This window comes from Bradyrhizobium sp. Leo78 (assembly GCF_059512425.1).
The window spans coordinates 112,001-166,627 of the sequence record NZ_JCAMOT010000019.1 but is presented as its reverse complement, the minus strand read 5'-3'; the positions used below and the strand labels follow the sequence as shown (position 1 = coordinate 166,627).

The 54,627-nt window shown below is 63.8% G+C and carries 52 protein-coding genes (1 of these 52 running past the window's edge); 29 read left to right on the top strand and 23 right to left on the bottom strand.

From position 1 onward, the window contains the following. The first annotated feature begins 658 nt into the window (after positions 1-658). The gene (locus AC5ZG1_RS23750) at positions 659-2,374 is read left to right on the top strand and encodes an outer membrane beta-barrel protein (RefSeq protein ID WP_496134224.1); all 1,716 of its coding nucleotides are present in this window, start codon (positions 659-661) and stop codon (positions 2,372-2,374) included. A gap of 28 nt (positions 2,375-2,402) precedes the next feature. Here AC5ZG1_RS23750 and AC5ZG1_RS23745 read toward each other — a convergent pair whose 3' ends face one another. The 6 genes from AC5ZG1_RS23745 to AC5ZG1_RS23720 all read right to left on the bottom strand — a co-directional run bounded on the left by AC5ZG1_RS23745 (position 2,403) and on the right by AC5ZG1_RS23720 (position 9,008). Further along, positions 2,403-4,283: a TRAP transporter large permease gene (locus tag AC5ZG1_RS23745; RefSeq protein ID WP_496134221.1), complete on the bottom strand. Its 1,881-nt coding sequence runs from the start codon at positions 4,281-4,283 to the stop codon at positions 2,403-2,405. Then, positions 4,280-4,948 carry a TRAP transporter small permease subunit gene (locus AC5ZG1_RS23740; RefSeq protein ID WP_496134220.1) on the bottom strand — a complete coding sequence of 223 codons (669 nt, stop codon included), beginning with the start codon at positions 4,946-4,948 and terminating at the stop codon, positions 4,280-4,282. Before AC5ZG1_RS23740 ends, AC5ZG1_RS23745 begins: the two co-directional genes overlap by 4 nt. 110 nt (positions 4,949-5,058) lie before the next feature. Then, positions 5,059-6,195, bottom strand: a complete 1,137-nt coding sequence (locus AC5ZG1_RS23735; RefSeq protein ID WP_496134219.1) for a TRAP transporter substrate-binding protein — start codon at positions 6,193-6,195, stop codon at positions 5,059-5,061. A gap of 264 nt (positions 6,196-6,459) precedes the next feature. Further along, entirely contained in the window at positions 6,460-7,098 is a 639-nt protein-coding gene (locus tag AC5ZG1_RS23730) for a trimeric intracellular cation channel family protein (RefSeq protein WP_496134218.1), read from the bottom strand. A gap of 333 nt (positions 7,099-7,431) precedes the next feature. Further along, entirely contained in the window at positions 7,432-8,451 is a 1,020-nt protein-coding gene (locus AC5ZG1_RS23725; protein ID WP_496134217.1) for an aldo/keto reductase, read from the bottom strand. 134 nt (positions 8,452-8,585) lie between these two features. After that, entirely contained in the window at positions 8,586-9,008 is a 423-nt protein-coding gene (locus tag AC5ZG1_RS23720; protein ID WP_130229582.1) for a PaaI family thioesterase, read from the bottom strand. A gap of 73 nt (positions 9,009-9,081) precedes the next feature. Between AC5ZG1_RS23720 and AC5ZG1_RS23715 the strand changes: the two genes are divergently transcribed. From AC5ZG1_RS23715 to AC5ZG1_RS23705, 3 genes are all read left to right on the top strand, one after another. Further along, on the top strand, positions 9,082-9,705 hold the full coding sequence (locus tag AC5ZG1_RS23715) for an NUDIX hydrolase (RefSeq protein ID WP_496134216.1): 624 nt from the start codon (positions 9,082-9,084) through the stop codon (positions 9,703-9,705). A gap of 241 nt (positions 9,706-9,946) precedes the next feature. After that, positions 9,947-10,927 carry a Bug family tripartite tricarboxylate transporter substrate binding protein gene (locus tag AC5ZG1_RS23710; RefSeq protein WP_496134215.1) on the top strand — a complete coding sequence of 327 codons (981 nt, stop codon included), beginning with the start codon at positions 9,947-9,949 and terminating at the stop codon, positions 10,925-10,927. Between the two features lie 94 nt (positions 10,928-11,021). After that, positions 11,022-12,215 (top strand): hypothetical protein, encoded by a 1,194-nt coding sequence (locus AC5ZG1_RS23705; RefSeq protein ID WP_130229579.1) that lies wholly within the window; start codon positions 11,022-11,024, stop codon positions 12,213-12,215. Positions 12,216-12,330: 115 nt separating this feature from the next. On the opposite strand, the gene AC5ZG1_RS23700 is transcribed toward AC5ZG1_RS23705, so the two are convergent. Further along, on the bottom strand, positions 12,331-12,651 hold the full coding sequence (locus AC5ZG1_RS23700; RefSeq protein WP_165435540.1) for a hypothetical protein: 321 nt from the start codon (positions 12,649-12,651) through the stop codon (positions 12,331-12,333). Positions 12,652-12,853: 202 nt separating this feature from the next. Between AC5ZG1_RS23700 and AC5ZG1_RS23695 the strand changes: the two genes are divergently transcribed. Further along, the gene (locus AC5ZG1_RS23695) at positions 12,854-13,333 is read left to right on the top strand and encodes a hypothetical protein (RefSeq protein WP_496134214.1); all 480 of its coding nucleotides are present in this window, start codon (positions 12,854-12,856) and stop codon (positions 13,331-13,333) included. A gap of 3 nt (positions 13,334-13,336) precedes the next feature. Here the strand turns inward: AC5ZG1_RS23695 and AC5ZG1_RS23690 are convergent, their stop codons facing one another. From AC5ZG1_RS23690 to AC5ZG1_RS23670, 5 genes are all read right to left on the bottom strand, one after another. Beyond that, entirely contained in the window at positions 13,337-14,554 is a 1,218-nt protein-coding gene (locus tag AC5ZG1_RS23690) for an EAL domain-containing response regulator (protein ID WP_130229578.1), read from the bottom strand. A gap of 408 nt (positions 14,555-14,962) precedes the next feature. Continuing rightward, a complete protein-coding gene (locus tag AC5ZG1_RS23685; RefSeq protein WP_496134213.1) occupies positions 14,963-16,135 on the bottom strand; it encodes a beta-propeller fold lactonase family protein in 1,173 nt (390 codons plus the stop codon). A 195-nt stretch (positions 16,136-16,330) separates the two neighbouring features. Next, a complete protein-coding gene (locus tag AC5ZG1_RS23680; protein WP_456643616.1) occupies positions 16,331-17,338 on the bottom strand; it encodes a Bug family tripartite tricarboxylate transporter substrate binding protein in 1,008 nt (335 codons plus the stop codon). Between the two features lie 163 nt (positions 17,339-17,501). Further along, the gene (locus AC5ZG1_RS23675) at positions 17,502-18,476 is read right to left on the bottom strand and encodes a TAXI family TRAP transporter solute-binding subunit (protein WP_130229695.1); all 975 of its coding nucleotides are present in this window, start codon (positions 18,474-18,476) and stop codon (positions 17,502-17,504) included. Positions 18,477-18,491: 15 nt separating this feature from the next. Continuing rightward, positions 18,492-20,531, bottom strand: a complete 2,040-nt coding sequence (locus AC5ZG1_RS23670) for a TRAP transporter permease (protein ID WP_496134212.1) — start codon at positions 20,529-20,531, stop codon at positions 18,492-18,494. A 204-nt stretch (positions 20,532-20,735) separates the two neighbouring features. Between AC5ZG1_RS23670 and AC5ZG1_RS23665 the strand changes: the two genes are divergently transcribed. Further along, positions 20,736-21,539, top strand: a complete 804-nt coding sequence (locus tag AC5ZG1_RS23665) for an SDR family NAD(P)-dependent oxidoreductase (protein WP_455998189.1) — start codon at positions 20,736-20,738, stop codon at positions 21,537-21,539. Between the two features lie 35 nt (positions 21,540-21,574). Here the strand turns inward: AC5ZG1_RS23665 and AC5ZG1_RS23660 are convergent, their stop codons facing one another. Beyond that, positions 21,575-23,119: a cation:proton antiporter gene (locus AC5ZG1_RS23660; RefSeq protein WP_130229698.1), complete on the bottom strand. Its 1,545-nt coding sequence runs from the start codon at positions 23,117-23,119 to the stop codon at positions 21,575-21,577. 203 nt (positions 23,120-23,322) lie between these two features. Between AC5ZG1_RS23660 and AC5ZG1_RS23655 the strand changes: the two genes are divergently transcribed. From AC5ZG1_RS23655 to AC5ZG1_RS23630, 6 genes are all read left to right on the top strand, one after another. Then, positions 23,323-24,036 carry a tetratricopeptide repeat protein gene (locus AC5ZG1_RS23655; RefSeq protein ID WP_456643612.1) on the top strand — a complete coding sequence of 238 codons (714 nt, stop codon included), beginning with the start codon at positions 23,323-23,325 and terminating at the stop codon, positions 24,034-24,036. 201 nt (positions 24,037-24,237) lie between these two features. Next, the gene (locus AC5ZG1_RS23650; protein WP_496134211.1) at positions 24,238-26,145 is read left to right on the top strand and encodes a propionyl-CoA synthetase; all 1,908 of its coding nucleotides are present in this window, start codon (positions 24,238-24,240) and stop codon (positions 26,143-26,145) included. Between the two features lie 139 nt (positions 26,146-26,284). Next, positions 26,285-26,554, top strand: coding sequence for a hypothetical protein (locus AC5ZG1_RS23645; protein WP_496134210.1), 270 nt, complete (start codon positions 26,285-26,287; stop codon positions 26,552-26,554). A gap of 16 nt (positions 26,555-26,570) precedes the next feature. Beyond that, positions 26,571-26,777, top strand: a complete 207-nt coding sequence (locus tag AC5ZG1_RS23640; RefSeq protein WP_130229700.1) for a DUF6494 family protein — start codon at positions 26,571-26,573, stop codon at positions 26,775-26,777. 243 nt (positions 26,778-27,020) lie between these two features. Next, positions 27,021-27,755: an OmpW/AlkL family protein gene (locus tag AC5ZG1_RS23635; RefSeq protein ID WP_496134209.1), complete on the top strand. Its 735-nt coding sequence runs from the start codon at positions 27,021-27,023 to the stop codon at positions 27,753-27,755. Between the two features lie 145 nt (positions 27,756-27,900). Beyond that, positions 27,901-28,119, top strand: coding sequence for an alkylphosphonate utilization protein (locus AC5ZG1_RS23630; protein WP_028168250.1), 219 nt, complete (start codon positions 27,901-27,903; stop codon positions 28,117-28,119). Positions 28,120-28,326: 207 nt separating this feature from the next. Here AC5ZG1_RS23630 and AC5ZG1_RS23625 read toward each other — a convergent pair whose 3' ends face one another. Next, positions 28,327-29,022 carry a DUF1013 domain-containing protein gene (locus AC5ZG1_RS23625; RefSeq protein ID WP_130229704.1) on the bottom strand — a complete coding sequence of 232 codons (696 nt, stop codon included), beginning with the start codon at positions 29,020-29,022 and terminating at the stop codon, positions 28,327-28,329. A gap of 215 nt (positions 29,023-29,237) precedes the next feature. Between AC5ZG1_RS23625 and ispH the strand changes: the two genes are divergently transcribed. The 3 genes from ispH to rnhA are packed head-to-tail and all read left to right on the top strand — an operon-like array spanning position 29,238 to position 31,654. Next, the gene (gene ispH, locus AC5ZG1_RS23620; RefSeq protein WP_028168252.1) at positions 29,238-30,206 is read left to right on the top strand and encodes a 4-hydroxy-3-methylbut-2-enyl diphosphate reductase; all 969 of its coding nucleotides are present in this window, start codon (positions 29,238-29,240) and stop codon (positions 30,204-30,206) included. Positions 30,207-30,212: 6 nt separating this feature from the next. Continuing rightward, entirely contained in the window at positions 30,213-31,193 is a 981-nt protein-coding gene (locus AC5ZG1_RS23615) for a homoserine kinase (protein ID WP_496134208.1), read from the top strand. Further along, on the top strand, positions 31,190-31,654 hold the full coding sequence (gene rnhA / locus AC5ZG1_RS23610) for a ribonuclease HI (RefSeq protein WP_208828346.1): 465 nt from the start codon (positions 31,190-31,192) through the stop codon (positions 31,652-31,654). The genes AC5ZG1_RS23615 and rnhA overlap by 4 nt, the downstream gene beginning before the upstream one ends. Before the next feature lie 221 nt (positions 31,655-31,875). Here rnhA and AC5ZG1_RS23605 read toward each other — a convergent pair whose 3' ends face one another. From AC5ZG1_RS23605 to AC5ZG1_RS23580, 6 genes are all read right to left on the bottom strand, one after another. After that, the gene (locus AC5ZG1_RS23605) at positions 31,876-32,361 is read right to left on the bottom strand and encodes a peroxiredoxin (RefSeq protein ID WP_028168672.1); all 486 of its coding nucleotides are present in this window, start codon (positions 32,359-32,361) and stop codon (positions 31,876-31,878) included. Positions 32,362-32,469: 108 nt separating this feature from the next. After that, on the bottom strand, positions 32,470-33,024 hold the full coding sequence (locus AC5ZG1_RS23600; RefSeq protein WP_496134207.1) for a DUF924 family protein: 555 nt from the start codon (positions 33,022-33,024) through the stop codon (positions 32,470-32,472). Between the two features lie 27 nt (positions 33,025-33,051). Beyond that, complete coding sequence (locus AC5ZG1_RS23595) at positions 33,052-34,740, bottom strand: long-chain fatty acid--CoA ligase (protein ID WP_456643607.1); 1,689 nt, start codon at positions 34,738-34,740, stop codon at positions 33,052-33,054. Between the two features lie 138 nt (positions 34,741-34,878). Continuing rightward, entirely contained in the window at positions 34,879-36,339 is a 1,461-nt protein-coding gene (locus AC5ZG1_RS23590) for a D-alanyl-D-alanine carboxypeptidase family protein (protein ID WP_130229839.1), read from the bottom strand. A gap of 208 nt (positions 36,340-36,547) precedes the next feature. Continuing rightward, complete coding sequence (locus AC5ZG1_RS23585) at positions 36,548-38,326, bottom strand: glucan ABC transporter ATP-binding protein/ permease (protein ID WP_496134206.1); 1,779 nt, start codon at positions 38,324-38,326, stop codon at positions 36,548-36,550. Positions 38,327-38,488: 162 nt separating this feature from the next. Then, complete coding sequence (locus AC5ZG1_RS23580) at positions 38,489-39,547, bottom strand: ABC transporter substrate-binding protein (RefSeq protein WP_456643605.1); 1,059 nt, start codon at positions 39,545-39,547, stop codon at positions 38,489-38,491. Between the two features lie 239 nt (positions 39,548-39,786). On the opposite strand from AC5ZG1_RS23580, the gene AC5ZG1_RS23575 reads away from it, so the two are divergent. The 8 genes from AC5ZG1_RS23575 to AC5ZG1_RS23540 all read left to right on the top strand — a co-directional run bounded on the left by AC5ZG1_RS23575 (position 39,787) and on the right by AC5ZG1_RS23540 (position 47,161). Then, positions 39,787-40,212, top strand: a complete 426-nt coding sequence (locus tag AC5ZG1_RS23575; RefSeq protein ID WP_028168678.1) for a hypothetical protein — start codon at positions 39,787-39,789, stop codon at positions 40,210-40,212. Between the two features lie 114 nt (positions 40,213-40,326). After that, on the top strand, positions 40,327-40,725 hold the full coding sequence (gene hisE, locus AC5ZG1_RS23570) for a phosphoribosyl-ATP diphosphatase (protein WP_028168679.1): 399 nt from the start codon (positions 40,327-40,329) through the stop codon (positions 40,723-40,725). Between the two features lie 62 nt (positions 40,726-40,787). Further along, the gene (locus AC5ZG1_RS23565) at positions 40,788-41,369 is read left to right on the top strand and encodes a YqaA family protein (RefSeq protein ID WP_130229835.1); all 582 of its coding nucleotides are present in this window, start codon (positions 40,788-40,790) and stop codon (positions 41,367-41,369) included. Between the two features lie 214 nt (positions 41,370-41,583). After that, on the top strand, positions 41,584-42,138 hold the full coding sequence (locus AC5ZG1_RS23560; protein ID WP_456643604.1) for a hypothetical protein: 555 nt from the start codon (positions 41,584-41,586) through the stop codon (positions 42,136-42,138). A 218-nt stretch (positions 42,139-42,356) separates the two neighbouring features. Further along, entirely contained in the window at positions 42,357-43,325 is a 969-nt protein-coding gene (locus AC5ZG1_RS23555; protein ID WP_496134205.1) for an NAD(P)H-dependent flavin oxidoreductase, read from the top strand. Positions 43,326-43,497: 172 nt separating this feature from the next. Continuing rightward, entirely contained in the window at positions 43,498-44,133 is a 636-nt protein-coding gene (gene upp, locus AC5ZG1_RS23550; RefSeq protein WP_130229832.1) for a uracil phosphoribosyltransferase, read from the top strand. Positions 44,134-44,144: 11 nt separating this feature from the next. Then, positions 44,145-44,918 (top strand): thioesterase family protein, encoded by a 774-nt coding sequence (locus AC5ZG1_RS23545; protein WP_496134204.1) that lies wholly within the window; start codon positions 44,145-44,147, stop codon positions 44,916-44,918. A gap of 221 nt (positions 44,919-45,139) precedes the next feature. Next, positions 45,140-47,161 (top strand): ATP-binding protein, encoded by a 2,022-nt coding sequence (locus tag AC5ZG1_RS23540; protein WP_456643600.1) that lies wholly within the window; start codon positions 45,140-45,142, stop codon positions 47,159-47,161. Between the two features lie 129 nt (positions 47,162-47,290). On the opposite strand, the gene AC5ZG1_RS23535 is transcribed toward AC5ZG1_RS23540, so the two are convergent. Next, on the bottom strand, positions 47,291-48,853 hold the full coding sequence (locus AC5ZG1_RS23535; RefSeq protein WP_496134203.1) for an AMP-binding protein: 1,563 nt from the start codon (positions 48,851-48,853) through the stop codon (positions 47,291-47,293). A 111-nt stretch (positions 48,854-48,964) separates the two neighbouring features. On the opposite strand from AC5ZG1_RS23535, the gene AC5ZG1_RS23530 reads away from it, so the two are divergent. The 4 genes from AC5ZG1_RS23530 to AC5ZG1_RS23515 all read left to right on the top strand — a co-directional run bounded on the left by AC5ZG1_RS23530 (position 48,965) and on the right by AC5ZG1_RS23515 (position 51,979). Continuing rightward, entirely contained in the window at positions 48,965-49,945 is a 981-nt protein-coding gene (locus AC5ZG1_RS23530) for an NAD(P)H-dependent flavin oxidoreductase (protein ID WP_463327360.1), read from the top strand. Between the two features lie 139 nt (positions 49,946-50,084). Beyond that, complete coding sequence (locus AC5ZG1_RS23525) at positions 50,085-50,330, top strand: hypothetical protein (protein ID WP_028168688.1); 246 nt, start codon at positions 50,085-50,087, stop codon at positions 50,328-50,330. A 120-nt stretch (positions 50,331-50,450) separates the two neighbouring features. Further along, complete coding sequence (locus AC5ZG1_RS23520; protein ID WP_496134202.1) at positions 50,451-51,176, top strand: hypothetical protein; 726 nt, start codon at positions 50,451-50,453, stop codon at positions 51,174-51,176. A 143-nt stretch (positions 51,177-51,319) separates the two neighbouring features. Then, positions 51,320-51,979 (top strand): hypothetical protein, encoded by a 660-nt coding sequence (locus AC5ZG1_RS23515; protein WP_130230219.1) that lies wholly within the window; start codon positions 51,320-51,322, stop codon positions 51,977-51,979. Positions 51,980-52,104: 125 nt separating this feature from the next. On the opposite strand, the gene AC5ZG1_RS23510 is transcribed toward AC5ZG1_RS23515, so the two are convergent. Both AC5ZG1_RS23510 and AC5ZG1_RS23505 read right to left on the bottom strand, forming a co-directional pair. Further along, positions 52,105-52,407, bottom strand: a complete 303-nt coding sequence (locus AC5ZG1_RS23510; RefSeq protein WP_028168691.1) for a hypothetical protein — start codon at positions 52,405-52,407, stop codon at positions 52,105-52,107. Between the two features lie 112 nt (positions 52,408-52,519). Next, positions 52,520-52,696 (bottom strand): hypothetical protein, encoded by a 177-nt coding sequence (locus tag AC5ZG1_RS23505; protein WP_165435585.1) that lies wholly within the window; start codon positions 52,694-52,696, stop codon positions 52,520-52,522. Positions 52,697-53,029: 333 nt separating this feature from the next. Here AC5ZG1_RS23505 and AC5ZG1_RS23500 point away from each other — a divergent pair, with 333 nt between their 5' ends. Both AC5ZG1_RS23500 and AC5ZG1_RS23495 read left to right on the top strand, forming a co-directional pair. Next, positions 53,030-54,364, top strand: a complete 1,335-nt coding sequence (locus tag AC5ZG1_RS23500) for an ABC transporter substrate-binding protein (protein WP_456643595.1) — start codon at positions 53,030-53,032, stop codon at positions 54,362-54,364. A gap of 91 nt (positions 54,365-54,455) precedes the next feature. Then, positions 54,456-54,627, top strand: the 5' portion of a protein-coding gene (locus AC5ZG1_RS23495) for a carbohydrate ABC transporter permease (RefSeq protein ID WP_028168693.1). The gene runs 770 nt beyond the window's last position; 172 of the gene's 942 nt are visible here — the first part of the coding sequence; the start codon lies at positions 54,456-54,458; its stop codon lies beyond the right edge, outside the window.

Here is a 54,627-nt window from a genome sequence, read left to right as displayed (position 1 = left end):
TGTGGTCCTACCCCCGTGCTTTTTGTTGCACGGGACCCACGGGTGCAACCGGCACCCGGCTTTCCCTGCGCCCTCTGTTCGATGAGAGGGTGGAACGAGATGCAAACCTCGGGCGCAATGCGCCGCGAGAATGCAGAGTCACATCCTCACGCTGTTTGAAATTTGAATCAGAACCCATCCCCGTCATTGCGAGCGCAGCGAAGCAATCCATACCTCCGCGCGTGGAGAGGTGGATTGCTTCGCTGCGCTCGCAATGACGGCGTCGTCCTGGCGGTGCCGTAGGGTGGGCAAAGCGAAGCGTGCCCACCATCGCGAGCACAGCACTGGATGGTGGGCACGACGCAAGTGCGCCTTCGCCAACCCTACGGCTTTCGCGGGACGACAGCGAGAATCGTAGGACGGGTAGAGCGAAGCGAAAGCCATCATTCGGGCGGCTTGCTCCATCGCGATGGGTTTCGCTGCGCTCTACCCATTCTACGGACTGCTCCACCACAGCTTCGCGTGGTAACGCTTGGCTCCATTCCGCGCGGGTCGGTGTTGCCGGGCCCGGCTGATGTGCTATCTCCAGTGGTGTTCGAATCTTCGCCCCCTACCATAGTGCGGGCTCAGTAATGCGTAGTTGGTTTCCTCGAAGGCAAGGACTCGGCTCGTGTTACGGATGCGGTACGTGGTGGCGGTCGGCGTGCTCATGGCGCTGAACGGAACGGATGCTTTTTCTGCCGACATTGTGCGGCCGGTCGTGAAGGCGCCGCCACTGCCGTGGACCTGGAACGGCTTCTATATCGGCGGACATTTTGGCGGAGGCTCCGGCATCACCCATGTCGGTGATCCCTACGGTCCGTCGATCTATGGCGACGACATCCGTACGCCGAAGGCGCTCATCGGTGGCCAGCTTGGCTACAACTGGCAGCAGGCCGGATCACCATGGGTGTTCGGCCTCGAAGCCGATGTCTCCGCCGTCGATGTCGACGGCACCAACACCTGTCTCGCCTATTCCGGCCTGTTCGTCTCGGCGAACTGTCGTATCCGGCAGGATGTGATGGGAACGATCACCGGGCGGGTCGGCCAGGCCTTTGGGCCGGCCGGTCACTCGCTGGCCTATGTGAAAGGCGGTGCTGCGTTTCTGTCGAGCCGTTTCTCGATGACGACCAACGCTCTCGATTTCTTCGGGCGGCCGGAAGCTTCGGTGGACGCCAATGCCGTGCAGTGGGGATGGACAATCGGGCTCGGTGTCGAACACGCTCTGGCACCGGCTTGGTCGATGAAGCTGGAATACGACTATGCCAATTTCGGAAGCCGCGACATCGCGACGCCGCTCGGCGGTCTTCAGACGGCGCCGCTCGATCCAGCCAGCCTGGTCGAAACCGCTGGTCTGCCGACGGGAGTCCGGCAGGACAGCCATGTCGTCAAGCTGGGCGTGAACTATCGCCCTGGTGTTGACGCATCGCGCGGCTGGGACAATCGGCCCGCTGCTTTGCTGACGGCGACGCCGTCGGTCTCCGGGTGGTCGGCGGAAGTCGGCGCGCGTTATTGGTACAGCAGCGGTCGCTATCAGAACGATCTCGGTATGAGCACAGATCAGCCGCTGCAGAACGCGCTGATTTCACGGCTCACCTATGAGACCACAGGGCACTCCGGCGAGGTGTTCGGCCGGGTCGACAGTCCGGCCAGGGTGTTCCTGAAAGGCTTTGCCGGCGGCGGCGGGCTGACATCTGGCCACATGAACGATGAGGATTGGCTACCAACCTATCGCAACACGGCCATGGCCTACTCGAACACAGACCAGGGCAGGGTCGAGGGCACGATTGCCTATGCCACGCTGGACGTTGGATACACCCTGCTGGAAACGCCGGGCGCGAAATTCGGGGCGTTCGCAGGCTATAATTTCTATCGCGACCGCAAGGACTCCTATGGATGCGCCCAGATTGCGTATCCCGGCGGCGGCGTGATTTGCGCCGTTCCCTCGCCGACCACCGGGATCACCATCTCGCAGTCCGAAGACTGGCACTCTCTGCGCATCGGTGTGAACGGGATCGTCACGATTGCGCCCGGACTCAAGCTCACGGCCGACGCGGCCTATTTGCCCTACGTTTCCGTTTCTGGTCTCGATACGCATTACTTGCGTTCCGACGAGCCGTCGCCCTATTCCCCGGCCAACGGCACCGGGCGCGGCATGCAGCTCGAAGCCGTGCTGACCTATGACGTGACCGAGCGCTTCAGTGTCGGCGTCGGCGGCCGCTTCTGGTCGATGTGGGCGACCGATGTTTTCACGAGGGGATTCGGCAGTCCGTTTCCGACATCGACCCTCCCGATCCGCGCCGAACGCTTCGGCACGTTCCTGCAGACGTCCTACAAATTCGATGCAGTGAATTAGGAGTATCGAGAAGAACCGTGGCGCTCTCTCAATTCCCGTAAAGATAGTTCGGCAGCCACAAGGTCAGGCCAGGCCAGATATACATCAGCACCATGCAGATGATGACGATCAGCATGTAGGGCATCATGCCGGCGAAGATCTGGTTCAGCGTGACGTGCTTTGGCGCCACGCCCTTCAGATAGAAGGCCGACATCGCCACCGGCGGCGACAGGAACGCCGCCTGCAGGTTCACGAAGACCAGGACACCCCACAGGATCGGATCGATGTTGAAGTGCTTCAGCATCGGCAGGAAGATCGGCACGAAGATCACGATGATCTCGGTCCATTCCAGCGGCCAGCCCAGAATGAAGATGATCGCCTGCGACAGGATCATGAACTGGACCGGCGACATGTTGAGCGACAGCACCCAGCTCTCCAGCAGCGCCTGGCCGCCGAGGATCGCGAACACCGCCGAGAACAGCGCCGAGCCGACGAACAGCCAGCACACCATCGAGGTGGTCTTGGCGGTCAGGAACACCGCTTCCTTGGTGCGCTTCCAGTCCAGCGTCCGCGCCTGGAAGGCGAGCAGGAAGGCGCCGGCAGCGCCCACCGCTGCCGATTCGGTTGCGGTGGTGATGCCGAACAGGATCACCGCGAGCACCACGACGGTGAGGATGCCGAGCGGCATCACCGAGGAGATCAGGAGCCGCAGCACCTCGTATTGCTCGGCCTCCATGGTCCAGTAGTAGTACAACAGCAACAGGCCGCAGATGCCGGCGATGAAAGCGAAATAGGTGTAGAATTCGGGCGGCGGCCCGAGCTCCGCAGGCGCGGCCTTGGTCTGGTCCTGCAGCTCGGCGCTGCCCATCTGCTGCAGGACTTCTGGCTCGTTCTTGGTCGCAGCCCCCGATTGGCTGGCGCCGCCGCCGAGCTCTTCGAGTGTCTCTTCGGCAGGCTGTGCACCGGCGCCAAGCGGTTGCGGCGGATCCTGCAGTCGCTGCTGTATGGCAGCGGACGGCGGCGGGAGATCCGGTTGCTGGTGGATCACGACGTACCACCAGGTGGCCCACAGCATGGCCAGCGTCAGCGCCAGTGGCACCAGCGCGTAACCGAGATTGGCAAGCAGCCTCGGATAGGTGAGGCGGGCGCCGTCGGCCGTAATCTTCATCGCCCTTGCCGGTGCCAGCACGGCCGTGAGCAGCGCCGGCAGCATTTTTGGGCCGTAGGCCTGCTGCAGCTCGGCGATCCAGGTGCGGACCGGAACGCGCGTTTGGCTTTCGGGGAGCTTCGGCGCGATCTTGGGATTGAGCAGCGCCCAGCCGATGACGTAGACGAGATATAGCAGGGCAAGGAAGAAGCCCGGAAACATCGTCGCCGCGTAGAGCTTCACGACCGACTGCCCGGCGACCGCCGCATACACGATGATCATCACCGATGGCGGGATCAGGATGCCGAGCGTGCCGCCGGCGGTGATGACGCCGGACGCGAGCTTGACGTCGTAACCGGCCTTCAGCATCGGGTTGAAGGCGATGACGCCCATCAGCACGACGACCGCGCCGACCAGGCCCGAGGCGATGCCCCAAAATGTGCAGACGATCAGTGTCGCCACCGCGAGCGAAGCGGGCAGGCGGCGGAACGCGAGCTGGATCGAATAGAACATCTTGTCGACCAGCGCGCCGCGCTCCATCACATAGCCCATCAGCACGAACAGCGGGATGGAGATCAGGACGTCGTTGGTCATCGCGCCATAGGTGCGCTGGACCATCAGGTCGAAGATGTGATTGTCGCCCCAGGCCTCGCCGCCGCGGTGATAGGCGAAGAAGCCGAAGAACATGCCGAGGCCCATCAGCGTGAACGCCGTCGGGAAGCCCATCATGATGACGATCACGATGAGGACGAGCATCAACAGCCCGAGTGCCGGATCGCTCATCGTTGCAGGTCTCCGCCCATGCCGCGCTGCCGCGCGCTCTCCTCGATGTCCTGCGCATGCGCGATCGCGGCCTTGCGCGATTCCTCATCGACATATTCGCTGTGCGCGAGCTGCTCCTCGACGACGTCGATCTCGCTGACGTCACGGAGTCGGTCAGGCCAGGCGCCGGTCCTGAGGCACATGATGCAGCGCGCGATCTCAGCCGCGCCCTGCAGCAGCACCAAGGCTCCGGCGAGCGGGATCATGAACTTGAAGTGGTAGACCGGCGGGCCGTCGGCGGTCACGTTGGAATGCTCGTTGATGCGCCAGGAATCGACCGCATAATCCCAGCCGGCATAAACTAGCGCCGCGATGCCCGGCAGGAAGAACGCGAAATACAGCACGACGTCGAGCGAGGCCTGCAGGCGCGGCCGCATCGAGCTGTAGAGGAAATCGCCGCGGACATGGGCGTTCTGCGCCAGCGTGTAGGCGCCCGCGATCATGAACAGGGTGCCGTACAGCATATTGGAGGCGTCGAAAATCCACGCCGTCGGCATGTTGAGGATGTAGCGCTTGAAGACCTCGGCGCAGACAAGGCCCATCAGCCCGACAACCAGCCACGCCGCGGCCTTGCCGGTCCAGGTGCTGATGCCGTCGATCATGTACAGGAAACGCTGTGCGCTCATCTGCGTTCGCTACCGGCCGTCCGGAAGTATCGGGTTGGTGTAGAGACAGCGGAAGCGCCATCCGGGGTTCGCTGTCCCCGGATGACGCTTTCGGTCGTGCGCAGCGCCCGTCAGGTCTTTTTCTTGGCGTTCGGGCCAAAATAGTGGTTGTAGGCCATACGGCGGTTGACCACCGTGTCGTTCTCCCACTGCGTCGCGCGCTTGGCGAAGGCGAGCTGGGATTCGACGATCTCCTTGAACAGCGGGTTCTCGGCCGACTTCTTCTCGACCACCTGGTCGTAGATCTCGAGCTGCTTCTGCAGGATCGAATCCGGCGTCTTGTAGAACTTGACCTTGTCCTTGGTCTGCATCTCCTCGTAGTCCTTCGAGTAGCGATCGATCGCCTTCCAGCTCATGTCCTGGCTGGCCGCTTCGACGGCGTTGGAGATGATGGCCTTCATCTTGTCCGGCAGGGCATCGTACTTGGTCTTGTTGAACATGATCTCGAACTGCTCGGCATTCTGATGGTAGCTCTGCAGCATGCAGATCTTGGAGACGTCGGTGAAGCCGAGCACGCGGTCGGAAGTCGCGTTGTTGAACTCGGCAGCGTCGAGCAGGCCACGGTCCATCGCCGAGACGATTTCGCCGCCGGGCAGCGCGTTGACGGCGGCGCCGAGGCCGGTGAACACGTCGATGGAAATGCCGACGGTGCGGAATTTCAGGCCCTGGAAATCATCCACCTTGGACATCGGCTTCTTGAACCAGCCGAGCGGCTGGGTCGGCATCGGCCCATAGGGGAAGGAGACGACATTGGCACCGATCGAGGCGTAGAGCTTGGCGAGCAACTCCTTGCCGCCACCATATTTGTGCCAGGCCAGCAGCATGTTGGCGTCCATCGCGTAGCCCGGACCGGAGCCCCACAGTGCCAGCGCGGTCTGCTTGCCGTAGTGGTAGGCCAGCACGCCATGGCCGCCGTCGAGCGTGCCCTTCGAGACGGCGTCGAGCAGGCCGAAGGCGGGCACCACGGCGCCGGCGGGAAGCACCTCGATCTTGAGGTCGCCGCCGGTCATGTCGTTGACCTTCTTGGCGTAGTCGAGCGCGTATTCGTGGAAAATATCCTTGGCCGGCCAGGTGCTTTGCCAGCGCATGTTGATCGGGCCCTGCGCGCTGACGATGGTAGGCGCTGCAACGCTTGCTGCGGCGCCCGCGGCCGCAACCTTCAGGAAGCGGCGACGACTGGACGTACTGCCTCTATTGGATTTGGTCATGGTTTCCTCCCTGCCCTTATGATTGGCGGTCCCTTTAGGATCCGCTCTTTTTTAGGAAGGAAGACAAAGGCGTGCGCAGGAGTTTGGCAAGAACGTTCCCGATGATGCGACGCTAGGACGCGGGCCGCGAGCAACAAGCTCGCGACTGCGAGTTCGGATTTATTCCCGGCAGGAGAAGAAAAAGCTCTGGTAACGAGCCGCAGGGCTGGAGGCTCTATTAGACTTTCAGCGTAGTCGACTTCGCCCCAGCATCTCGCGATCGGGTTACCGGTCCGAGGCTTCGTCGTCGCGTCGGCGCGGCTGCGGCAGGCTGAACCCGTGATAGAGCGCCAAGACGCGAAGCAGCACACAGAGTGCCGTGCCGGGCAGCAGGGTGGCCGCGACCGGCATGCCTAGCGCGTGTCCGACCGTGACGACCGCGCTGCCCGCGAGGGCGGCCATGGCGTAGAACTCGGAATAGAGGACGATGGGCATCCGCACGGAGAGCAGGTCACGCACCATTCCGCCGCCGATCCCCGTCACCATGCCGAGGATCGTGGCCATGACAGGGGGAATGCCGTATTCGAGGGCTTTCTGTGTGCCGGTCGTTGCGAAGATGCCAAGGCCGGCCGCATCGAACAGTTCGACCGGAAAGCGCAGGCGATCGATCAGCGCCGAGAACCAGAATGCGAACAGGCCGCCGGCGGCGGAAATGGCGAGCGCATGCCAATTCGTCACGGAGGCAGGTGGAGTCGCGCCGATCAGGAGATCACGGAGAACGCCGCCGGCAACTGCGGTCACGAAGGCTAGCACGAGAACGCCGAAAATATCCATGCGTTGCCGGACGCCCGCGGCGGCGCCGCTGAGCGCGAACACCAGCGTTCCCAGGAGATTGAGGGCTTGGACCAGCGTCGCGCTTTCCATCGAGGCTCACGCTCTTACCTCGGCATCTCTGAGCCAAAGGCCGGCCGCCGTCAACATCGCCTCGATCCCCGCGCTCGCAGGGCCGGGTGAATCACTGGCGTCAAATTCGGCGCATGATTGCCATGCTCGCTGGCGGAGAAGCACAACGGCGTCTTGCAGCAGCGGAGCGCCTCGAAGAACCACGGCGCCGCGGCCGCAATCGGATCGCTCTCCGGCATCGTGAGCAGCGTCGGGCAGCGGATGAGGTCCGCGTGCCCGAGTCGGAAGCGGCCTCGGGTGTCGTCGGCGCCGCCCGTGAAGGCTGTCTGCGGCTTATTCCAATCTTCAGCGCGGCTAGGACCGCTCCGCCGTCCGCGCCCGCCGCCCCTCGATCGGATAGGCCGGATCGTTGTAGCCGGGCGTGGAAGCATGCCCGCTCACGACGAGCCGGTCGATCAGCGCCTCGTCTTCGACGGTGAAGCGATAGTCGAGCGCGCGGACGTAATCGTCCCATTGCGCTTCGGTGCGCGGACCGGCGATCACGGCGGAGACGAAGCATGAATTCAAGACCCAGGCGACCGCGAACTGCGCGGCGGTGATGCCGCGTGCTTCCGCATATTGCTTGATCTCCTGCGCAAGCTTGAGCGATTCCGGCCGCCACTCGGTCTGCATCATGCGCTTGTCGTTGCGGCCGGCGCGGGTGTCCTTGTCGGGGGTGGCATCAGCGCGATATTTGCCGGTCAGGACGCCGCGGGCGAGCGGGCTATAGGGTACCACCCCAAGGCCATAATAGCCGCAGGCCGGCAGGTGCTCGACCTCGGGCATGCGGTTCATCGCGTTGTAATAGGGCTGGCTCACGATCGGGCGGTCGAGGCCGAGCCCGTCGCAGATGTTACAGATCTCGGCAACGCGCCAGGCGCGATAGTTCGAGACGCCGAAGTAGCGCACCTTGCCCTGCCTGATCAGGTCGCCGATCGCGCGCACGGTCTCCTCCAGCGGCGTCGTGTGGTCTTCCTTGTGCAGGTAGTAGATGTCGATGTAGTCGGTGCCGAGCCGTTTCAGGCTCGCCTCCGCCGCCTGCAGCACCCAGCGTCGCGACAGCCCGCCGAAATTCGGATCGTCGCCGATCTGATTAGCGAGCTTGGTAGCGAGGACCCAGTTCTGCCTGTTGTTGGATATCGCGCGGCCCACCACCTGCTCGGAGTTTCCACCATTATAGGCATCCGCGGTGTCGATGAAGTTGACGCCGGCCTCGCGCGCCTTTGCGATGATCCGCGCCGACGTCGCCTCGTCGGTCGGGCCGCCGAACATCATGGTGCCCAGGCAGATCGGCGAAATCTTCAGGCCGCTGCGGCCGAGTTGACCGTACTGCATGTATCAAACCTCTGCGTTGTCGCGTCATTCCGGGGCGGTCCGCAGGACCGAACTCGGAATCTCGAGGTTCTCCGATGTGCAATTGCACATCGTAGTTCGATGCTTTCGCATTGCCCCGGAACGACGATCTCAGCCTACTCGCTCTTCAATATCTTGAACACGCCGTTCGCCATGGCGATGCAGCGTTTGTCGACGGTCACTTCGGTGGTGATAAAGATCAGGCTCCTGGTCGAGCGCACCACACGCGGCTTCGAGATCAAGGTTTCGCCGATCTTGCCGGCCTCCACAAAGTGCGTATCAAGCTGCACGGTCGCAAGCGCCGGCTTGCCCGAGACATAGCGGGCGGTCATGCCGCAGGTGCGGTCCGCGAAGGTCATGATCACGCCGCCTTGCACCAGGCCGCGGCGATTGTGATGCTTATCCTCGGTGATCAACGCATATTCATGCTCGTCATCGACGAGGCGCTGCCACAGCGGCCCGACCAGATGCAGGAAACCGGATGTATCGACGATCTTCCAGCCGTCGGATTTGAGCTTTTCCGCGGCATGTTTCGTCATGTGATGCTTTCCGTCCGGCGAGGCATGATATCAGGTCATTTCATCGAACGCGGGACTGTTGTAGTCAAGATCAATGGCCCGTTCATTTGATGATGCCACCCGGCGGAATATCGCAGAGCTCTGTACGGCGTTCAGGCGCCTGCCGGACGATTCTGCGCCGCTGCTCAAACGCGCGGCGGTCGCGATCGCACTCACGAGCGGCGAGGGCGACGAGACCGCATTCCTGCTCACCCGCCGTGCGGCCAGCTTGCGCAGCCACAGCGCGCAATGGGCGCTGCCCGGCGGACGCTGCGATTCCGGTGAGACACAGGCGGAAGCGGCACTGCGCGAACTGCACGAAGAGCTAGGGCTGCGCGTCAATGATGGCGACGTGCTCGGCGTGCTCGACGACTATCCGACCCGCTCGGGCTATCTGATCACTCCGGTGGTAGTGTGGGCCTCGACACGGGCGCCGATCATGCCCAACCCGGACGAGGTAGCTTCCGTCCATCGCATCACGCTTGAATCGATCGAGGCGGAGGATGCGTTCAGCTTCACCACCATTCCCGAGAGTGTCAGGCGCGTGATCCGCTTCCGCCACGCCGGCCAGCACATCCATGCGCCGACGGCCGCCTTGATCTACCAGTTCCGCGAAGTGCTGGCCGGCCGCGACACCCGCGTCGCCGATCTCGAGCAGCCGGTCTTCGCCTGGAAGTAGGGGGCCGCACGCGCAACTCTATCTCCTCACCCTGAGGAGACCGCGTAGCGGTCGTCTCGAAGGGCGACGCCACCGGCAGGGCCTCATGGTTCAAGGCGCGCTGCGCACTCCTCACCATGAGGGTCTGGCCGCGGTGTCAATCACGTCATTGCCGATGTGTAGTCCGAAGTCCGGTTGCTGATGCCAAGCATTTGGGTGACAATGCCACCATAACAACAAACATCGGGGGAGGCGTTCGGGCATGCTGTCCTGGAAGAAGCGACTTTACACTGCCATCGCCGCGCTCGCTGTCGGCGCAGCATCGCATCCCGCGCAGGCCCAGGATTATCCGAACCGGCCGATCACGCTCGTCATCCCCTTCGCGCCCGGCGGCAGCACGTCCATCGTCGGCCGCGGCATTGCCGAGAAGATGAGTGAATTGCTCGGCGAGAAGATCGTGATCGACAACCGCCCCGGCGCCGGCGGCACGGTCGGCACCAAGGCGGTCGCCAAGAGCGACCCCGATGGCTACACGCTGGTGCTCGGCTATACCGGGACACTCGCGATCGGCCCGTCGCTCTACAAGAAAGCGGGCTACGATCCGCGGAAAGATTTCGCGCCGATCGGCATGATCGGCAATGCGCCGAATTCGCTGGTCGTGCATCCGTCGTTCCCGGCCAAGAGCGTCGCCGAGCTGATCGCCTATGCCAAAGAAAATCCGGGCAAGGTCAGTTTCGGTTCGGCCGGCGCCGGCACAGCAAGCCACATCACTGGCGAATATTTCGCGCGCAGTGCCGGCATCTCGCTCGTGCATGTTCCCTACAAGGGAACGGGCCCTGCGCTGGTCGACCTCATCGGCGGGCACATCCCGATGGCATTTGCGCCGATCCCTGCCTCTCACGCCAATGTCAGCGGCGGAACGCTGCGCGCACTCGCGGTGACCAGCGTGACCCGCTCCGGTCTCCTGCCCGACGTGCCGACGATCGCCGAGGCCGGCGTTCCCGGATTCGACGCTTCGCTCTACTATGGCCTTGCGGCACCGGCCGGCACGCCGCGGCCGATCGTCGACAAGCTCAACAAGGTGCTGCGCGATGCGCTCGCCTCCGAGGAGGTGAAGCGGCAATTGGGCTCTGACGGCACCGAGATCACGCCGGGCTCGCCCGAGGATTACGCCGAGTTCATCGACAAGGACGAGAAGAAGTGGGCGCAGCTCGTGAAGGCCAGCGGCGTCGAGCCGGAGTGAGAAGCACTTGTTCTGGGCCATGGCGGGGCGTTTGGTCGCTTTTGAGTGATTCAATTCGAGGCTGACATCGCGCGCGTCCTTGCTACAAGAGAGCATGCGCCCGCCATTGATTCGCTGTTTCCCCGGATTGGTCGCGCTCGCGCTGTTCGCGGGCGCGCCGGAGGCCGTGGCGGTCGAGGCTACCACCCTTTCTGCATCCACCGCGGATGCGATGGCGCAGGCCGCAACGCCGCAGGCGATCGCCGAATATCGCCGCAAGCTGCGCGAATATCAGGAAGCGCGCGCCGCCTTCGATGAGGAGGCGGGCGCCTATTGGAGTGCGATTTCCGAGAAACGGCGCACCCGCAACGCCAAACGGCGCGAGCGACAGCCGATCACGCTCGATGATTATGTGCTCGACCAGCCGCCGCTCTATACCGGGCCGAAACGGCCGGTGAATCCGGAACCCGAAGAAGAGGAACCGTCGCGTCCACGCAGGACCATTCCTCTCGTCGCCGATTTCCTGAAGGCCGCCGCCGAGCAGTTTCAGTTCACGCCAGAGCGGCCGGCCACCGAGATCGAGTTCAAGCGCGCCTACGCCCGTTACGCGCTCGCGGCCGGCTTGACGCGCGAGCAGGCGGTGCGGGTCTATTCCTTCGAGACCGGCGGCACCGGCAATCATGATATGCAGTCGGGCTACCGCGGTCCGGGCACAAAGGCGATCTCGACCGCAATCGGCTACAATCAGTTGCTCACCACCAACACCGTCGAGTTGATCGCGCAGCAGGGCCCTGAGTTCATCAAGGTGCTGACTCAAAAGGCCGCTACGCTGTCCGGTCCCGCGCGCAAGGCGATGGATCACAAGCTCGCGGTGCTGAAGAAGATGGTGGCATTCGCACGCACGGTGCCGGACGACTGGTCGGCGCATGAGCGGCTCGCGAGCACGCCGCAGGGCTGGGCAGTCCATTCCATGGTGCTCGATATCGACGTCGGCCCGATGCTGCAGACCCACAAGCTGCTGACGTCAGTCATCTTCGCGCGGAACAAGGGCTACACCCGCCCGCTGAGCGCGGCCGAACTCGAGATGATGAACCTCACCGGAGACGGCACCGGCTACGACATGGTCACGATGCCGCAAGCGATGCGCGAGAGGGTGCCGACGTCGAACTTCTTCCAGCGCGGCGGCTACGAGCGCAACCCGGTCGCGATCCGCCACAACACGGTAGCAAAGCTGCTCGCAGTCACCGACGAGCGGATGGATTTCAACAGCAACAAGCCCGGCGCCAAGGAACTGGCGTCAGTGTTTTAGTGGCCCGCGGGCCGTAGGGTGGGCAAAGCGAAGCGTGCCCACCTTTCTTGCACCGACCGTGGATGGTGGGCACGCTGCGCTTTGCCCACCCTACAGGTTACAGCGGCATCGTCGCCTAATTCGATCCGAACATGAACTTGCCGTCGCCCTCGAGATAGGGGCCGGAGCGCATGTAGAGCTGGCCGTTCTGGCCGACGAAGAACAGCGTGCCTCTCGGCACCTTCTTGGCGCCTTTGAGCAGCAGCCCGGCATTGTTGGTCCCCATCTTGTAGGCGAGGGTCGAGCCGTCCTTGCCATAGGCGTAGCCCATGTCGGACTTCAGCTCCCAGGGTGCGGGCGATGCATCCTGTGCGAGTGCGGGAGCCGCCAGCGTCGTCAGTGCCGCTGCCGTCAAAAAAGCCGTCATCAAAAAGCTCTTGGCCTGAAATCGAGTCATGATCGTCCTCCCCAGTCGTCGCTGCCGAAACCGGCGCCCTTGCCTTGAACAAATCACGAACGTCATTATTCCGTCAATACGACGGAAGTCGTCGTGCGGCATCACGTGCAACCTGCGGGTTTGTGATTTCCTGCTTCGCGACTATGTTGCCGTTTCCATCTACAAACGCATGATTGCGAAAAGTTTGATAGGGATGATTCGAATGACCCCCGGCATGAACATCAGTTTCGGTATTGCGCTCTCGCTGATGACGATGGCCACCGCGGCTTATGCCGACGAATTCAAGCTTTCCAACAACCAGCGCATCGCCTGCAGCCGGGGATTGTCCGCCGGCAAGCTCAACACTGCGACCTGCAAGTCCTACGCCTATCTGTTCAACATCAAGACCTCGGAATATTTCCGCTGCCAGGTCTCGCTGGCGCTGACGCGCGACAACAAGGAGGTTATCAACGTGCAGGCCGATGGCGGCTGCACCAAGCGGCCGCGCATCTTCGACACCGATGGCAATTACTCCTTCGATGCCACCGAAACTGAACCGCCGAACACCAACTCGTTCTTCGGTCCCGGCGGCTATTCGGTCTGGGCCAGCGACAACAATGTGCAGAAGGTGCGCGGCTGCATCACGATCTCCTCCGGCCTCGGCTCGGATATCTCGAAATGCATCGACATGACGTTCCAGTGAACGTCACGATTTCGATTCAGCGCTCGCGGCAGGGGAAGGCCGCGAGCGGGCGAACTTCTTCACTCCCATCGGCTTGCCGAACAGATAGCCTTGCACCAGGTCGAAGCCGACCGCATGGGCGGTGAGGAAGTCGGCGCGGGTCTCGACGCCCTGGGCGAGCGCCCGTGCGCCGTGGTCGTGGGCAAGCTCGACGACATGTTTGCACACGGTCTGCTTCAGCCGGTCGTCGGCGGCGCCGGTGACGAATTGATGATCGATCTTCAGTTCGACGAAGGGGAAGTTCTTTAGACCCATCAGCGATGGCCACTCCGTGCCGACCTGGTCGACCGATATCGCGATGTTGTGGAACCGCACCTGCCGCGCGACCTCGATCACGAGGTCCAGGTTCTCGATCACCTCGGCGCTTCCGATCTCGAGCAGCAGGCCGCCGAACGCGGGATGCTGCGGCACGCGGCGGCATAATTCGCGCACGGCTTGCGGATCGCTCAGGAACGATACCGGCAGGTTGATCGAGAGGTCCACCGGTCCTTTCTGCTCCAAGAGATAGTGCCAGTCCTCGATGGCGCGACCGACCACGAATTCGGACAGCGCTTGGAAATGCGGATCGCTTTCATCGGGAATGAAATAGGCCGGCGGCACCACACCCCACGCCGGATGCCGCATCCTGACCAGGGCCTCCGCGCCCGCGGGCACCAGCGTGCGCAAGTTGATCTTCTGCTGGTACCACAATTCGAGCCAGCCGGCCTTGAGCGCTTCTGCCACATCGACCGCGGGGCTCGGCGCGGGCTCCTGCGGCAGCAGCATCGCAACGCTGTCCCGCAGCGTTCCGGCGCCGAACGGCGTCGCCAGCGGCGGCAGCATGGCTACGCCGTATTCTTCGCCAATTTGCCTGACCGCTTTTACCATAATCGACTCGGGCGGGCCGATGACGAGAACCTTGCCGGCGAAATTCTTTCTGACGAGAACCTCCAGAATCCTGCCGACCTCGATCCCGTTGACGGAGACACCGAGCACAAGCAGGTCGGGCCGATGCGCGTCCAGCGCGCCATCCAGTTCGGTGGCCTCGCCGCACTCCGAGGTGATGAAGCCGAGATCCTCGAGAGCATCAGAAAGAAAGGTACGAAGGTGCTTCTTGCTATCGGCGACGCAAGCCCGCGGCGTCAATTTGCGATGACCGAACCAGCCGGGTCGTGCGTATTCCTTGGGGTTGATTTGATTCATGCCCGCCCTTTCCCGTGATGTCGATTTGACTCGTACATCTCCGTGGCGGCCTTAATCGGGAAATTTGAGGACCCTCCTTTCAAATCCCCATGAATGCTTAGGTAGGGTTAAAGAGACAAATAAAGCTAAAATTGTAATGAATAATCGAAGCAGATCAGCGCATCGGCGGCCCCAAATGCCGTGCTCCGACGCCATTCGGTCCGAACTGCTCGCGAGCGATTGCAATGGTGCGCCGCCGCGTCGTTTCGCGGCGGCAGCACGCGTTAATGTCTGTGGTTGTTTATCGTTGTCGCCGTGATCGATTCCCGTTTTGAGAATAGCGTTCACGTGATCGCCGCCGCTACCGATCGTTCTTTATTCGAGCATGATCTTTTCGGAAAACCGGTCTCCACTTTTCCGGATCATGCTCTAGTGCCCCATGCGCGCCGAAGCCGGGTGACCCGGCACCTTGAAGCGTTTTCCGGTGTCGCTAACCTTCCCACCATCGACTTTCAGGATCGAGAAATCCTGAGTCAGGTAATTTCCGGCCAGCAGGTACTTGCCGTCCGGCGTGAACACGACGGCTTCGGGCAAGCCACCGACCTCGATGTCCTGAGTCTTGGTCACCTTCTTGCCGTCGATCTTCAGCACCGTGAGGCTGCCGTCCTTGTGATAGTAGTACGCATTCTTCATGTTGGAGCCGCGCAAAATGGCGGCGACAGCGAGATCTCCCTTCGGCGAAATCGCAAAGCCCTCGGGACCGTCGCCGACCACCACACGATCGATGATGCGCGGCGGACTGGCTTCGAGATCGATCACGCTCGTGGTGTCGACGCTGCCGTCGGATGAGCCGGCGCCGCCATTGTCGGCCGTCAGTGCGAGTTTGCCGTTCGGCGTCACCGCGACATTGTATGGCCATTGGCCCGTCGGCAGATCGACCTTGTTGTAGGTGACCTTGTCTCCGGCAATATCGAGCACCGAGACCTTGTGCGCGGGGAAGCGGACAGCGAGCACCCGCTTGCCGTCCGGCGTGAACGCCACATGGGCGACGCTGTCGGGCAACGCAATGGTGTCGGTGACCTTGACGTCGGTCCCATTGATCGAGAGCACGCTAACGGAATTGTCGCCGCGATTGGCAACCAACGCCATCTTGCCGTCCGGACTGATGCTGAGCCCGGACGGCTGCTTGCCGACGGTCACGGTTGCTGCCAGCTTCGGCGGGTTGGCCTTGAGATCGATGACATAGACCTTGTTGTCCGGCACCTGCTTCAGCGCATCGCCGTCCTTGGTCACATCGACTGAATCGGCGACGAGAGCGATCGAGCCGGTCGGGTCGATGTCGAGATTGACCGGCGGTCCCACCACCGAATTCTTCAGCGGCAGTGAGGCGACGGTCTTGGGATTGTCGGGATTGGCGAGATCGAGGATGAGAACCTGGTCCTTGCCGGGCGCCGACAGGATCGGTTTTCCATCGTCATCCCATAACACCTTCTCGTCGAGCCCGACGATCATGAAAGGTTTCGCATGGGCGGGATTGAACGTGAGATTGCAGAGCAGGACTGCGGCTCCCAAAGATAGTCCGACGGCGCGGTAAGCAGGCATTGGCGTTTCTCCCGGTTGCGCCGGCCACTGGCGGGCCGGTTTCGCGCAGGGAAAATTAAGCAGGGAATACGATCCTTGCCAATGGCCGAACTGACGTGCGTGTTGGCGCTCGGTTCTATACGTCGTCTGGATCGGGTGACCGACGCGCCCCGTCGGCCGATGTCCCGGCCCTGCTATGGGAGAGTAATGCCGTCGTCACTCCGGCTGGATGCCCGCGAATTTGGCGACCTTGCCCCATTTCTCGGTCTCCGCCAGCACGTAAGCCTGCATGTCCTGGGCCGAGCCGCCGACGGGGTCGGCGCCGAGCTTGCGCAGGCGTGCAATCCCGTCCTCGGTCTTGAGGAATTTGTCGACGCTCGCGTTGAGGCGGTCGATGATCTCCTTCGGCGTCTTCGCAGGAGCCGCGATCGTGAACCAGGAGGCGGCCTCATAGCCGGGCACGCCCGCCTCCGCGATCGTCGGAAGATCGGGCAGCAGCGGCCAGCGCTTGGAGGTGGACACCGCAAGCGGACGGATCTGTCCGGCTTCGGCGAAGGGCTGCGCGGCGGGGAGGTTGTCGATCATTAGATGCACGCGGCCGGCGATCAGGTCGGTCAATGCCGGCGCGCTGCCCTTATACGGCACATGCGTGATCTCGACCCCGGTCATCGAGCGGAACAGCTCGGTCGAGACATGCGCGGTGCTGCCGAGCCCAGGCGTGCCGTAGAACAATTCGCCACGCTTCGACTTGGCGTAGTCGATCAGTTCGGCGACCGACTTCACCGGCAGCGAATTGGTGACCGAGCAGAGATTGGGCACCCGCGCGATGATGATGACCGGCGCGATATCCTTCAGCGGATCGAACGGCATGTTCCTGAACACGAACGGATTGATCGCATGCGTGCCGGGCGTGCCCACGAGGAAGGTGTAACCGTCGGGATCGGCCTTGGCGACGGCGTCGGCCGCGATATTGCCGCCGGCGCCGGTCTTGTTCTCGACGATGAACTGTTGGCCGAATTCCTCGGAGACCTTGGCCGCGACCACGCGGGCCAGGATGTCGGTGGTGCCGCCGGCGGCAAACGGCACCAGGAGCTTGACCGGCCGCGTCGGCCATTCGGCGGCGCGCGCCAGCCGCGGCAGCATTGATGCGCCGGCAAGCGCGGCGGTGCCTCGCAGCAGCGAGCGGCGGCTAAGATTTGACGAAGCGACGGTCGAAGAAGGCATTTGGAGGTCCTTGAGCGATGCGGAAGGATAGGCGCCGAAAAATCGAGCGGCGCACGATGGCGCCGCTCAGCGGTGGTCAGGAATTGTGGTTGAGGCGTGTCATAGCGTTTTCGAGCGAAGTGGATACCGGTTCGCGTGAAGAAAACGCGTCAAAACAAAAGAGCTAGCCGTCGATGCCCTTTTCCTTGAAATACTTCAATGCGCCCGGATGGAACGGGATCGGGGAGCGATCCTGGCGCTGGTTGTCGAGCGAGAAGCTCTCGGCTTCCTTGTGCACGGCGACGATGTCGGCCTTCTTTTCCACCAGCGTCTTGACGATCGTGTAGGCATCGTCGTTGCTCATCTTGTCCCCGGTGACAACCAGGTTCCAGACCTCGGTGATGGAATTGTCCTTGTCGTAGCCCGGATACGAGCCTGCCTTGATCTTGCTGGCGGAGTAGAGCTTGCCGTATTTGGCATTCATCTTCTCGGCCAGGTCGCCATGATCGATCAGCTTCATCTTGACGCCGGGGGTCGCCGCGAGGTCGGTCACCGCCGCGGTCGGGATGCCCCCGACCCAGAAGAAGGCATCGATCTTGCCGTCTTTGATGGCGTTGACGGATTCGGCGACGCCGAGCCGCTCGCGCTTCATGTCCTTGTCCTTGTCGAGGCCGGCGGCTTCGATGACGCGGAATGCCATCACTTCGGTGGCGCTGCCGGGCGAACCCGTCGAGACGCGCTTGCCCTTGAAGTCCGCCATGGTCTGGATGCCGGTGCCCTCGACGGTCACCACATGCATGCGGTTCGGATAAACGACGAGGAGGGCCTGCAGCGGCACCTTGTTGTTCTTGAACTTGTCCTGGCCCTGCAGTGCGTCGAGCGCGGCATCGGCCATGGTGAAGCCCATTTCGCTCTGCCCGGTGCCGATCAGCTTGAGATTGTCGACCGAGCCGCCGGTGACCTCGGCGGTGGCCTGCACATTGGGAAGATTCTTCGAGAGCACGTTGGCGATAGCGCCGCCGAGCGGATAGTAGACGCCGCCGGTGCCGCCGGTGCCGATCGACATGATCTTCTGCTGCGCATGAACGATGCCCGCAAAGGCGAGACCGGCCGAGATCGTCACAGCCAGCATCGCCACGGTCTTTTTCAGTTTCTTCATCCTGTCACTCCCTCATTAAATCGTAAGCGCCGGTTCCTTCGGCGTCGGTGTTCTCGCCTGCCACAGCAGCACGCCGAGGCCTATGATCAGACCTGGCACGTAGGTGTAGCTGATATCGCGGCCGATCATCCATTCGACGATCGCCTCGATCAAACTCGGAAACACCAATAGCAATCCGGATAGCAGAAGCAGGCCGCGTTCGATCGGCGTAGTTTGTCGCAGGGCCCAGTTCTGGGCAAATGCGGCAAGCGCCAGCAGCCCGAGCGTCGCCTTGATCGTGATTTCGAGGATATCGACCCACGAGCCGCCTTTGGGGATCGCCAGCAGGAGGCCGACGCCCTGCGGGTCGAGCACGAACACGAACGGCACCAGGAAGGCCGGCAGCGTGTATTTCCACGATTGCAGCGTCGTGCGGTAGGGATCGCCGCCGGTGATGGCGGCAGCCGCAAACGGCGACAGCGCTGTCGGCGGCGACACCTCCGACAGCACGGCGTAATAGAAGATGAACATGTGCGCGGCGTAATCGGGCACGCCGAGCTTGATCAGCGCCGGCGCTGCGATCACGGCGCAGATGATGTAGGAGGCGGTCACCGGCACCGCGAGACCGATGATCCAGACGATCAGCGAAGTGTAGATCGCGGTCAGTAGCAGGCTGCCGCCGGCATAGCTGATCACGATCGACGAGAATTTCAGGCCGAGGCCTGTCAGCGTCACGATGCCGACGACGATGCCGGCGCATGCACAGGTGGTCGCGGCATTGAGCGCGCCGATCGAGCCGTCGGCCAGCGCCTTCACCAGCTTCGTGGGCACCAGCGCCGTTTCCTTCCGCAGGAAGCTCAACGCGAAGGTGACCACAACGGCGTAGAACACCGACAGTGACGGCGAATAGCCGATGATCATGAACACGACCACGGCGGCCAATGAGACGAAGTGAAAGCCGTAGCGCTTGGTCATCTGGCCGAGCGTCATCTCAGGCTTGAAGTTGACGTCCTTGGCGCCGAATTTGCGGGCATCCAGTTCGACCATGAACAGCAGCGACATGTAATAGAGGCAGGTCGGGATGGTCGCCATCCAGATCACGTCGAGATAGCTGATCTTGAGAAACTCGGCGATCAGGAACGCGGCCGCCCCCAGCACCGGCGGCGACAGGATCGCGCCGAGGCCACCGGCCGCCAGCAATCCGCCGGCGGCGTTTTTCTCAAAGCCCGCTTTGGCCAGCATCGGATAGGCCACAGTGCCGATCATCACGGTGGTGGCAACGCCCGAACCCGATGGGCCGCCGAGCAGGAACGAGGACAGCACGACCGTCCGTCCTGCGCTGTTCGGCTTGCCGCCCATCAGCGCCAGCGAGAAGTCGATGAAGAACTTCCCGGCGCCGGATTGCTGCAGGAATGCGCCGTAGATCGTGAACAGGATGATCAGGGTAGCCGACACGTCGACGGCGACGCCGAAAATGCCTTCCAGCGTGATGAAGAGATGGCCGACCAGACGGGACAGGTCGTAGCCGCGGTGGGTCCACGGCGCCGGCAGATGCGGACCGAGCATCGCATAGGCGATGAAGAACAGCGACACCACGGGCATGATGGGTCCGGTGGTGCGCCGCGTCGCCTCGAGCAGCAGCACGATGAAGACAATGCCGACGATGACATCCAGGTGGTCGGGCGTGGTGGCGCGGTCGGTGAAATCCTCGCCGCCCCACAGCGCATAGACGATGGTTGCGACCGCAACGATGCCCGGCACGATGTCCCACCAGCGGACGCGGTTGCGAAACCGCGTGGCGAGCGGAAACAAGAGGAAGCTCAGCACCAGCGTGAAGGCGACATGGGTATAGCGGAGTTCCTGGGTCGGAACGATCGCGTAGGCCGCATAGAGGTGGAACAGGCTCATGACCACCGCGATCGTGGTCGAAATGCGTCCTGCCCATCCCATCAGGCGGTTGGTCGCGCCTTCCTCGGCCTCTACGAAGGTTTCCGCTTTCTGCAGCGCCTCCTCGGAGATGGCGACGACTTCGTCATTGGACGACGATTTGCCTGACGGTCGGCCTTCTGTGGTCATGCTTCCCCCAGTACGCTCTCTCTAACCCGGCTGGACGGCCGGGTCTTGGGCGGCGCATTCATGCTGGTTTGGGGCAAACGTTGCAAGGGGCATCGCGCCTGCGACTTTCGGATGATGTGCGGAGTGTGCATCGGGCACATCAGCCGGACTGGGTTGACCGCGGGCGCCTGGCTGCAATACGAACACTAACAAGGGGAGAAGCCAATGGATCGGCTCAAGGGCAAAATCGCGATGGTGGTCGGCGCCGGCTCGATCGGGCCGGGCTGGGGCAACGGCAAGGCGACCGCCGTCACCTTTGCGCGCGAGGGTGCCAGCGTGTTCTGCGTCGACCGTAACGCGGCCGCCGCGGAAGAGACGGCCGGCATCATCACCGGCGAGGGCGGCAAGGCGGCAGCGTTCACCGCAGACGTCTCACGTGCGGCCGACGTCGAGGCGATGGTCGCCGCATGCCTGAAGACGTATGGCCGCATCGACGTGCTCGACAACAATGTCGGCATCGCCGAGATGGGCAGCGTGGTCGAGGTGAGCGAGGCGGAATGGGACCGCGTGTTCGCCGTCAACCTCAAGAGCGCCTATCTTGCCATGAAGCACGTGATCCCGGTGATGCAGAAGCAGGGCGGCGGCTCGATCATCAACATCTCCTCGATCGCCTCGATCCGCCATCTCGGCATCTCCTACGTCACCTATGCCACCACGAAGGCGGCGATGAACCAGATGACGCGCACCAGCGCGGTGCAGTTCGCGCGCGACCATGTGCGGGTGAACGCGATCCTGCCCGGTCTGATGAAGACGCCGATGGTGGCGCATTCCGCCGGCCTCGCCGCCAGCTATTCCGCGGGCGACGTGGAAGCGATGTGGCGCGCCCGCGACGCGCAGGTGCCGATGGGCCACATGGGCGACGCCTGGGACGTCGCCAACGCTGCCTTGTTCCTGGCTTCGGATGAATCGAAATACGTCACCGGCATTGAGCTCGTCGTCGACGGCGGCGTGACGCTGAAGGTGAGCTAATTGTCGTCCCGGCTCAAGGCCGGGACGACGCAAGATCACGCCTCCGCGCTCAATTCGGCACGGTCGAGCTCTTCCTCGACCAGATGAAATGCGTCGTCGCCGATCTCCTCAGAGTCGCGCAGCGTCAAGAGCGATTGCCGGGCGGCGCTGATCGCGCGGCGCCTTAAGGGATCGGCGGGAAGCTCGCTCGATGTGACGCCGCCGCTCGGATCGGTCTCGGCGCGCATCAGAAGCGCGCGGTATTCCAGCCTGAGGATCTCGGCCTCCTCGGACGGATCGCCGTCGATCTCCTCCAGCGCGGCGCGAAAGGCCGTGGCGCGGGCGCGCGCCGCCTCGGCCGTCACCGGATCGTCGTCCTTCAGACGCAGCGCCAGGATCAAGGGCCGCAAGGTCAAGCCCTGGATCACCAGCGTTCCAAACACCACCGAAAAGGCGGTCAGCAGGATCAGGTCGCGATACGGGAAATCCTCCGGCAACGCAAAGGCGGCCGCCAGCGTGACGATGCCGCGCATGCCGCACCAGGAAACGACGAAGCCGCTCTTGATTGTCGGCGGCGGCGCCGTGCGCGAGGGGTGGAATAGCCCCCATGCCACCAGTCGCCGAAAGACGACGCCATAGCTCATCACCCACGCGATGCGCGCGAGAATCACGGCCGCCAGCACGCTCGCGGCAAAGATGCAGTATTCCATGCGCACGTAGGCGTCGAGCCCGGCCCAGATCGGCTTGAGCTGCATCCCGATGAACATGAAGGCGAGCACGTTGAGCACGAATACCACGGTCTCCCACACCGCATAGGACGGGACACGCAGCCGGGCCGGAGTTCGCGCCGGTGCGGTGCGGGCCAGCGTGATGGCGAAGACCACGATGGTGAGAATGCCGGAAAGGCCGATCCGCTCGGCGATGATCCAGATCATGAACGTGCCGCCGAACTGGGTGATGATCGCGCTCGGCGCGTAGCTGATCCGTTGCGTCAGCAGTGCCGAAATCCTCGCGAAGAGAAAGCCGGCGAGCAGGCTGCCGACGAGCGCCCATGCTACCGCGGGCGCGAATTCGTGCAGCTTCGCATGCTCGATCGCCACGGCGCCCACGGCGATGCGATAAATCAGCAGCGCGCTGGCGTCATTGAGCAGGCTCTCGCCTTCGAGGATTTTCAGGAGCCGATAGGGCAGCTTGACCTGGCGCAGGATTGCGACTGCGGCAGCGGCATCCGGTGGTGCCACGATGGCGCCGAGCGCGATCGCCGCGGCCCATGGCATGTCCGGCTTGAACCAGTGCGTCACCAGGGTGACGGCGGCGGTGGTGGTTCCTACCGCCGCCAGCACCAGCATCGTCACCGGCAACCAGTTGTTGCGGAGGTCCCGCAGCGAGGTGTCGAACGCTGCATCCACCAGCACCGGCGCCACGAACAGTGCCAGCGCGAGGCTGGGTTCCAATGTCCAGGATGGCCCCGACGGCAGGAAGGTCAGGAGCACGCCGCCGATCGCAAGAAAGGTCGGATAGGGCACGTTGATACGTCGCGCCACCGCCGACAGCGGAATGGCGACGAGCAGCAGGACGATGATCCATTCGAAGGTTGACACGCGTCAAATTCCCGTTGGCGGACGTCGGCTAATCTAGCATCAGTTTGCGAGCCCATGGGCAAGCGCGAAATCGCGACAAATCTCCCGCTGTGCGGAGTATGCGTCGTTTGCTACCATCGGGCCGAGATCAAGAATTCCTTCCGGACCAATCGATGCAACCGTGGCTCTTCATCCGACGCGCTCTCGTCGCGTCGAGCCTTTGCATGGCGCTTGCGCAGCATGCATTCGCAACCGGCGTAGAGCCGCTCAAGGATGTGCAGGCCGATCCTGCGCCATGCCTCACTGCTGCTGGTGCTGACGATAACGACAAGGCCGTCGAACTCTGCACGGCGCTGATTGACAATGAAAACACCGTCAAGGCCGATCGCGTCAAGGCGCTGATCGCGCGTGGTGAGGCCTATGCCCGCAAGGACATGGTCGACCGCGCGATCTCCGACTACGACGCGGTGCTGAGGCTGGATCCGACGCTTGCCGATAGCTTCAATGCGCGCGGCGAGCTCTGGCGCAAGAAGGGCGACCGGCCCAAGGCGCTCGCTGATTTCGGCGCGGCGATCAAGCTGAACCCGGATCACGCCGCGGCGCGCGCGAACTACAAGTCGTTGGCGCTCGAATTGGAGCGCCTGGGCGCGCTGATGGCCGTTGCCGGCAAGCCAAGTTTCAATTGTGCCAAGGCGCACCGCGCGGTGGAGAAGGTCATCTGCGGCAATCCGGAACTCGCCGATCTCGATCGCGAGATCTTTGCGGCGAATGCCAGGGCGATCCGCGAGGCCGAGAATCCGCGTGCCGCCCGCGCCCTGCAGCGCGAGCAGGACGAATTCATCGCCCGCCGCAACGCCCAGTTCGGCCGTCCCGGCTACGACCTGCAGAAGGCGATGAAGCAGCGCCTCCAGAAGCTGAACGGGGTTGACGGGTATTAGGATGGCGCTGGCTGAACGGAGCGCTCTTTTCGGCTTGAATCATGACCGCTCTCCGTGACAATGCGGTCAAAGACGATGAACTAGCCGCTTGCGTCATGCCCGGCCTTGTGCCGGGCATCCACGTCCTTCCCGGCGAGGAAGCAACGTGTGGACGGCCGGGACGAGCCCGGCCATGACGGGGAGAAGGACCGGGAGGACGCCATGAATATTCACGACAGCCGCTATCACGAGGTCTATGCACGTTCGCTGGCTGATCCCGAGGGCTTCTGGAGCGAGGCGGCGCGGGAGATCGATTGGATCGAGCCCGCGAAGAAGATTTTCGATCCCTCGCTTGGCGCTTATGGACGCTGGTTCACCGGCGCCGTCGTCAACACCTGCTACAACGCGCTCGATCGCCATGTCCTGGGCGCTCGCGCCGAGCAGGTCGCACTGATCCACGATTCCCCGCTCACCGGCAGCGTGACGAAATTCACCTATGCCGAGCTTCTGAAGGAAGTGCAGACGCTCGCCGCGGTCATGCAGGATTTCGGCGTGACCAAGGGCGACCGCGTCATCCTCTATATGCCGATGGTGCCGGAAGCGGTGGTGGCGATGCTGGCCTGCGCGCGGATCGGCGCGGTGCACAGCGTGGTGTTCGGCGGCTTTGCGGCAAAGGAGCTGGCCAGCCGCATCGATGATGCCAAGCCGAAGCTGATCTTTTCGGCAAGTTGCGGAATCGAGCCGGGCCGTATCGTGCAGTACAAGCCGCTGCTTGACGAGGCGATCAAGCTTGCCAGCGCCAAGCCGCAAGGCTGCGTCATCCTGCAGCGCCCGCAGCATGGTTGCGAGCTCACTGCGGGCCGCGATCACGACTGGGCCAGTCTGCGCCGCGCCGCGCTCGATGCCGGCAAGGCCGCGCCTTGCGTCCCGGTGCTCGCGACCGATCCGCTCTACATCCTCTACACCTCGGGCACGACGGGAATCCCGAAGGGCGTCGTGCGCGACAATGGCGGGCATCTGGTCGCGCTGAAATGGTCGATGTTCAACCTCTATGGCGTCAAGCCGGGCGAGGTCTGGTGGTGCGGCTCCGACATCGGCTGGGTGGTCGGCCACAGCTATATCGTTTACGGCCCACTGTTCCATGGCGCGACCTCCGTCATGTATGAAGGCAAGCCGGTCGGCACACCCGATGCCGGTGCGTTCTGGAGGGTCATCTCCGAGCACAAGGCGGTTGCGTTCTTCACCGCACCGACCGCCTTCCGCGCCATCCGCAAGGAGGATCCGGAAGGCAAGTTCATCCGGCAATACGATCTCGCAAACTTCCGCACGCTCTTCCTCGCCGGGGAGCGCGCCGATCCGCCGACGGTGGAATGGGCGGAAGCACAATTGAAGGTGCCGGTGGTCGACCATTGGTGGCAGACCGAGACCGGCTGGTGCATTGCCGGCAATCCGGTGGGCCTCGGCATGCTGCCGGTCAAGCACGGCTCGCCGACGGTACCGATGCCGGGCTATCAGGTCGATGTGGTCGATGAGGCCGCAAGGCCAGTGCCCGCAGGCACTATGGGCTCGATCGTGGTCAAGCTGCCGATGCCGCCCGCCTGCCTGCCGACGCTGTGGCAGCAGGACGAGCGCTTCAAGGAAGCCTATCTCTCCGAATTCCCCGGCTACTACAAGACCTCGGATGCCGGCTACAAGGATGAGGACGGCTATGTCTGGGTGATGGGCCGCACCGACGACATCATCAATGTCGCCGGCCACCGGCTCTCCACCGGCGGCATGGAAGAGATTTTGGCGTCGCATCCCGATGTCGCCGAATGCGCCGTGCTCGGCATCAATGATGCGATCAAGGGCGAAGTGCCCTGCGGCCTCCTGGTGCTGAAGGCCGGCGTCAGCCGTCCGCCGGCCGAGATCGAGAAGGAAATCGTAGCGCTGGTGCGCGAAAAGCTCGGCCCCGTGGCCGCCTTCAAGCTCGCGATCACCGTGGGCCGCCTGCCGAAGACGCGCTCCGGAAAGATCCTCCGAGGCACCATCAAGAAGATCGCCGACGGCGAAAGCTGGACCATGCCGGCCACGATCGAGGACCCCAAGGTACTTGACGAGATCGGCGACGCGCTGAAGGGAAGGGTGTGACGGTTGGATCGTCATGCCCGGGCTTGACCCGGGCATCCATCAAGATCAGAGAAGCCGCCATCTTTTCGATGGATTGCCGGGTCATCCCCGATCGGGTCGGGGACGGGCGCCCGGCAATGACGAAAGAGGGAACCCACGTATGCGACGTTACTTCGCCCGAGCCCATATCGCGCTGTTCCTGCTCGCCCCGCTGCTCGCCGGCTGCCTCGAGCATAGATCGGCGCCGCTGGCCGACGCTGCGGGCGATGACGACGCTTTCTGCCGCGCCAACAATGTCCAGCAGGGTTCGCCCGAATATGTCGCCTGCCGCAAGGACCGCGACGTCCGGCGGCAGAACGCTGAAGCGAGGACCGACCGCCGGCAGCGCAATCTCGCCGAAGACATGCTCAACAATCCGGTGAGGCCATGAGCCAAGGAGGACCGTCATGAACGAAGACGTCTTCAACGAAAGCCTGCGCCGATTCCTGAAGCGCGTCGGCATCACCTCCCAGCGCGAGATCGAAAAGGCCGTACGCGACGGCATCGACGCCGGCCGTCTCAAAGGCAACGAGAAGCTGACCGCAAAAATGACGCTGACGATCGACGCTGTCGGACTCAAGCACGAGGTGACGGAAGACATCGCGCTCGGATAGTGCTTCGCGAATCTCCGTTGTCATGCCCGCGAAGTATGACGAGAGCGGCAGCGCGTTACCGCTACGACTGAATCGCATCGGTGTTTGCCGTGATACTTTTGCAACGGTGTGACTCAATCACGCCATGTCTCGTCTGATTTGATCCGCATCAAATCCTTCACCGCCCCGCTTCTGGTCTGAGAGAGGCAACGCGCGACTTTCCGCGCGGACTTGGCGATGGAAGACTTGGCGATGGGGAATTTGATGAGGACAAGAACGATTTTGACGGCGTCACTGCTCGCGGTTGCGGCGGCGTTCGGTGGGGCTGCCATGTCGGCGCAGGCTGCGGATCTGGCGCCGGTCTACAAGGCGAAAGCGCCGCCGCCGGTGGAGACCTTCAACCCCTGGATGATCCGTCTGCGCGCGCTCGGCGTGTTGCCGGATGCGGGCGGCAGCTCGGTTGACGTCTTCGGCGTTCCGGGCCTGTCGTCACCGAATTCGGGGCTCTCGATCAGCGACCAGGTCATCCCGGAGCTCGACATCACCTATTTCTTCACCGAGAACTTGGCGGCCGAACTCATCCTTGGCGCGACCAGGCATCACATCAGCGGTACCGGGGCGCTCAACGGGCTCGACATCGGTAAGGCCTGGCTGTTGCCGCCGACGCTGACCCTGCAATATCACTTCACCGGGCTCGGCGCGTTCAAGCCGTACATCGGTGCCGGCATCAACTACACCGTGTTCTTCAACCAGTCCGCGGCCAATACGCCGGTCGGCGGCCTCGCGGTGACGGATCTGCACATCAGCAACCAGGTCGGCGCCGCGGTCCAGTTCGGCTTCGACTACATGCTCGACCGCCACTGGGGCCTCAACGTCGACGTGAAGAAGCTGTGGCTGCGGCCGGACTACTCGGCAACCGTCAACAACGCAATTCCAGTCACCGGGCGCGCCAATATCGATCCGTGGCTGGTGGGCGGCGGCGTCGTCTACAAGTTCTGACGCCGCGGGGGGATGGCGGCGCCGGGGGGCCGGGCCCCGGCGCCGCTGGCCATTTTGGTGCTGAGCCAGCATGGGATGATGGACGAGATCGAATTGCGCTAAGAGAGATCATTCTCATCTTAGCGCGCGTCGCGGAAAGCATCACATGGACATCAAGGTTAGGGATTCAAACGGCGCGCTGCTCGCCGAAGGCGACAGCGTCACGCTGATCAAGGACCTGAAGCTGAAAGGCTCGTCCACGGTCTTGAAGCGCGGCACGGTGATCAAGAACATCCACCTCACCGATAACGAGGACGAGATCGAAGGCCGCACCGACAAGGTCAAGGGCCTGGTCCTGCGCACGGAGTTCCTGAAGAAGGCGTGAGGCCGATCCGCCGTCAATCACGCGCGAAAGCGGGTGATCCAGTATTGCAGAGACGTCAATCGTCGGACCGATAAGCTGCGGCGTACTGGATACCCCGCATTCGCGGGGTATGACGGTTGAGTGGGCGCTCACTGCATCGCCTCAAACAAAAACGCGACGGGTTATCCCGCCGCGTTCGCATCTCCGATGGCTCGAAGCGGAGGAGCCTTACTCCTCCTCGTCCGCCTTCTTGCCGCCGATCGTCTTCAGCTTGGCAAACACGGCGTCGACGTTGAGGTCGTCGCTCGTCTTCTCGGCAGGCTCGAACTCCGGCTCCTTCCGCGTGGTCTCGGAGGCGGGCAGCAGCGTGGCGCCACCATAGGTGGCGGTGGCGGGCTTCTCCTTGGCGGCGCGCTGCACCTCGAAATCGAGTTCGATCTGCGAGCACAGGCCGAGCGTCACCGGGTCCATCGGGGTCAGCGTGGAGGTATTCCAGTGGGTGCGGTCGCGGACGCTCGCGATCGTGGTCTTGGTGGTTCCGACCAGCCGCATGATCTGGGCGTCCTTCAGTTCGGGATGGTTGCGGACCAGCCACAGGATCGCGCTCGGCCGCTCATGGCGGCGCGACACCGGGGTGTAGCGCGGGCCCTTGCGCTTGGCGGCGGCCGGCAGCACCACCTTGCTCTCGCCGAGCCTGAGGCGATAGTTGGGGTCCCTTTCGCCCCTTTCGATCTCGTCGCGGCTCAATTGGCCGGTCGAGATCGGATCCATGCCCTTGATGCCCTGGGCGGCGTCGCCGTCGGCGATGGCGCGGACCTCCAGCGGGTGCATCTTGGTGAAATCGGCGACCTGGTCGAAGGTCAGCGCGGTATTATCGAGTAGCCAGACGGCGGTCGCCTTGGGCATCAGAGGTGCGTTGCTCATGGCAAATCTCCTTTGTGCTTCGCCCACCTCTTTGGAGGCGAAACCGGGGGTCATCAGCGATGACGGGAATTAAGCCCTATATAATCCTTCGGGTACCGGTGGCGCAATGGTTCTGCTAGAGTGCCTTGACACCGCCGGAAACCGAGCCCAAGTCCTACCCCAACTGACCGTTCCCTGCCCGCCGGCAAGGGGTGATTCGGTCGCGAGATCGCTCCATGCCAGCCAAACCTGACCTGAGAATCGTGCTTTGTTCGCCACGCGGCTTTTGTGCCGGGGTGGTCCGGGCCATCGACACCGTGGAACGGGCGCTGACGATCTACGGCGCCCCGGTTTATGTCCGGCACGAGATCGTCCACAACAAATACGTCGTGGACGGCCTGAAGAAGAAGGGCGCGATTTTCGTCGAGGAACTGGCCGAAATCCCCGAAAACACCACCGCGCCGGTGGTTTTTTCCGCCCATGGGGTTCCGAAATCGGTTCCGGCGGATGCTCAGGCGCGCCATTTGTTCTCGCTGGACGCCACCTGTCCGCTGGTCACCAAGGTGCACCGGGAAGCGGCCATCCATTTCAAGCGGGGGCGGGAGATCCTCCTGATCGGGCATTCCCACCACCCGGAGGTGGTCGGCACGCTCGGCCAGTTGCCGCCGGGCGCCGTGACCCTGATCGAGACCGCCGAGGACGCCAAGACCTTCACCCCGAAGGATCCCAACAACCTCGCCTTTGTGACCCAGACCACGCTGTCGATCGACGATACCGCCGAGATCGTCGCGCTGCTCAAGGAGCGCTTCCCGAACGTCAACGGGCCGCACAAGGAAGACATCTGCTACGCCACCACCAACCGCCAGCTCGCGGTGAAGAAGGTGGCTCCGGTGGTCGATGCGCTGATCGTGGTCGGCGCGCCGAACTCCTCCAACTCGCAGCGCCTGCGCGAGGTCGCCGAGCGCGAGGGCTGCCCGATCGCGGTGCTGGCGCAGCGTGCCAGCGATATCGATTGGGCGCGATTTGAGGGCATCAGCAGCCTCGGCATTACGGCCGGCGCCTCCGCGCCGGAAGTGATCGTAGAAGAGATCATGGACGCGTTCGCCGAGCGCTTTGAATTGCATGTCGAGACCGTCTCGGCGGCGGAAGAAAACGAGTTCTTCCCGCTGCCGCGCTCGCTGCGTCCCGAAGCCGCCGCCGAGTAGTCCTTTATGGCGGTCTACACCGACGTCGCCGCCGAAGAGCTAGCGGAATTCCTCAAGAGTTACGACATCGGCGAACTCCTCTCCTATAAGGGGATCGCCGAAGGCGTCGAAAATTCCAACTTCCTGCTGCACACGAGCCGCGGCTCGTTCATCCTGACGCTGTACGAAAAGCGCGTGGCGGAGGATGATCTTCCGTATTTCCTGTCGCTGATGGCGCATCTGGCCGAGCGCGGCGTGAGCTGCCCGCAGCCGGCGCGAAACCGCAACGGCGAGGTCTATAGCCGGCTTGCCGGGCGGCCGGCGGCGATCATCAATTTCCTCGAAGGCATGTGGCCGCGGCGGCCGACTGTCGGGCACTGCGGAGCGGTCGGCGAGGCGCTGGCGAAAATGCATTTTGCCGGGCTCGATTTTCCGATGTTCCGGAAGAACCCGCTCTCGGTCGCCGGCTGGCGGCCGCTGTTCGATCTCGCCAGTGCGCGCGCCGACAGCGTGCAGGCGGGCCTGCGCGATTTCGTCGAGTGCGAGCTCGGCTATCTCGAGGCGAACTGGCCGGCCGATCTGCCGGTCGGCGTCATTCATGCCGATCTGTTTCCGGACAACGTGTTCTTCCTCGGCGACAGGCTGTCCGGCCTGATCGACTTCCCGTTCTCCTGCAACGACATCCTGGCCTATGACGTGGCGATCTGCCTCAATGCCTGGTGCTTCGAGCCGGATCATTCCTTCAATGCGACCAAGGCGCGCGCGCTGCTCAATGCGTACGGCCGGGCGCGGCCACTGTCGGAAGGAGAGCAGGCGGCGCTGCCGCTGCTTGCGCGCGGCGCCGCGCTGCGCTTCCTGCTGACGCGCCTGGTCGATTTCCTCAACGTGCCGGCGGGTGCGCTGGTGAAGCCCAAGGACCCGCTGGAATACGCGCGGAAGCTGCGCTTCCACCAGAGCGTGAAGACGCTGCGCGACTACGGCGTGACGCAGGCAGGGTGCGTGGCGTGAGCGAAAAGCCGCACGTGACTGTTTTCACCGATGGCGCCTGCTCGGGCAATCCCGGCCCGGGCGGCTGGGGCGCGATCCTGAAATTCGGCGACGTCGAGAAGGAATTGAAGGGCGGCGAGGCCCATACCACCAACAACCGCATGGAATTGATGGCGGCGATTTCGGCGCTGGAGGCGCTGAAGAAGCCCTGCGTGGTCGATCTCACCACCGACAGCCAATATGTCCGCCAGGGCATCACCGGCTGGATCTTCGGCTGGAAGAAGAACGGCTGGCGCACCGCCGACAAGAAGCCGGTGAAGAACGTCGAGCTATGGCAGCGGCTCGATGCCGCGCTGAAGCCACACGAGGTGCGCTGGCACTGGATCAAGGGCCACGCCGGCCACGCCGAAAACGAGCGCGCCGACCAGCTCGCCCGCGAAGGCGTCGCCATGGCGCGGCTCAAGGAGAGAGTGGGGCAGTAGCGCGCAATTTTACCGCATTCGTCATGGCCGGGCTCGTCCTGGCCATCCACGGGTAGTTGCGCGTTCGGAAGCAAAGGCGTGGATGCCGGGGACAAGCCCGGGCATGACGGCGTTCCGTAGCCTCAGCTCGTCATTGCGGGGAGCCTAGCGACGAAGCAATCCATGTCTCCGCAGGTGGTGAGGTGGATTGCTTCGCTTTGCTCGCAATGACGCGGTAAAGCTCAAAGCTGCGCCAGCAGCGTATCGCCGCCGGAGACCTCGACCTTGCCAGGGGCCGGTTCGAGGTTGAGCTTCTTCACCACGCCATCCTCGACCAGCATCGAATAGCGCTTGGAGCGGATGCCAAGGCCGTTGCCGGAGGCGTCGAGCTCCATGCCGATCGCCTTGGTGAAATCGGCATTGCCGTCGGCGAGGAACAGCGCCTCGTCGCGCTGGTCGGTGTCCCGCTTCCAGGCGTTCATGACGAAGGCATCGTTGACCGAGACGATCGCGATGGTGTCGACGCCCTTGTCCTTGATGGCGTAGGCGTTGAGGAAGATGCTCGGCAGATGCATCTTGTGGCAGGTGCCGGTGTAGGCGCCGGGCACGGCGAATAGTGCCACCTTCTTGCCCTTGAAGACATCATCTGTTGTCCGCACCTGCGGACCTTCCTCGGTCATCACGCGAAACTTGGCATCCGGCAGCTTGCCGCCAACTTGGATCGTCATCGTCCAGTCTCCCTGAATGAGCTGATGTTTTGTAGACCGTGCAGCTTGCCGGCACAATATTCGTGGGGCTCAAAACCGCAACGGCCGCGCGCCTTCACCGTTCCGTCATCATCCGGAAAATCCGCCCTGATCCAGGAAGGCCTGCTCATCGGGCGTGGTCGCGCGCCCCAGGATGCGGTTGCGGTGAGGGAAACGGCCGAACCGCCGGATGATATCGGCGTGCCCCTCCGCATATTCGAGCTGCTCCGTATTGCCGATGTTGCGGAACAACTCGATGCAGCGCATCTGGTCGGGCAGATGCTCCGAATGCATGAAGGGCATGTAGAGAAATTCGAGCAAGTCGGGGTCGATTCGCGCGTCCACGTCTCGGCTGATGGCCCGGTGCGCCGCCTCGCGCGCCAGCGCGTCGCTTGAATAGGTCAGCGCGTCGCCGCGAAACATGTTGCGGGGAAACTGGTCGAGCACGATGACGAGCGCCAGTGCGCCCTCATCGCTCATCTCCCATGACGACAACTCGCCGCCCGCCGCCTTTCGCCAGAGCCCGAGATAGCGGTCGCGTATGTCCGCATCGAACACATCGTCGCGCGCGTACCAGCGACCGGGGCCGGCCGCGCGCCAGAATGCCAGGATGTCGCCCGGCGTGACATCGCGAGCGTCAATCATGGTCCGAACGTCCGCTCGCGCGCGAATTCAGGCCGCAGCCGCCGGCTTCTTCTCGTCGCGCAATTCGCGGCGCAGGATCTTGCCGACATTGGTCTTCGGCAGCTCGGTCCTGAACTCGATCTGCTTCGGCACCTTGTAGTTGGTGAGCTGGGTGCTGCAGAACTTGATGATCTCCTCGGCGGTAAGACTCGGGTCCTTGCGGACGATGAACGCTTTCACTGCCTCACTGGTCTTGGCGTCGGTCACGCCGATCACGGCGCATTCGAGCACGCCCGGATGGCTCGCGATCACTTCCTCGATCTCGTTCGGATAGACGTTGAAGCCGGAGACCAGGATCATGTCCTTCTTGCGGTCGACGATCTTGGTGTAGCCGTTCTCGTCCATCACCCCGATGTCGCCGGTGCGGAAATAGCCGTCCGCGGTCATCACTCGCGCGGTCTCGTCCGGCCGGTTCCAGTAGCCTGACATCACCTGCGGGCCCTTGGCGCAGATCTCGCCGGCCTGTCCGAGCGGCAGTTCATTGCCGTCATCGTCGCGGATCGAGAGATAGGTCGAAGGCACGGGCAAGCCGATCGAGCCGGAGAACTTGTCGGTGTCTGCCGGGTTGCAGGTCAGCGTCGGCGAGGTCTCGGACAGGCCGTAGCCTTCCGACAGCGCGCAACCGGTCACCGCCAGCCATTTCTCGGCCACCGGCTTTTGCGTGGCCATGCCGCCGCCGAAGGAGGTCTTCAGCTTGGAGAAGTCGAGCTTGTCGAAGCCGGGTGTGTTCAACAAGCCGTTGTAGAGCGTGTTGACGGCGGGGAAGCTGTTGATCTGATATTTCGCGAGCTCCTTGACGAAGCCGGGCAGGTCGCGCGGGTTCGGGATCAGGAGGTTGACGCCGCCGGCGCGCACCGCCAGCAGATAGCAGGCGGTCAGCGCGAAGATGTGGTAGAGCGGCAGCGCGCAGACGATGAAGAGCTGGTCGACATGCGGCGGCTTCTTGATCGCCGGCTGCAGCCAGGCGTCATTCTGCAACACATTGGCGACGATGTTGCGGTGGAGCAGGGTGGCTCCCTTGGAGACGCCGGTGGTGCCGCCGGTATATTGCAGGAAGGCGACGTCGTCGGGCGTGATCCTGGGCCGGTTGAGCTTCATGCCACGGCCCGCAGCGACAGCGGCATTGAACGGGACGGCGCGCGGGATCGAGAACGGCGGCACCATCTTCTTCACCCGGCGCACCACCAGATTGACGATCACGCCCTTGAAGCCGAGCAGGTCGCCCATGCTGCCGACGATGACGTGCTTGACAGACGTCTTGCCCAGCACTTGCTGCACGGTGCTGGCGAAATTCTCCAGAACGATGATGGCTTCCGCGCCGGAATCCTTGAGCTGGTGCTCGAGCTCGCGCGGGGTGTAGAGCGGGTTGACGTTCACGACAGCGTATCCCGCGCGCAGCACGGCGGCGGTCGAGATCGGATATTGCAGCACGTTCGGCATCATCAGCGCGACGCGCGCGCCCTTTTGCAGGCCGAGGCTCTGCAAGTATGCGCCGAGCGCAGTCGACATCTCGTCGAGCTCGCGATAGGTGATCGCCTTGTCCATGCAGATGAAGGCCTTGCGGTCGGCGAACTTCGCAAAGCTTTCCTCGAGCAGCTCAACCAGCGATGAGTATTGCGTGACGTCGATGTCGGCGGGCACGCCGGCCGGGTAATGCTTGAGCCAGATGCGCTCCATGGAAATCCCCTCTCTCCTCGTCCCCGGACGTTGGCCCGGACTGCCTTCTTTTGGGCAGTATTGGGCTAGCCAGCAGCCGATGGCAAGCCGCCCGCGCCCGTTCGACGCATCTGCAGATCGGGGGATGTTGCGGCGCGGTTAACTGGCCGGCTTGCTGCTGTCGTTCTTCGGCTTGGCCGCCGCCTTCGGCTTCGCCGGCTTGGCGGCTGGCTTATCACCCGCGGTGGCAGCGGGCTTCTCCGAAGGCTTTGCGGCAGCGCCATTCGACTTGGCGCTGGCATGCCGCACAGCGGCAGGTTTCGCCGCTGGCTTGGCCTCCGGCTTAGCGGCTTGCTTGGTGTCCGCTTTGGCCTGCTTTGCAGCCGGCTTGGCGTCGGACTTAGCGTCCGACTTGGCGTCGGCAGAAGCGTCGGGCTTCTTGGCCGCGACATGCGCCTTCTTCTTGTGTGGCTTTGGCGTGTCCTTCTCGGTGTCCGCCGCAACCGCGGCGATCAGCGCCGCACCCGTCCGCGTTGGGCCGGTATAGACCACGACCGGCTCGGACGCCTCCGCAGGCTGCGCCAGCAAGTCAGCCGGCTTGAACAGCGGCGGTGGCAGGGCGGCGGCGAAGAAGGTCGCGCCGGTCTCGCCGCTGCTGCTGCTTGTGCTGCTGGCGACAGTGTCCTCATCCTCGTCGCTCGCCGGCCGCTTGCGCTTGGGGCCGCACATCTCGTCGCGCAGGTTCGGCGGCGTGGCGTCGATCGGCGCCAGATTCTCCACCGTGCCGAGCGAGGGCTTGAGCCAGGACAGGCCGTTATTGGCAAAGCCGCGATCGAGCAGCTGCGCCGCGCGCACCGCGCGCATCCGGCCCGACGAGGCGCCGAGCACCACTGCGATCAGCCGCTTGCCGTCGCGCGTCGCCGACGCCACGAGGTTGTAGCCGGAGGCACAGATGAAGCCGGTCTTGAAGCCGTCAGCGCCGGGATAGCGGCCGATCAGGCGGTTGAAGTTCTGCGTGACCCGTCGGCCGAAGCGGATCGAGGGGATGTGCACGAAATATTCGTATTCCGGGAGATCACGGATGATGGCGCGGGCGAGGATCGCAAGGTCGCGCGCCGAGGTGATCTGACCGTCCGCCGGCAGTCCGTTCGGATTGACGTAGCTCGTCTGCACCATGCCGAGCTTCTGCGCGGTCTCGTTCATCATCGCGGAGAAGCCGTCGATCGATCCGCCGACGCCTTCGGCGAGCACGACCGCCATGTCGTTGGCCGACTTCACCAGCATCATCTTCAGCGCATTGTCGACGGTGACCTGCGTGCCCGGGCGGAAGCCCATCTTCGACGGCGATTGCGAGGCGGCCGTCGGCGACACCGTCAGCAGCGTGTCGAGCGAGATGCGGCCGTCCTTCACCGCCTTCAGCGTCACATAGGCGGTCATCAGCTTGGTGACCGATGCCGGATACCAGGGCATGGTCGCATTGTCGGCCTGCAGCACCTTTCCACTATCGGCTTCCACCACCAGCAGCGCCTCGGCGTTGGTCGCGCGCGGCGCGAGAGCGAGAGCCGCGGCGGCGACGAAGAGGAGAAGCGATCGGCGAAGCAGCGGGCGAAGAAGGTGCACTATCCTGGTCCGGTTCTGATTGAAGACCCGCCTTGAACAAGGTGGGCTTTCAGATGTGACGTTCCGGTTTCAAGCGTGTCCGGCGCCGGCCAATTTTGCGGCGATGCAAACCCTATACCGGGCCGCCTTTCGAGAACAGAGGTCGGGTTATTTAATCGTGGACGAAATCGGCCGAATTTCGACAATTCCGCGGCCGGTGGACCGCGGCCTATTCGGCCTGCAGACTCGTCCGCGCGTTCTCCTGAACCATGAACTGGGCCCGCGCCAGATCGGCAAAACGGCCGCCTTTTGTGACGAGTTCATCGAAAGTTCCGCTTTCGATCACCCTGCCATTGTCGAACATCAGGATGCGGGTGGCGTGGCGGATGGTGGAGAGGCGATGCGCGATCACGAAGGTGGTACGGCCTTTCATCACTTCATCGAGAGCGGCGTTGACCTTGGCCTCGGTGACGGCGTCGAGCGCGCTGGTCGCCTCGTCCAGGATCAGGATCGGCGGATCCTTCAGAAGCGCGCGGGCGATCGACAAGCGCTGCCGCTCGCCGCCTGACAGCATGCGGCCGCGCTCGCCGGCATGGGTATCAAAACCCTTCTCGCTACGCTCGATGAATTCCAGCGCCTGCGCCCGGGCTGCTGCCGTGCGAAGTTCCTCGTCGGTGGCATCAGGCTTGCCGACGCGCAGGTTCTCGGCAAGCGAGCGGTTGAACAATAGCGCCTCCTGGAACACCACGCCGATGTTCCTTCGCAGCGCAGTCAGCTTCAGCGCGCGGATGTCCATGCCGTCGATCTTGATGATGCCAGACTGCGGGTCGAAGGCGCGGTGCAGCAGCGCGATGGCGGTCGACTTGCCGGCGCCGGTCGAGCCGACCAGCGCGATGGTCTGGCCGGGCAGCGCGGCGAAGGTCAAATCCTCCACTGCCGGCCGCTTGCCGTCATAGGAGAAGGAGACATCGTTGAATTCGATGAGGCCCGACAGCCGGCCCGCATCCATCGCGCCGGGACGGTCGCGCACCGCCGGCACCGCGTCGAGCACGTCGAAGAATTCCTTCAAGCGCGGCGCTTCCATGAACACGTTGTTGATGAAGCTCACCACCTGCTCGAGCTTCTGGATCAGCATGGTCGCGAAGGAGACGAACATCACGATCTCGCCGACCGAGGTCAGCCCCTGCTGGTTCAGCACGATGCCGACCGTGAAGATCGCAAGCACGGTGATGGTGGTGGAGGCGCGCGTGATCACGGTCACCAGCGCCCACCACGACAACACGGGCATTTGTGCGGCGAGCAGCTTGTCGGCGACGAAGCGCAGGCCCTGCACCTCCGAGTCGATGCGCACGAAGCTCTGCACCAGCGCGACATTGCCGAGCGCGTCGGAGGCGCGCGCGGAGAGATCGCTGTAGTGCTCCTCGACCTCGCTCTGCATGCCGTAGGTCTTGCGCACCACCAGCGTCGTCAGCACGGTGAAGACGACACAGAGCGCGAACAGCAGGATCGCAAGCCGCCAGTTGATGTAGAGCGACAGCGGCAACAGCACGACCAGCGACAGGATTGCGGCGAAATGCTCGCGGAAGAAGCCGAGCCAGAGCCGCCACAGCGCGTCCGTGCCGTTCAGCATCACCTTCATCAGCCGTCCCGAATGGGTGCCGGTGTGGAAGGTCAGCGGCAGTTGCAGGATGTGCTCGAAATAATCGGTCAGAACTGCCTGCCGCTGGCGATGCGCGAGCCGGTCGGCATGCAGCGCCACGATGGCGCTACACCCGATTGTGAACAGGCCGAACGCGACCCAGGCCGCGAGCAGCGGCCATGGCGAGGTGGATGCGATCAGCCCGGTGACCGGCTTGCCCGAGAGTACGTCGACGATCTTGCCGAACAGCACCGGCTCGGCGAATTGCGCGCAGGCGAGCAGGAGATTGGCGCCGGCCAGGATCCAGCCGAGCCGCGCCTCCTTGCCGAGCAATTCGAGCACGCGAACATAAAGACGAAGCAGCGACATGCCGCCATTGTAATCCGGGATCGCAGGCGAGAACCAGAGCGCGATGGTCTTTCCCGCAATTTCTCCACGTCATTGCGAGCGCAGCGAAGCAATCCATGCCTCCGCCCGCCGAACTATGGATTGCTTCGCTGCGCTCGCAATGACGGCGAGCGCTACTCTTGCTCAATTCACCACGCGCGCGTCGGCCGGCGGCAGGAACGCGTCATCGAAAATATCCGCCGCGGTCGGCCGCTTCTGGAATTTGAAATCCTCCGCGATCTGGTCGATCGACCGCTCGAACCTGACCGTATCGATGCCGCCGAGGCCGTGCTGCTTCACTTCCGCGGTGAGGATGTTGTCGCCGATGATGGCGCGCAGCCGCTCGGATTCCAGTTCGCGCGAGCCGGCGTCCATGCGGCTTACCACCTCGGTCACCGCGCGGCCCGGGTCCTTGATCGCAAGATGTGTTCCCGTGATCGCCGCCCGCACAAAGCCCTTCACGGCCTCGGGCTTGGCGGCTGCCAAATTCGGGTTGACGATCAGCGCGGCGCCATAGGCCTCGCAGCCGTAGTCTGCGAAGCGCAGCACCGCGAGATCGTCCGCCGGCACGCCGCGATCGCGCAGGTTGATCGCCGACAGATAGGAGAAGCCGGTGACCGCGTCGACCTGTCCGGCCGACAGCATCGGCTCGCGGACCGCGGCGCTGATGCTGCTCTGCTTCACGCTTGCCGGCTTGATGCCGTTCTGCCTGGCGACCGCAGGCCACAGCCGGATCGAGAGATCGCCCTCGGCGACGCCGAGATTCTTGCCCTCGATGTCGGAGAGGGCGCGAATGCCGCGGCTCCTGCGCGCGATGATGGCGTAGGGCGCGTGGTTGAACAGCACGAAGATCGCTTTGACCGGGGCCGCGCCCTGCCGGTCGCGCGCGCGGATCAGCGTGTTGATGTCGACCAGCGCGAAATCGCTCATCCCCGCGCCGACGCGCGCGATCGCGTCCTGCGATCCGCTGACGATGTTGGTGGTGACCGCAAGTCCCTCCGCACCGAACGATCCGCCGACGGCTGCCATCACGAAGGGCGACGCCGCCGCGTCGATCGGGCGGTCGAGCGTAAGCTGGATCGTGATCGGCTGCTTGGCGGCGCCTGCGCTCTGCGCGCGGCTTGCGCGAGGGCACAGGCTGGCGCCGAGGCCGATCGCAAGGCCCAGGAAGTCGCGGCGGGTGGAAGTTGAGGTTACGCGCATGATGACGTCAGGAGACGCGAGACAATCTGTCGCGCTGGGTATGTCTGTTTCGTGACGCCGAACGCGCGTTTTCGCCCGTTCAGCGGTGCCATTCTGCCGCTTCTAACCTGAATGCTTGATGACTGCCACGATTTCGCCAGGGATCGTTCAGCCTGCGTTTGGTTTGGGGAACTTAGGATCGCACCCGTGGTTGGCTGTGAGTGGCCCGACGGGCCGAGCTTCCACGGAGGACTACTCAGATGTTTGCGCGAAAAGGTGTGTTTTCATCGATCGGCCGCGGAGCCGCGCTGGCCACCGTCGCGGCGGTCGCGCTGACGGCGGTCGAGCCGTCGATGGCCTATGCGGGCTCGGCCCCGAAGGCCAAGGAGGTCACGGCGCAGACCGGCACCAGTGACGTCACCGATATCAGCGCGCGCCGGCGATACTATCGCGGTGGCGGTGGTGGCGCGGCTGCTGCGGCCGCCTTTGCCGGCATCGTTGGCGCGGGGCTTGCGATCGCCGCCGCCCAGAACCGCCGTGATTATTATGATTCCTACGGCTACTATGGTGGCGGCCCGGTCTATTACGGTGGTCCGGCCTACTATGGCGGCGGTCCGTATTATTACGGCGGCGGCTATGGCCGCGGCGTGCCGTATTATCGCGGTCACCCGATCGCGAGCTGGTAAACGTAATCTTGATCGCAACGACATCCACCGGCCGCCCGCGCGGCCGGTGGATTTTTTTGCGTGTCATGGTTGCCCGTTAACACGCTGGCCAGAGGTTTGAATTAGGCTTGAGAAATGAGTGATTCGGTCGAACGGCTCTATCAGGCGGTTCTCGCGGCCCGGCATCTCGATCCGGCGACGTCGCGCACCGCCCGGCTGTTTCAGCGCGGGCCGTCAAAGATGGCCAAGAAGCTGGCCGAGGAAGCGATCGAGGTCGTGATCGATGCCCTCAGCGGCAAGACCGACGCGGTGGTGCGCGAGAGCGCCGACCTTCTCTATAATCTGACTGTTTTGTGGGCAGCCGCCGGCGTCAAGCCGGAGGATGTCTGGAAAGAGATGGAACGGCGCGAACATCTGCTCGGAATCGCCGAAAAACTGCCGAAGACTGGCGCCAGACTGGCCAAGCCGTCGGCCGAGCCGGTCGTGCGGCGGCGAATTGTCGCGCTCGAAAGCAGCCTGCGGAAGCGGCGCTGACCCGCCAACAATCCTCTTTTGCCGGCATGGACAAATGCGCTCCATGATGGTTGATCGCGCCCATGCTGAAACGGATCTACGACTGGTGCATCGACGCCGCCGACAAGCCCTACGCGCTTTGGATTCTCGCGGCGGTCGCCTTCGCTGAAAGCTCATTCTTCCCGGTTCCGCCCGACATCATGCTGCTGCCGATGTCGCTGGCGCAGCCGAGGCGCGCGTGGTGGTTTGCCACCGTCTGCACGATCGCGTCGGTCGCCGGCGGCGTGCTCGGCTACGCCATCGGCGCGCTGCTCTATGACTCGGTCGGCCATTGGCTGATCACCATCTACGGCCTCGGCGACAAGGTCGACGCCTTCCGCGCCTCCTATGCCGAATGGGGCGCGGTGATCATCCTGCTCAAGGGCCTGACCCCGATCCCCTACAAGCTCGTCACCATCACCTCGGGCTTTGCCGGCTATAACATCTGGCTGTTCATCCTGTGCTCGATCGTCGCGCGCGGCGGCCGCTTCTTCATTGTCGCGGTCCTGCTCAACCGCTACGGCGATTTCATCCGCAAGGAATTGGAGAAGCGGCTGGGCTTCTACGTCGCGCTCGGCGCAATCGTGCTGGTGTTCGGCTTCTACATCGCCTTCAAGCTGGTTTGATCCTGCGCGACAAACCGGTGCTCTAACCCCTCATGGTTAGGAGGCGCGTAAGCGCCGTCTCCGGACGATGCGTCGCATCGCCTTCAGAACCATGAGGCCCCAATCGAGCCCGTGGCCCATCCCTCGGACGCCGCTTGCGCGGCTCCTCGGGATGAGGGCGATAGGTGTGGCGTAAAGCGCTTTGCCGTGTCGTCGTCCTCGGTTACGCTTCGGCATGCTTGATCGAGTCGAGCTTTCGTTTCGCATCGGACCGCCCGTCGCCAAGGCGGCTGTTGTCGTGTCGACACTGATGCTCGCCTCCGATCTCGCTTTTTCGCAGGCCGCGCCTCCAATCTCGCTCGGTGTCCAGTCACAGCCCCAGCCGAACCAAGCTCCGCCACCCGCGCGCGAGGAGAACCCCGGCCTCATCAACGAGATCGGCAAGCTGTTCGAAAAGTCCAGGTCGATCCTGCCGTCCTTGAAGAGCCCGGGCGAGACCGTCGACGACCTCAACAACAGCGCCAGGGATGCGGGCGAGAACCTGTCTGCCCTCACAAGACCGTCATTGATTGTCACCGGCCGCGCGGCCTGCCTGGTGGCAGCCAACGGCGCGCCAGACTGCAAGGCCGGTGCCGACAGGCTCTGCCAGAGCAAGGGTTACAAGGAAGGCAAGAGCCTGGACACCGATGCCGCCGAGAAATGCTCGCCGATCGTGTTCCTGCCCGGCCACAAACGCAAGCCGAACGACTGCCGGACGGAAAATTTCGTCACGCGGGCGATCTGCCAGTAGTGCGCTGTAGCGCTCGTAGCCCGGGTGGAGCGCCAGCGTAACCCGGGGCCGCTGGTAAACGCTGCCACAGATGCCCGGGTTGCGCGTTCCGCTTCACCCGGGCTACGGCAGTAGCGCCAAGACGCAATACTTGACACTGGAAAGATTGCCCTGCTGGTATGACGTCTGGCATCTTAAGCCCAGTCTCTCTTCCGAGCTAACCCGAAGGATTTTCACTGATGTCCATGCCTGCGTTATTCAAGGGCCGTCTGTCGATTCCAGTGATCGGTGCGCCGCTGTTCATCATCTCCGTGCCTGATCTCGTGATCGCGCAGTGCAAGGCCGGCGTAGTCGGATCGTTTCCGGCGCTGAACGCGCGGCCGCCGGAGTTGCTCGACGAATGGCTGGGGCGCATCAAGGAAGAACTCGCGGCCTATGACAGGGCGCATCCGGAACGGCCCTCGGCGCCGTTCGCGGTCAATCAGATCGTGCACAAGTCGAACAACCGGCTCGATCATGACCTCGCGCTTTGCGAGAAGCACAAGGTGCCGATGATCATCTCCTCACTCGGCGCGCGCGAGGAGCTCAATCAGGCCGTGCACAATTGGGGCGGCATCGTCTTCCACGACGTGATCAATCAGAAGTTCGCGCGCAAGGCGATCGAGAAGGGCGCCGACGGCCTGATCCTGGTGGCGGCCGGCGCGGGCGGTCATGCCGGCACGCTGTCGCCGTTCCCCTTCGTTACGGAGACGCGGCAGTGGTTCGACGGCCCGATCGCGCTGTCGGGCGCGATGGGCAACGGCAAGGCGATCCGCGCCGCGCGCGTCCTCGGCGCCGACTTCGCCTATATCGGCTCGGCCTTTATCGCGACCAAGGAGGCGAATGCGGTGGAAGGCTACAAGAGCATGATCACCGGCTCGGCCGCCGAAGACATCGTCTATTCCAACCTGTTCACCGGCGTGCACGGCAATTACCTGAAGCCGTCGATCGTCGCCGCCGGCATGGACCCGGACAATCTGCCGACCTCCGATCCCTCCAAGATGAGCTTCGGCACCGACGCCTCCGGCGAGCGGGCGAAGCCGAAAGCCTGGAAGGAGATCTGGGGCTCGGGCCAGGGCGTCGGCAGCGTCGAAAAGATCGTGCCCGCCGCCGAACTGATCGCGCGCTTCAAGAAGGAATACGAGGAAGCCGTCGATCCGGCGTTGTGAATAACTCGCATCGTGTCTCGTCATGCCCGGGCTCGTCCCGGGCATCCACGTTCTTGGCGCGTTGCGGAAACGCGTGGATGGCCGGGTCAAGCCCGGCCATGACGGAGCAAGCGCAAGTGGACGCTCCGCACACCCTTGATGCAGCCATCACGCCTGTGCGACAAATACCGCCATGAGCGCCGCCGCCGTCAACGTCGTCAACCATCCGCTGGTACAGCACAAGCTCACGCTGATGCGCGAGCGTGACCGGTCGATCAAGAGTTTCCGGGAACTCGTGAACGAGGTCGGCATGCTGCTCTGCTACGAGGTGACGCGCGACCTGCCGCTCGAACTGGTCGACATCGAGACGCCGCTGATGCCGATGCGGGCGCCGATGATCGCAGGCAAGAAACTGACCTTCGCGCCGATCCTGCGCGCCGGCGTCGGCTTCCTGGACGGCATGCTCGCGCTGGTGCCGTCGGCGCGCGTGTCGCATATCGGGCTCTATCGCGATCCCGAGACGCTGGAAGCGGTGGAATATTTCTTCAAGGCCCCGCACGATCTGGCCGACCGCACCGCGATCCTGATGGACCCGATGCTGGCGACCGGCAATTCCGCCGTCGCCGGTGCGCACCTCCTGAAAAAGCGTGGCGCGCGCGACATCCGCTTCGTCTGCCTGCTGGCCGCTCCCGAGGGAATTGCTCATTTCCAGAAGGAGCATCCCGATGTGCCGCTTTGGACCGCGGCCATCGATGAGCGGTTGAACGACCACGGCTACATCCTGCCGGGCCTCGGCGATGCCGGCGATCGCATGTTCGGCACCAAATAGGCCCAGTTATCATGGACCCCATCTTCCGCGTTGACGGCAACAAGGTCGTCACCAGCCCGGATGCCGCCGGCCCGTGGCATCCGCAGATGCAGCACGGTTCCGCGCCCGCGGCGCTGGTGGTGTGGGCCGCCGAGTCCCTGCCCACGCCGGTGCCGATGCAGATCGCGCGCGTCACCATCGACCTGATGCGGCCGGTGCCGGTCGCGCCGCTCGCCATCGAGACCGAGATCTTGCGCGAGGGCCGCAAGATCCAGCTCTGCGGCGTGCGGCTGCTGGCCGAAGGTGTGCCTGTGGTCGCGGCCTCCGTGCTGCGGATCAAGTCGCAGGCACAGGCATTGCCGCCGGATGTCGTCGATCTGCCGCTCGGACTTCCCGGCCCCGATCAATCGACGTTCGAGCCTGCCGATAACGCCGGCAGCCCGTTCACCAAATGTATCTCGATGCGCGCCGCCCGCGGCCGCTTCGGCATGGTTGGTCCTGCCGCGATCTGGTTTCGCGTCGAGCGGCCGCTGATCGCGGGATCGCCGGTGTCGCAGGCCATGCGCGCGGTGGTCGCCGCCGATTTCAGTAACGGCACTTCGTCCGCGCTCGATTTCCGGGAGTGGACCTTCATCAATGCCGACCTCACCGTGAGCCTTTCGCGACAACCGGTCGGCGAGTGGATCCTGCTCGACGGCGAAAGCTGGATCGGCCCCGACGGGACGGGGCTTGCGATGTCGCGTCTCGCCGACGAGCGCGGCTATTTCGGCCGCGCCGTGCAAAGCCTCGTAATCGAGAAGCGGTAGAGCAACGCGGCGAAAAATCGCTGCCTCACCTTGGAACGCTTCGCGGCCGGGCGAGTTTGGCACTCGTCGAGGGCCATCATGAAGCGCGTTGATTTAGCCGCCGGCGGACTGACGCTCGCTGCCAGGCAAGCGTCAGCCGTCGACACTTCCTATCCTATTGCAGCCAAGTCCTTTTCAAGCCGGAGCGTGTTGTGAGGCCCGGTCCTTCCTCGGAGCGTGCGGTGGTCCTTGCCTCGAGCGAGCGTGAAGCGGTCGAGACTGCCTGCCTGATCCGCGACGCCGGCTACTACGCCAACATCTGCGGTGATCTCGCTGTGCTGAGGCGCGAGATCGCAAGCGGCGCCGGCCTTGCCGTCATTGCCGACGACGCGATCAAGGGGGCGGATTTGACCGACCTGACGCGATGGCTCAACGATCAGCCGGCATGGTCAGATTTCCCGATCGTGCTTCTGACCCAGGGCGGCAGCCTGGAGCGTGATCCGGGCGCGGTACGGCTCGGCAAGATCCTGGGCAATGTCACCTTCATCGAGCGCCCGTTTCATCCCACCACGCTTGCGAGCATCGTCGGCTCCGCGGTGCGTGGCCGGCGCCGCCAGTACCAGACCCGCGCCATTCTCGAAGATCTCACCGAGAGCGAGAGCCTGCTGCAGACCGCGCTGAATGCCGGCCAGCTCGGCGCGCTGGAATTGCATTTGCCGGAATTCGAGCTCGAGGCCTCGGACATCTGCAAGGCCTATTTCGGGCGTCGCGCGAGCGAGCACTTCACCTATCCGGAGCTCCTCGACGCCGTACATCCCGACGACCGCGAGCGGCGACTTGGCGTCCTCGAGCAAAGCATCCGCACCGGCAAGCACTACGCGATCGAATACCGCGTGATCTGGCCGGACGGCTCGCAGCATTGGCTCGACGTGCGCGCCCGCGCCGTGCGGCGGCCCGACGGCAGTCTCAGGTCGCTGGTCGGCGTCTGCTCCGACATTACCTTGCGCAAGACCGCCGAGATCGAGCGCGAAAACCTGCTGGCGCAGCTCGCAGCCGAGCGCATTGCGCTTTCGGAATTGACGGCGACGCTGGAGCAGCGCGTCGAACAGCGTACCGCCGACCTCCTGAAAGAAGTCGCCGCGCGCGAAAAGGCGCAGGAGCAGCTCCGCCATGCGCAGAAGATGGAGATCGTCGGCCAGCTCACCGGTGGCATCGCCCATGACTTCAACAATCTGCTGATGGCGGTGATGGGCAATCTCGAACTCTTGCGCAAGCGTCTGCCGGGCGACCAGCGCCTGCATCGTCTCATCGACGGCGCAATGCAGGGGGCCGAGCGCGGCGCCTCGCTGACACAGCGGCTGCTCGCCTTTGCCCGGCAGCAAGATCTGCGCGTGGTGCCGGTCGATCTGCGCGTCTTGATCCAGGGCATGAGCAATCTGCTCGAACGCTCGCTGGGGCCGCGGATCGCATTGCATCTTGATTTGCCCGAAGCCCTGCCGCCGGCGCGGATCGACGCCAACCAGCTCGAGCTTGCGATCCTCAATCTCGCGATCAACGCGCGCGATGCGATGCCCGATGGCGGCGCGATCGACATCAAGGTGTCGGAAGATCAGGCCGTGAAGGATCCGGCGCTCAAGCCGGGCAGGTATATCAGGCTGTCGGTGATCGATACCGGCACCGGGATGTCGCCGGAGATCCTGAAGCGCGCGATCGAGCCGTTCTTCTCGTCAAAGCCGCTCGGCAAGGGCACCGGGCTCGGACTGTCGATGGTGCATGGGCTCGCCGTGCAGCTCGGCGGCACGCTGCAGCTTTCCAGCATCGAAGGCCAGGGCACCACCGCAACGCTGATGCTGCCGGTTGCGACCGTACTGGCGGAAGCAGCGAGCCCGCAGCTGCCGTCGCGAAAGCTGGAGCGCTCCGCGGTGATCCTGTTCGTCGACGACGATCCCTTGATCGCGATGTCGACCACGGAGATGCTGGAGGACCTCGGTCATCACGTGATTGGCGCCACCTCGGGCCTGCATGCGCTCGATATCCTCCGCAGCGAGCAGCCGCTCGATCTGATGATGACCGATCACGTGATGCCTGGGATGACCGGGCTCGAGCTTGCCGCCGCCACCCGCAAGGTGCGTCCGTCGCTGCCGATCCTGCTCGCCACCGGCTATGCCGAATTGCCCGACGGCGTGCAGGTCGACCTGCCGCGGCTGGCGAAGCCATATCATCAGGACCAGTTGCGCGATCGGCTGGACCAATTGCTGCGGTGAACGTCGCCCCAGCTCTCTCCACGTCATTGTGAGGAGCGAAGCGACGAAGCAATCCACGCCTCCGCAAGTGGCGCGATGGATTGCTTCGCTCCGCTCGCAATGACGTCGGAGCATTTCGGCGCCGCCCGACTACCCTACCATCCGCTCGCGGCCGGCCCAGAAGCTTGCCTTCAGCACCTTCTTGTCGACCTTGCCGACGCCGGTCATCGGCAATGCTTCAACGAAACGGATCTGCTTCGGCGCGTGCGCCGGACCTTTCTTCGCTTTCACCAGGTTGATCAGCTCATCGGCATCCGGCCGCGCGCCGCCGCGGGCGACGATGACAGCGGTGACCGCTTCGCCCCATTTGTCGTCGGGCACGCCGACGACCGCGACCATCGCGACATCGGCATGCTGCGACAGCACGTCCTCGACCTCGCGCGGGAAGATGTTGAAGCCGCCGGAGACGATCATGTCCTTCTTGCGATCCAAGATGTACATGTAGCCGCGCTCGTCGGCGCGGGCGATGTCGCCGGTATGCAGCCAGCCGTTCTTCAGTGTCTCCGCTGTCGTGTCGGGCCGCTTCCAGTATTCCGCCATCACATGCGGCGCGCGCACGCAGATCTCGCCAGCTTCGCCGGCTCTGACCTCCTCGTCATTGTCATCAAGGATCTTCACGTCGCAGACCGCGATCGGGAAGCCGCAGGACAGGAGGAGCTCGGGCGTCTTCGGATCGTGGTCGGCCTTGCGCAGCACCGACACCGGATAGCATTCGGTCTGGCCGTAGAGCTGCGAGAACACCGGCCCGATCCGCTCGATGCCTTCGACCAGCCGGCTCGGCGACATCGCCGAGGCGCCATAAAGCAACAGTTCAAGCGAGGAGAGATCGGTCTTATCAAGCGCGGGATGATCGAGCAGCACATAGATCATGGTCGGCACGAACAGCGTGAAGTTGATCTTCTCCCGCTCGATCGTCTTGAACACGGCCTCGGGATCGAAACCTTTGAGCATGTGCACGGTGCCTCCGCGCATCAGCGTCGGCAGCACCTTGGTGCCGGCAACGTGGCTGATCGGCGCCACCGTGAGATAGCGCGGCGTGTCGGGGATCTCGAAATCGGCGAGGATCGCGCCGGCGAAGCCGCCATATTCGCGGTGATAACGCAGCGCGCCCTTGGATTTGCCTGTGGTGCCACCGGTATAGTTCAGCGTCGCGATGTCGTCCGGTCCGGCCAGGCAACGCGCGGTAGCGTGCCCCGCCTGCTCGATCGCCTGCAACAGGTCGATGCCGTAATCGGCCGGGCCGAGGGTAAACAAGGTTTTGATATTCGTGGCCTTCGTTGCGAGGTCGCCGCCGCGGTCGCGGAAGGTCGCGGCATCGATGATCAGCATCTGCGCGTCCGAATCCTCGATCTGGAAGAGCTGGTCGTCCAGTGATCCCAAGGGATGCAGCCAGGTGATCGCAAGTCGCGCGAGCTGCGCGGCGACGCCGGCACACCAGGCGTCGGCGCGGTTGGCGCTCAGCAGCGCGACGCGGGTGCCGGGCGCGAAGCCGAGCCGCATGAACACGTTCTGGATCCGCCCGATCAGGTCGGTCGCGCCCTGGTAGGTGATCGATCCATCAGGCCAGCTAAAGGCCGTGCGCGAGGGATAGCGTGCCAGCGCCCGCAGCGTCTGTTCGCATACCGGTGGAAACGCATGGAGCGGATGGCTCATCTGAAAGATTCCTCCCTGCCGATTTTGTGTCTGGCATTTCTTCGTGCCAATGTTGACGATGACGCTAGCACAACAAGGAAGCGGCTCAAGCCGGGAGAGGGAAGGAACGCCTTGCCGTCGGACAACTTTCGCTCGCGCGTTCGCGAACGCCTCGCGCTGCCGCTGATTGCGGCGCCGATGTTTCTGGTCTCCGGCGTCGAGCTGGTGGTCGCCGCCTGCCGCAATGGCGTGATCGGTTCGTTCCCCACGGTGAATTGCCGCGAGACGGAACAGCTCGATCAATGGCTCGCCGAGATCGAAGATCGATTGCAGCGTCATTCCGACGCGAGCGGGAAGACGGCCGCGCCGATCTGTCCGAACCTGATCGTGCATCGCTCCAACGCGCGGCTGCCGCAGGATCTTGAGGTGCTGCTGCGTCACAAGCCGGAGATGGTCATCACCTCGGTCGGCTCGCCCACGCCTGTACTGGCACCGCTGCATGATACAGGCGCGCTGGTGTTCGCCGACGTCGCATCGATCCGCCATGCCGAGCGCGCGGTCGAGGCCGGCGCCGACGGATTGGTGCTGCTCACCGCGGGCGCGGGCGGGCAGACCGGCTGGCTCAATCCGTTCGTGTTCGTGCGCGCGGTCCGTGCCTTTTTCGATGGTCCGATCGTGCTCGCCGGCGGCATCTCAGATGGCCACGCCCTCCGCGCCGCCGAAGCGCTCGGCTGCGACCTCGCTTATATGGGCACAAAATTCATCGCCACGCGCGAGAGCATGGCGGACGAGCGCTACAAGCAGATGCTGGTCGCAAGCGGCGCTGACGACATCCTGCTCACCACCGCCTTCACCGGCTTGCAGACCAACATGCTGCGGTCCTCGATCGAAGCCGCCGGCCTCGACCCGGACAACCTGCCGCAGCGCGGGGCCATCGACATCGGCAAGGATATCGACATCGGCGCCCGCGAAAGCCGCCCCAAGCGCTGGCGCGACATTTGGAGCGCCGGCCATTCGGTCTCCGGCGTGACTGACGTGCTCGCGGTGGATGAACTGGTGGCGCGGACGGTTGAGGAATATCGTGCAGCGGCGCGCCGTATCGAGCTCTCCTAGCTGGTACCCATCCTGCCGTCTGGCTCGCAACCCTGTGTTCACTATTTAACCCGGCCTTAACCACGTTCGCCCCAACAATAGCCGCGCAGGACAGCCCGCCGCCACGGCCGGGCTGGCGCAGGACCAAAGGGGATGCGACGTGCTTCTTGAGGCCTCTCTCACCAAAACCCCCGCGACCCTTGATGAGCTTCGGACCCGTGTCCGCCACGCCTTGCAGCGCCATCCGCTCTGTCGAAACGTCGAATTCGACGTCGTCAGGATGCCCCGCACCCGCCGGACCAACTGGACCATCAGCCTGCATTCGGTATCAGGGTCCGCGCTGTTCGAGGCCCATGACATCGTCGCCGACATCCAGGAAGCCTATGAACTGGCCGTCGCGGCCTGATTTTCGCTTTCTTGGATACGATTTTTTCGGCCTTTTCCCGCCTTGGCGGTTCCGAGGGCATGCTAACGCCGCAATTGGCGTTCAATTTCAAAGGGTAATCCGGCCGGGATGGAGACGTCGTTGACCAGGGCCATGACCATCATCGCGCTGACCTGCTTCCTCGTGGTCGGCGCCGCCGCCACCAGCATTTTGAGCCGTGACAGCGTGCCGATGCCGCGCAGTGTCGCGGAAGACGCCGCGCCCGTTCATCCCGTCTCCAACAAGGAGAGCAAGAAGGACCGCCTCGCGGTGGTGGCCTACGCGCTCGCCGCCTATGAGCCGCAGCCGCAGACCCCGGCGCAGGCGCAGCTTCAGGCGCAGGCCCAGGCCGCCATCCCGGACCTGACGGCCTCCCTGCGCCAGGCCTATGCCTCGGCCGAGCCGGCCGATGTCGGCCTGCCGAAACTGACCGAGCCGCCTGCGAACCAGCCCGCAGCCGCCCAGCCGACCATGCCGGCGCCCGCGAAGCCGAAGGCTGCCGCCAAGCCCGCGCCGCAGAAGAACTACGCGCTGCTCAGCGACGCGCAGATCGCCGGCATCAAGGATCGGCTGAAGCTGACCTCGTCGCAGGAATATTACTGGCCGGCGGTCGAGACCGCGCTCCGCGCCGTCGCCCGCAAGATCCACCAGAAGCGCCAGGCTGATCCGAATGCGAACGGCGTGCCGATCGATCCGGACTCCGATGAAGTGCAGCAATTGAAATCGGCGGCAATGCCGCTCCTGTTCCAGCTCCGCGAAGACCAGAAGAACGAAGTCCGCTCGCTCGCCCGCGTCATCGGCCTGGAAAAAGTCGCCGCGATGATCTGAGCGCGCCGCTCCGCCCTCGCGTCTTTTGAAATCTCCTTCATCCGCGACGTTGCGCTTGGTCGCACAGGTTTTTGTCGCGGAGGTTCCGCAGGAACATCGCTTCCGCTCGCACGTTGCTCGCGGCGTAGGAGAGGGAGCCCGTCATGCGCACAATGACCGCATTTTTTGCGGGGGTGGGAACTGTGGTCATCGCGATCGCCGTTGGCCTCGGTGGCGGCATGGTGATCGCAAACATCGTAAGCCCGCATCAGCCAAAAGCGGGCGCCGAGCTGACAAAGCTCGAGCGGCGCGCGGCGGAGCCTGTCGCGGCATCGAATGCACCGGCTGAGCCGGTACCCTATCTTGCAGCGACCCGGGCCGCCGCGACCCATCCGGTCGTCGTCGATCCCGCGCCGCAAGCGCCGCCGCAGCAGGCCGAGCCGGCGCAGCAAACCAACACCACTCCAACCAACGCGGCGTCGAGCGAGCCGGAGCGCGGTCCCAATGCATTTGCGCAGCCTGCAGCCAACGCACAGCCGTCGGCGCAAACCGCCGCGCGCACTTCGTCGGCTTCTTCCGGCGACGCGCTGGCAAGAGCACGCGACGCCGAATCCAAGCGTGACGCCCGCCGTGTCGAGCAGCGGCGCAAGGCGGAGCGCCGACAGCAATGGGCTGAGCGTCGCCGCGTCCGCGAGCCGCGCGATGACGAACTGCGCGACGTCGAGCGCAGCGTCAGGGAAGATACCGAGCGGTCACGCGTCTTGGAGGCCGAACCGGTAAGCGTCGGGACGCCGAGGATCAGGCTGTTCGGCGACGAGGACTAGAGCGTTTTCGAGCGAAGTGGACACCGGTACGCGTGAAGAAAACGCGTCAAAACAAGAATCTAGAGCTTCGGTTCTGATCCATCAGATCCGAAAATGCTATAGTCTGGCAGTCGAGCGATCTGCGATTAATGCAGCAAGTCGTACGCCGCGACGCGATTGATGTCGGCCAGGCGCCGATCGGCATTTGCCTCAAGGTCGAGGCTTCCAACCAGCTCAAGCAGACGCTGATAGGCATGGTCCGCGATATCAACGGGCAGAGGCTCTTCATCGAAGGTTTCGATATAGCCACCAACGAGATCGCTCAGCAGCCGGCACAAGGCCTGCTGCCCGGGCTCGTCCTTCACCAAGGCGTCTAGTTTTTGCTGGAAGTTTCGGAAGGTTCGCAAGCCATGGTGTTGTTGCGAGAGCCATGCATGCAAGTCGTTCATATCAGCCTCTTCATGCTACGGAAGAAGCTACCGGCTTATACACGCGGCCGGCTCCTGGCGCCACCGCAATTTTTTTGCGCTGCGGCCCTTGAAGAAGACGGAACAGGCAACTTCAATTTTCGTTGCGCCAGCCTCCCAACAGGAAAACTCTGCGCGGTCTGCGATTTGCTCCCGCCTGCGCCTGGACGTCGGTGAGATCGACGCTGCTTCGCTTCATCAGGACCTTGGCGACGATTCCGATCACGACGAAGGGCGCGACGTAGATCGCGAACACCTCGAGTGCGCGCATGGCACCGCTCCACATGATTGCGGACCCGACCATTATAGCACAGGGCGTTTTTTCATGTCGGCAAAGCAAGCTGCGCTGCGCTGACGCATGGATTGCCGGAACGGTGCAGTGCGGAAGACTGCGCGGCAGAGCCGCCGCCATCCCGGCTTAATGCCGGTTCGGGCGAGCTTCCGCCCACCTCGCCGATATCGAAATTGCGCAGGCGTGCTAATATCTCCAGTTCTTCGCGCCCAAGTATTCTTTACGCCCAAGTATTTTCGGTAACGTCTCTTGGGTGACGTCTGCATGCAAAGAGGAGAATTCAACTTAACGAAATAACAGGGAGGACAGATCATGGCTCGCATAAGTCGGCGTAAGCTTCTGAAGCTTTCCGGCGGTGGTGCAGTGGCGGCGAGGGCTGGGGGACTGGCGTCAATCCTTGCCCTGAAGCAGGCACCAGCCTTCGCACAGGCAACGACGATTCACTGGCTGCGCTGGAACGATTTCGTTCCTGCCTCGGACGAGGTGCTCCGCAAGGTGATCGTTCCCGAATGCGCCAAGGCGCTCGGCATCAAGCTCAACATCGAGATGATCAACGGCAACGATATCCAGGCACGCACCACCTCCGCGATTCAGTCCGGCACCGGTCCCGACGTGATCTGCGCGCTGAACAACTGGGCGCAGCTCTATCCCGAGAGCGTCGTCGACGTCAGCGATGTGGCGGAGGAGATCGGCCAGGCGCAGGGCGGTTTCTACGAGGAATCACGCGTCGTCGCCAATGACGGCAAGAAATGGATCGCGGTCCCCTGGTGCGTGCTCGGCGCGCAACTGGCGTACCGCAAGTCCTGGTTCGCGGAGATCGGGTACGAGGCGCCGAAGTTCCCGCAAACCTGGGAGGAATATCGCGAGGCTGGCAAGAAGCTGAAGGCGAAGGGCCGGCCGCTGGGGCAGACGGTCGGCCACAGCTTCGGCGACCCGCCGACCTATGCCTATCCGTATCTTTGGTCATGGGGCGGCAAGGAGGTCGAAGCGGACGGCAAGACGGTGACGCTGAACTCCAAGGCGACGGTCGATGCCGTCAACTTCGCGGTCGGCTTCTGGAACGACGCCTATGACGAGGGTGGGCTCGCCTGGGACGACACCAGCAACAACCGCGCCTTCCTCGCAGGCACGATCAGCTCCACGTTGAACGGCGCCTCGATCTATCTCGAGGCCAAGCGCAAGCCCCAGGTCTATCTGACTGAAACCGGCACCCCGCTCTGGCAGGACATCCTGCACTCGCCGCTGCCCAAGGGCGCCGCCGGCCAGTTCGGCTATCACCTGCCGATGTCCAACATGCTGATGAAGTATGTGAAGGACCCAAAGCCCGGCAAGGAGTTCCTGCGCTGGATCACCTCCAAGCCGGTCTATCAGGCGTGGTTCGACTCGCAGCAGGGCTATTCCGTCGGGGCCACCACGGTTTGGGAGCAGGACAAGCTCTGGGACAACGACCCTGTGATGCTGCCATTCCGCACCGCGGCGCGAGCTGGACGTTTCCCCGGCTACGCCGGACCAGCCGATCGTCGCGCAGCCGAAGTGCTCAGCAAGTACATCATCGTCGACATGACGGCAAAGGCGATACAGGGCATGCCGGCGCAAGACGCGGTGAAATGGGCGCACGACGAGGTCGCAAGGATTTATGCCGCTTGAAGCCGCTTCCTCGGCGCGCTAGGTTTTGATCTCGCCTCGGTGCTGCGGCCCGCGGCCGCAGCGCTCCGGCATCCGCTCGGAGAATCGCGCGATGGCCGTCGACTATGTCGCCGCCGCCAAACCCTATGTGGCCGCGCCGCGCCGCGGGCCGGTTACGCGAGTTCTTGAGAACGAGCGCTGGTTCGCGTTCTTTCTGCTGCTGCCGACCGCGGTATTGCTCGGCCTCTTTATCGCCTATCCCTTCGTCAAGGGCGTGCTGCTGG

Coding starts and splice junctions, on each gene's coding strand:
- AC5ZG1_RS23705 (WP_130229579.1), top strand. CDS start 11,022: ATGCGCCCGCCATTGATTCGCTGTTTCCCCGGATTGGTCGCGCTCGCG.
- AC5ZG1_RS23720 (WP_130229582.1), bottom strand. CDS start 9,008: ATGACGAAACATGCCGCGGAAAAGCTCAAATCCGACGGCTGGAAGATC.
- AC5ZG1_RS23715 (WP_496134216.1), top strand. CDS start 9,082: ATGGCCCGTTCATTTGATGATGCCACCCGGCGGAATATCGCAGAGCTC.
- AC5ZG1_RS23730 (WP_496134218.1), bottom strand. CDS start 7,098: ATGGAAAGCGCGACGCTGGTCCAAGCCCTCAATCTCCTGGGAACGCTG.
- AC5ZG1_RS23650 (WP_496134211.1), top strand. CDS start 24,238: ATGAATATTCACGACAGCCGCTATCACGAGGTCTATGCACGTTCGCTG.
- AC5ZG1_RS23565 (WP_130229835.1), top strand. CDS start 40,788: ATGCTGAAACGGATCTACGACTGGTGCATCGACGCCGCCGACAAGCCC.
- AC5ZG1_RS23560 (WP_456643604.1), top strand. CDS start 41,584: ATGCTTGATCGAGTCGAGCTTTCGTTTCGCATCGGACCGCCCGTCGCC.
- AC5ZG1_RS23625 (WP_130229704.1), bottom strand. CDS start 29,022: ATGAGCAACGCACCTCTGATGCCCAAGGCGACCGCCGTCTGGCTACTC.
- AC5ZG1_RS23500 (WP_456643595.1), top strand. CDS start 53,030: ATGGCTCGCATAAGTCGGCGTAAGCTTCTGAAGCTTTCCGGCGGTGGT.
- AC5ZG1_RS23655 (WP_456643612.1), top strand. CDS start 23,323: ATGGCGCTTGCGCAGCATGCATTCGCAACCGGCGTAGAGCCGCTCAAG.
- AC5ZG1_RS23740 (WP_496134220.1), bottom strand. CDS start 4,948: ATGAGCGCACAGCGTTTCCTGTACATGATCGACGGCATCAGCACCTGG.
- AC5ZG1_RS23515 (WP_130230219.1), top strand. CDS start 51,320: ATGCGCACAATGACCGCATTTTTTGCGGGGGTGGGAACTGTGGTCATC.
- AC5ZG1_RS23750 (WP_496134224.1), top strand. CDS start 659: ATGCGGTACGTGGTGGCGGTCGGCGTGCTCATGGCGCTGAACGGAACG.
- AC5ZG1_RS23745 (WP_496134221.1), bottom strand. CDS start 4,283: ATGAGCGATCCGGCACTCGGGCTGTTGATGCTCGTCCTCATCGTGATC.
- AC5ZG1_RS23680 (WP_456643616.1), bottom strand. CDS start 17,338: ATGCCTTCTTCGACCGTCGCTTCGTCAAATCTTAGCCGCCGCTCGCTG.
- AC5ZG1_RS23510 (WP_028168691.1), bottom strand. CDS start 52,407: ATGAACGACTTGCATGCATGGCTCTCGCAACAACACCATGGCTTGCGA.
- upp (WP_130229832.1), top strand. CDS start 43,498: ATGAGCGCCGCCGCCGTCAACGTCGTCAACCATCCGCTGGTACAGCAC.
- AC5ZG1_RS23725 (WP_496134217.1), bottom strand. CDS start 8,451: ATGCAGTACGGTCAACTCGGCCGCAGCGGCCTGAAGATTTCGCCGATC.
- AC5ZG1_RS23690 (WP_130229578.1), bottom strand. CDS start 14,554: ATGAATCAAATCAACCCCAAGGAATACGCACGACCCGGCTGGTTCGGT.
- AC5ZG1_RS23635 (WP_496134209.1), top strand. CDS start 27,021: ATGAGGACAAGAACGATTTTGACGGCGTCACTGCTCGCGGTTGCGGCG.
- AC5ZG1_RS23700 (WP_165435540.1), bottom strand. CDS start 12,651: ATGACTCGATTTCAGGCCAAGAGCTTTTTGATGACGGCTTTTTTGACG.
- AC5ZG1_RS23600 (WP_496134207.1), bottom strand. CDS start 33,024: ATGATTGACGCTCGCGATGTCACGCCGGGCGACATCCTGGCATTCTGG.
- AC5ZG1_RS23695 (WP_496134214.1), top strand. CDS start 12,854: ATGACCCCCGGCATGAACATCAGTTTCGGTATTGCGCTCTCGCTGATG.
- AC5ZG1_RS23640 (WP_130229700.1), top strand. CDS start 26,571: ATGAACGAAGACGTCTTCAACGAAAGCCTGCGCCGATTCCTGAAGCGC.
- AC5ZG1_RS23710 (WP_496134215.1), top strand. CDS start 9,947: ATGCTGTCCTGGAAGAAGCGACTTTACACTGCCATCGCCGCGCTCGCT.
- hisE (WP_028168679.1), top strand. CDS start 40,327: ATGAGTGATTCGGTCGAACGGCTCTATCAGGCGGTTCTCGCGGCCCGG.
- AC5ZG1_RS23580 (WP_456643605.1), bottom strand. CDS start 39,547: ATGCGCGTAACCTCAACTTCCACCCGCCGCGACTTCCTGGGCCTTGCG.
- AC5ZG1_RS23575 (WP_028168678.1), top strand. CDS start 39,787: ATGTTTGCGCGAAAAGGTGTGTTTTCATCGATCGGCCGCGGAGCCGCG.
- AC5ZG1_RS23685 (WP_496134213.1), bottom strand. CDS start 16,135: ATGCCTGCTTACCGCGCCGTCGGACTATCTTTGGGAGCCGCAGTCCTG.
- ispH (WP_028168252.1), top strand. CDS start 29,238: ATGCCAGCCAAACCTGACCTGAGAATCGTGCTTTGTTCGCCACGCGGC.
- AC5ZG1_RS23595 (WP_456643607.1), bottom strand. CDS start 34,740: ATGGAGCGCATCTGGCTCAAGCATTACCCGGCCGGCGTGCCCGCCGAC.
- AC5ZG1_RS23535 (WP_496134203.1), bottom strand. CDS start 48,853: ATGAGCCATCCGCTCCATGCGTTTCCACCGGTATGCGAACAGACGCTG.
- AC5ZG1_RS23670 (WP_496134212.1), bottom strand. CDS start 20,531: ATGACCACAGAAGGCCGACCGTCAGGCAAATCGTCGTCCAATGACGAA.
- AC5ZG1_RS23675 (WP_130229695.1), bottom strand. CDS start 18,476: ATGAAGAAACTGAAAAAGACCGTGGCGATGCTGGCTGTGACGATCTCG.
- AC5ZG1_RS23665 (WP_455998189.1), top strand. CDS start 20,736: ATGGATCGGCTCAAGGGCAAAATCGCGATGGTGGTCGGCGCCGGCTCG.
- AC5ZG1_RS23615 (WP_496134208.1), top strand. CDS start 30,213: ATGGCGGTCTACACCGACGTCGCCGCCGAAGAGCTAGCGGAATTCCTC.
- AC5ZG1_RS23585 (WP_496134206.1), bottom strand. CDS start 38,326: ATGTCGCTGCTTCGTCTTTATGTTCGCGTGCTCGAATTGCTCGGCAAG.
- AC5ZG1_RS23505 (WP_165435585.1), bottom strand. CDS start 52,696: ATGCGCGCACTCGAGGTGTTCGCGATCTACGTCGCGCCCTTCGTCGTG.
- AC5ZG1_RS23735 (WP_496134219.1), bottom strand. CDS start 6,195: ATGACCAAATCCAATAGAGGCAGTACGTCCAGTCGTCGCCGCTTCCTG.
- AC5ZG1_RS23645 (WP_496134210.1), top strand. CDS start 26,285: ATGCGACGTTACTTCGCCCGAGCCCATATCGCGCTGTTCCTGCTCGCC.
- AC5ZG1_RS23545 (WP_496134204.1), top strand. CDS start 44,145: ATGGACCCCATCTTCCGCGTTGACGGCAACAAGGTCGTCACCAGCCCG.
- AC5ZG1_RS23630 (WP_028168250.1), top strand. CDS start 27,901: ATGGACATCAAGGTTAGGGATTCAAACGGCGCGCTGCTCGCCGAAGGC.
- AC5ZG1_RS23605 (WP_028168672.1), bottom strand. CDS start 32,361: ATGACGATCCAAGTTGGCGGCAAGCTGCCGGATGCCAAGTTTCGCGTG.
- AC5ZG1_RS23555 (WP_496134205.1), top strand. CDS start 42,357: ATGTCCATGCCTGCGTTATTCAAGGGCCGTCTGTCGATTCCAGTGATC.